The 54,933-nt window shown below is 70.7% G+C and carries 55 protein-coding genes and 1 pseudogene; 36 read left to right on the forward strand and 20 right to left on the reverse strand.

Translation table 11 applies throughout. The features are described from left to right. The first annotated feature begins 122 nt into the window (after positions 1–122). From ACWD6P_RS25675 to ACWD6P_RS25710, 8 genes and pseudogenes are all read left to right on the forward strand, one after another. Complete coding sequence (locus tag ACWD6P_RS25675) at positions 123–773, forward strand: HAD family hydrolase (RefSeq protein ID WP_451446529.1); 651 nt, start codon at positions 123–125, stop codon at positions 771–773. 120 nt (positions 774–893) lie between these two features. Continuing rightward, positions 894–1,090 (forward strand): annotated as a pseudogene (locus ACWD6P_RS25680) (MFS transporter); the annotation flags it as partial. Then, on the forward strand, positions 1,044–2,219 hold the full coding sequence (locus ACWD6P_RS25685; RefSeq protein WP_451446530.1) for an acetoin utilization protein AcuC: 1,176 nt from the start codon (positions 1,044–1,046) through the stop codon (positions 2,217–2,219). The pseudogene ACWD6P_RS25680 and the gene ACWD6P_RS25685, both read left to right, overlap by 47 nt. A 784-nt stretch (positions 2,220–3,003) precedes the next feature. After that, a complete protein-coding gene (locus ACWD6P_RS25690) occupies positions 3,004–3,819 on the forward strand; it encodes a phosphatase (RefSeq protein WP_451446531.1) in 816 nt (271 codons plus the stop codon). A gap of 128 nt (positions 3,820–3,947) precedes the next feature. After that, positions 3,948–4,157 (forward strand): helix-turn-helix domain-containing protein, encoded by a 210-nt coding sequence (locus tag ACWD6P_RS25695; RefSeq protein WP_014144137.1) that lies wholly within the window; start codon positions 3,948–3,950, stop codon positions 4,155–4,157. A gap of 120 nt (positions 4,158–4,277) precedes the next feature. Further along, positions 4,278–4,376 (forward strand): 30S ribosomal protein bS22, encoded by a 99-nt coding sequence (locus tag ACWD6P_RS25700; protein ID WP_003948845.1) that lies wholly within the window; start codon positions 4,278–4,280, stop codon positions 4,374–4,376. 188 nt (positions 4,377–4,564) lie between these two features. Then, on the forward strand, positions 4,565–5,614 hold the full coding sequence (locus ACWD6P_RS25705; RefSeq protein ID WP_451446532.1) for an NAD-dependent epimerase/dehydratase family protein: 1,050 nt from the start codon (positions 4,565–4,567) through the stop codon (positions 5,612–5,614). 14 nt (positions 5,615–5,628) lie between these two features. Further along, positions 5,629–6,621 (forward strand): lysophospholipid acyltransferase family protein, encoded by a 993-nt coding sequence (locus ACWD6P_RS25710; protein WP_451446533.1) that lies wholly within the window; start codon positions 5,629–5,631, stop codon positions 6,619–6,621. Positions 6,622–6,654: 33 nt separating this feature from the next. Here the strand turns inward: ACWD6P_RS25710 and ACWD6P_RS25715 are convergent, their stop codons facing one another. The 4 genes from ACWD6P_RS25715 to ACWD6P_RS25730 form a co-directional block, all read right to left on the reverse strand. Continuing rightward, a complete protein-coding gene (locus ACWD6P_RS25715) occupies positions 6,655–7,869 on the reverse strand; it encodes a DUF5667 domain-containing protein (protein WP_451446534.1) in 1,215 nt (404 codons plus the stop codon). A gap of 283 nt (positions 7,870–8,152) precedes the next feature. After that, positions 8,153–8,938 carry an ECF subfamily RNA polymerase sigma factor, BldN family gene (locus ACWD6P_RS25720; protein ID WP_451446535.1) on the reverse strand — a complete coding sequence of 262 codons (786 nt, stop codon included), beginning with the start codon at positions 8,936–8,938 and terminating at the stop codon, positions 8,153–8,155. A 330-nt stretch (positions 8,939–9,268) separates the two neighbouring features. Continuing rightward, positions 9,269–10,150, reverse strand: a complete 882-nt coding sequence (locus ACWD6P_RS25725) for an HAD family hydrolase (protein ID WP_451446579.1) — start codon at positions 10,148–10,150, stop codon at positions 9,269–9,271. Between the two features lie 279 nt (positions 10,151–10,429). Continuing rightward, on the reverse strand, positions 10,430–10,708 hold the full coding sequence (locus ACWD6P_RS25730; RefSeq protein WP_451446536.1) for a glutaredoxin family protein: 279 nt from the start codon (positions 10,706–10,708) through the stop codon (positions 10,430–10,432). Positions 10,709–11,042: 334 nt separating this feature from the next. On the opposite strand from ACWD6P_RS25730, the gene ACWD6P_RS25735 reads away from it, so the two are divergent. From ACWD6P_RS25735 to ACWD6P_RS25760, 6 genes are all read left to right on the forward strand, one after another. Continuing rightward, complete coding sequence (locus ACWD6P_RS25735) at positions 11,043–11,855, forward strand: redox-sensing transcriptional repressor Rex (RefSeq protein ID WP_451446537.1); 813 nt, start codon at positions 11,043–11,045, stop codon at positions 11,853–11,855. Next, positions 11,852–13,246 carry a glutamyl-tRNA reductase gene (locus tag ACWD6P_RS25740; RefSeq protein ID WP_451446538.1) on the forward strand — a complete coding sequence of 465 codons (1,395 nt, stop codon included), beginning with the start codon at positions 11,852–11,854 and terminating at the stop codon, positions 13,244–13,246. Before ACWD6P_RS25735 ends, ACWD6P_RS25740 begins: the two co-directional genes overlap by 4 nt. Further along, the gene (gene hemC / locus ACWD6P_RS25745) at positions 13,243–14,259 is read left to right on the forward strand and encodes a hydroxymethylbilane synthase (RefSeq protein ID WP_451446539.1); all 1,017 of its coding nucleotides are present in this window, start codon (positions 13,243–13,245) and stop codon (positions 14,257–14,259) included. The genes ACWD6P_RS25740 and hemC overlap by 4 nt, the downstream gene beginning before the upstream one ends. Continuing rightward, complete coding sequence (locus tag ACWD6P_RS25750; protein WP_451446540.1) at positions 14,256–15,905, forward strand: uroporphyrinogen-III synthase; 1,650 nt, start codon at positions 14,256–14,258, stop codon at positions 15,903–15,905. The genes hemC and ACWD6P_RS25750 overlap by 4 nt, the downstream gene beginning before the upstream one ends. A gap of 161 nt (positions 15,906–16,066) precedes the next feature. Next, entirely contained in the window at positions 16,067–17,056 is a 990-nt protein-coding gene (gene hemB / locus ACWD6P_RS25755; RefSeq protein WP_451446541.1) for a porphobilinogen synthase, read from the forward strand. 65 nt (positions 17,057–17,121) lie between these two features. Further along, positions 17,122–18,792 carry a CocE/NonD family hydrolase gene (locus ACWD6P_RS25760; RefSeq protein WP_451446542.1) on the forward strand — a complete coding sequence of 557 codons (1,671 nt, stop codon included), beginning with the start codon at positions 17,122–17,124 and terminating at the stop codon, positions 18,790–18,792. 28 nt (positions 18,793–18,820) lie between these two features. Here the strand turns inward: ACWD6P_RS25760 and bla are convergent, their stop codons facing one another. Both bla and argS read right to left on the reverse strand, forming a co-directional pair. After that, complete coding sequence (gene bla, locus ACWD6P_RS25765) at positions 18,821–19,759, reverse strand: class A beta-lactamase (protein ID WP_451446543.1); 939 nt, start codon at positions 19,757–19,759, stop codon at positions 18,821–18,823. Positions 19,760–19,857: 98 nt separating this feature from the next. After that, positions 19,858–21,624 (reverse strand): arginine--tRNA ligase, encoded by a 1,767-nt coding sequence (gene argS / locus ACWD6P_RS25770; RefSeq protein WP_451446544.1) that lies wholly within the window; start codon positions 21,622–21,624, stop codon positions 19,858–19,860. Positions 21,625–21,812: 188 nt separating this feature from the next. Here argS and lysS point away from each other — a divergent pair, with 188 nt between their 5' ends. Together lysS and ACWD6P_RS25780 are read left to right on the forward strand one after the other, a co-directional pair. After that, positions 21,813–23,549: a lysine--tRNA ligase gene (lysS, locus tag ACWD6P_RS25775; RefSeq protein ID WP_451446545.1), complete on the forward strand. Its 1,737-nt coding sequence runs from the start codon at positions 21,813–21,815 to the stop codon at positions 23,547–23,549. Between the two features lie 166 nt (positions 23,550–23,715). Continuing rightward, positions 23,716–23,943: a hypothetical protein gene (locus tag ACWD6P_RS25780; protein WP_451446546.1), complete on the forward strand. Its 228-nt coding sequence runs from the start codon at positions 23,716–23,718 to the stop codon at positions 23,941–23,943. 71 nt (positions 23,944–24,014) lie between these two features. On the opposite strand, the gene ACWD6P_RS25785 is transcribed toward ACWD6P_RS25780, so the two are convergent. From ACWD6P_RS25785 to ACWD6P_RS25800, 4 genes are all read right to left on the reverse strand, one after another. Then, positions 24,015–24,287, reverse strand: coding sequence for a hypothetical protein (locus tag ACWD6P_RS25785; protein ID WP_451446547.1), 273 nt, complete (start codon positions 24,285–24,287; stop codon positions 24,015–24,017). A 146-nt stretch (positions 24,288–24,433) separates the two neighbouring features. After that, positions 24,434–25,654, reverse strand: a complete 1,221-nt coding sequence (locus ACWD6P_RS25790) for a DUF2637 domain-containing protein (protein WP_451446548.1) — start codon at positions 25,652–25,654, stop codon at positions 24,434–24,436. A 126-nt stretch (positions 25,655–25,780) separates the two neighbouring features. After that, the gene (locus tag ACWD6P_RS25795; protein ID WP_451446549.1) at positions 25,781–26,494 is read right to left on the reverse strand and encodes a DUF3558 domain-containing protein; all 714 of its coding nucleotides are present in this window, start codon (positions 26,492–26,494) and stop codon (positions 25,781–25,783) included. Between the two features lie 208 nt (positions 26,495–26,702). Beyond that, positions 26,703–27,578, reverse strand: coding sequence for a hypothetical protein (locus ACWD6P_RS25800; protein ID WP_451446550.1), 876 nt, complete (start codon positions 27,576–27,578; stop codon positions 26,703–26,705). 162 nt (positions 27,579–27,740) lie between these two features. Here ACWD6P_RS25800 and ACWD6P_RS25805 point away from each other — a divergent pair, with 162 nt between their 5' ends. Further along, positions 27,741–28,934, forward strand: coding sequence for an RtcB family protein (locus ACWD6P_RS25805; RefSeq protein WP_451446551.1), 1,194 nt, complete (start codon positions 27,741–27,743; stop codon positions 28,932–28,934). A 37-nt stretch (positions 28,935–28,971) separates the two neighbouring features. Here the strand turns inward: ACWD6P_RS25805 and ACWD6P_RS25810 are convergent, their stop codons facing one another. Together ACWD6P_RS25810 and ACWD6P_RS25815 are read right to left on the reverse strand one after the other, a co-directional pair. Next, the gene (locus tag ACWD6P_RS25810) at positions 28,972–29,730 is read right to left on the reverse strand and encodes an SDR family oxidoreductase (protein ID WP_451446552.1); all 759 of its coding nucleotides are present in this window, start codon (positions 29,728–29,730) and stop codon (positions 28,972–28,974) included. Positions 29,731–29,804: 74 nt separating this feature from the next. Then, positions 29,805–30,140: a YnfA family protein gene (locus ACWD6P_RS25815; RefSeq protein ID WP_451446553.1), complete on the reverse strand. Its 336-nt coding sequence runs from the start codon at positions 30,138–30,140 to the stop codon at positions 29,805–29,807. Between the two features lie 113 nt (positions 30,141–30,253). On the opposite strand from ACWD6P_RS25815, the gene ACWD6P_RS25820 reads away from it, so the two are divergent. Further along, positions 30,254–30,994, forward strand: a complete 741-nt coding sequence (locus ACWD6P_RS25820) for an AAA family ATPase (RefSeq protein ID WP_451446554.1) — start codon at positions 30,254–30,256, stop codon at positions 30,992–30,994. Between the two features lie 100 nt (positions 30,995–31,094). On the opposite strand, the gene ACWD6P_RS25825 is transcribed toward ACWD6P_RS25820, so the two are convergent. After that, on the reverse strand, positions 31,095–31,439 hold the full coding sequence (locus ACWD6P_RS25825) for a MazG-like family protein (protein ID WP_451446555.1): 345 nt from the start codon (positions 31,437–31,439) through the stop codon (positions 31,095–31,097). 112 nt (positions 31,440–31,551) lie between these two features. Here ACWD6P_RS25825 and ACWD6P_RS25830 point away from each other — a divergent pair, with 112 nt between their 5' ends. Together ACWD6P_RS25830 and ACWD6P_RS25835 are read left to right on the forward strand one after the other, a co-directional pair. Next, the gene (locus ACWD6P_RS25830; protein WP_451446556.1) at positions 31,552–32,121 is read left to right on the forward strand and encodes a cupin domain-containing protein; all 570 of its coding nucleotides are present in this window, start codon (positions 31,552–31,554) and stop codon (positions 32,119–32,121) included. Between the two features lie 56 nt (positions 32,122–32,177). After that, a complete protein-coding gene (locus ACWD6P_RS25835) occupies positions 32,178–33,008 on the forward strand; it encodes an SDR family NAD(P)-dependent oxidoreductase (RefSeq protein ID WP_451446557.1) in 831 nt (276 codons plus the stop codon). An 87-nt stretch (positions 33,009–33,095) separates the two neighbouring features. Here the strand turns inward: ACWD6P_RS25835 and ACWD6P_RS25840 are convergent, their stop codons facing one another. Continuing rightward, entirely contained in the window at positions 33,096–33,647 is a 552-nt protein-coding gene (locus ACWD6P_RS25840; RefSeq protein ID WP_451446558.1) for a hypothetical protein, read from the reverse strand. Positions 33,648–33,968: 321 nt separating this feature from the next. On the opposite strand from ACWD6P_RS25840, the gene hemL reads away from it, so the two are divergent. The 7 genes from hemL to ccsB all read left to right on the forward strand — a co-directional run bounded on the left by hemL (position 33,969) and on the right by ccsB (position 41,654). Beyond that, on the forward strand, positions 33,969–35,276 hold the full coding sequence (gene hemL / locus ACWD6P_RS25845) for a glutamate-1-semialdehyde 2,1-aminomutase (protein WP_451446559.1): 1,308 nt from the start codon (positions 33,969–33,971) through the stop codon (positions 35,274–35,276). 8 nt (positions 35,277–35,284) lie between these two features. Then, entirely contained in the window at positions 35,285–35,965 is a 681-nt protein-coding gene (locus tag ACWD6P_RS25850) for a histidine phosphatase family protein (RefSeq protein ID WP_451446560.1), read from the forward strand. A 146-nt stretch (positions 35,966–36,111) separates the two neighbouring features. After that, the gene (locus ACWD6P_RS25855; protein WP_451446561.1) at positions 36,112–37,335 is read left to right on the forward strand and encodes a hypothetical protein; all 1,224 of its coding nucleotides are present in this window, start codon (positions 36,112–36,114) and stop codon (positions 37,333–37,335) included. 67 nt (positions 37,336–37,402) lie between these two features. After that, positions 37,403–38,017 carry a TlpA family protein disulfide reductase gene (locus tag ACWD6P_RS25860; RefSeq protein WP_451446562.1) on the forward strand — a complete coding sequence of 205 codons (615 nt, stop codon included), beginning with the start codon at positions 37,403–37,405 and terminating at the stop codon, positions 38,015–38,017. 11 nt (positions 38,018–38,028) lie between these two features. Then, positions 38,029–38,793 (forward strand): cytochrome c biogenesis CcdA family protein, encoded by a 765-nt coding sequence (locus ACWD6P_RS25865; RefSeq protein ID WP_451446563.1) that lies wholly within the window; start codon positions 38,029–38,031, stop codon positions 38,791–38,793. Between the two features lie 3 nt (positions 38,794–38,796). After that, positions 38,797–40,572, forward strand: a complete 1,776-nt coding sequence (gene resB / locus ACWD6P_RS25870) for a cytochrome c biogenesis protein ResB (protein WP_451446564.1) — start codon at positions 38,797–38,799, stop codon at positions 40,570–40,572. After that, complete coding sequence (ccsB, locus tag ACWD6P_RS25875; RefSeq protein WP_451446565.1) at positions 40,569–41,654, forward strand: c-type cytochrome biogenesis protein CcsB; 1,086 nt, start codon at positions 40,569–40,571, stop codon at positions 41,652–41,654. Before resB ends, ccsB begins: the two co-directional genes overlap by 4 nt. Positions 41,655–41,753: 99 nt before the next feature. Here ccsB and ACWD6P_RS25880 read toward each other — a convergent pair whose 3' ends face one another. Both ACWD6P_RS25880 and ACWD6P_RS25885 read right to left on the reverse strand, forming a co-directional pair. After that, positions 41,754–42,419 carry a DUF4291 domain-containing protein gene (locus ACWD6P_RS25880; protein WP_451446566.1) on the reverse strand — a complete coding sequence of 222 codons (666 nt, stop codon included), beginning with the start codon at positions 42,417–42,419 and terminating at the stop codon, positions 41,754–41,756. 88 nt (positions 42,420–42,507) lie between these two features. Next, the gene (locus tag ACWD6P_RS25885; RefSeq protein ID WP_451446567.1) at positions 42,508–42,927 is read right to left on the reverse strand and encodes a PLD nuclease N-terminal domain-containing protein; all 420 of its coding nucleotides are present in this window, start codon (positions 42,925–42,927) and stop codon (positions 42,508–42,510) included. Positions 42,928–43,015: 88 nt separating this feature from the next. Here ACWD6P_RS25885 and ACWD6P_RS25890 point away from each other — a divergent pair, with 88 nt between their 5' ends. After that, positions 43,016–44,473, forward strand: a complete 1,458-nt coding sequence (locus ACWD6P_RS25890) for a menaquinone biosynthesis decarboxylase (protein ID WP_451446568.1) — start codon at positions 43,016–43,018, stop codon at positions 44,471–44,473. Continuing rightward, on the forward strand, positions 44,470–45,372 hold the full coding sequence (mqnP, locus tag ACWD6P_RS25895; RefSeq protein WP_451446569.1) for a menaquinone biosynthesis prenyltransferase MqnP: 903 nt from the start codon (positions 44,470–44,472) through the stop codon (positions 45,370–45,372). Before ACWD6P_RS25890 ends, mqnP begins: the two co-directional genes overlap by 4 nt. A 186-nt stretch (positions 45,373–45,558) precedes the next feature. Here the strand turns inward: mqnP and ACWD6P_RS25900 are convergent, their stop codons facing one another. Together ACWD6P_RS25900 and ACWD6P_RS25905 are read right to left on the reverse strand one after the other, a co-directional pair. After that, positions 45,559–46,200: a DUF4870 domain-containing protein gene (locus ACWD6P_RS25900; protein WP_451446570.1), complete on the reverse strand. Its 642-nt coding sequence runs from the start codon at positions 46,198–46,200 to the stop codon at positions 45,559–45,561. Between the two features lie 115 nt (positions 46,201–46,315). Next, the gene (locus ACWD6P_RS25905; protein WP_451446571.1) at positions 46,316–46,915 is read right to left on the reverse strand and encodes a rhomboid family intramembrane serine protease; all 600 of its coding nucleotides are present in this window, start codon (positions 46,913–46,915) and stop codon (positions 46,316–46,318) included. 102 nt (positions 46,916–47,017) lie between these two features. On the opposite strand from ACWD6P_RS25905, the gene ACWD6P_RS25910 reads away from it, so the two are divergent. Next, complete coding sequence (locus ACWD6P_RS25910) at positions 47,018–47,746, forward strand: UbiX family flavin prenyltransferase (RefSeq protein WP_451446572.1); 729 nt, start codon at positions 47,018–47,020, stop codon at positions 47,744–47,746. Here ACWD6P_RS25910 and ACWD6P_RS25915 read toward each other — a convergent pair. After that, positions 47,743–47,877, reverse strand: coding sequence for a hypothetical protein (locus ACWD6P_RS25915; RefSeq protein WP_451446573.1), 135 nt, complete (start codon positions 47,875–47,877; stop codon positions 47,743–47,745). The genes ACWD6P_RS25910 and ACWD6P_RS25915 overlap by 4 nt on opposite strands. Positions 47,878–47,998: 121 nt before the next feature. On the opposite strand from ACWD6P_RS25915, the gene ACWD6P_RS25920 reads away from it, so the two are divergent. The 5 genes from ACWD6P_RS25920 to ACWD6P_RS25940 all read left to right on the forward strand — a co-directional run bounded on the left by ACWD6P_RS25920 (position 47,999) and on the right by ACWD6P_RS25940 (position 52,636). Next, on the forward strand, positions 47,999–48,457 hold the full coding sequence (locus ACWD6P_RS25920; RefSeq protein WP_006604791.1) for an Lrp/AsnC family transcriptional regulator: 459 nt from the start codon (positions 47,999–48,001) through the stop codon (positions 48,455–48,457). A gap of 171 nt (positions 48,458–48,628) precedes the next feature. Next, positions 48,629–49,792, forward strand: coding sequence for an aminofutalosine synthase MqnE (gene mqnE / locus ACWD6P_RS25925; protein WP_451446580.1), 1,164 nt, complete (start codon positions 48,629–48,631; stop codon positions 49,790–49,792). Positions 49,793–49,837: 45 nt separating this feature from the next. Continuing rightward, positions 49,838–50,422, forward strand: a complete 585-nt coding sequence (locus ACWD6P_RS25930) for an N-acetyltransferase family protein (RefSeq protein WP_451446574.1) — start codon at positions 49,838–49,840, stop codon at positions 50,420–50,422. 46 nt (positions 50,423–50,468) lie between these two features. Beyond that, complete coding sequence (locus tag ACWD6P_RS25935; protein ID WP_451446575.1) at positions 50,469–50,759, forward strand: DUF4229 domain-containing protein; 291 nt, start codon at positions 50,469–50,471, stop codon at positions 50,757–50,759. Between the two features lie 494 nt (positions 50,760–51,253). Beyond that, positions 51,254–52,636, forward strand: coding sequence for a dicarboxylate/amino acid:cation symporter (locus ACWD6P_RS25940; RefSeq protein ID WP_451446576.1), 1,383 nt, complete (start codon positions 51,254–51,256; stop codon positions 52,634–52,636). 156 nt (positions 52,637–52,792) lie between these two features. On the opposite strand, the gene ACWD6P_RS25945 is transcribed toward ACWD6P_RS25940, so the two are convergent. After that, entirely contained in the window at positions 52,793–53,677 is an 885-nt protein-coding gene (locus tag ACWD6P_RS25945; protein ID WP_451446577.1) for an alpha/beta fold hydrolase, read from the reverse strand. A 164-nt stretch (positions 53,678–53,841) separates the two neighbouring features. Between ACWD6P_RS25945 and ACWD6P_RS25950 the strand changes: the two genes are divergently transcribed. Further along, positions 53,842–54,546: a TetR/AcrR family transcriptional regulator gene (locus ACWD6P_RS25950; RefSeq protein ID WP_451446578.1), complete on the forward strand. Its 705-nt coding sequence runs from the start codon at positions 53,842–53,844 to the stop codon at positions 54,544–54,546. Positions 54,547–54,933 lie beyond the last annotated feature (387 nt).

Consider the following 54,933-nt stretch of genomic DNA (forward strand, 5'->3'; position numbering starts at 1 on the left):
ACCCTGTGGGAGAGTAGGACGCCGCCGAACAAATTTTGAAAAAGCCTCGTTCCCCGAGTTTCGACTCGGGGAACGAGGCTTTTTTGCGTTTCCGGCCCGAAGCGCCGCATAGGGTTCGGGTCATGCGATACGACCTGGTCATTTTCGATAACGACGGTGTGCTCGTCGACAGTGAGCCCATTTCCAACAGCCTCCTGGCCGACTATCTCACCGAGCTCGGATTTCCGACGTCGTACGAGGAATCGATCCGCGACTACATGGGCTCGGCGATGCACCGTATCCATGAACTCATCATGGAACGCACGGGGCAGCGGCTGCCGGACGACTTCGATGAGGTCTTCCATGGCCGGGTCTTCGCTGCATTCGAGCGCGAGTTGCAGCCGGTGGCCGGAGTGACGGCAATGCTGGAGAAGCTGGCCGCGGACGGTGTCCCGTACTGCGTCGGCTCTTCGGGGAGTCATGAGCGAATCCGGGTGGGGCACCGGAAGACGGGCCTGGACCGGTGGTTCACGGATGGGCGCATTTTCTCGTCGCAGGATGTGGGCCGGGGAAAGCCGGCACCGGATCTCTTTCTGCACGCGGCGCGGGAGATGGCCGTGGCACCGGAGCGGTGCGTGGTGGTCGAGGACAGCCCGCTGGGGGTGCGGGCGGCGGTCGCCGCGGGGATGGATGTGTACGGGTTCACCGGGATGACGCCGGCGGAGAAGCTGACGGGAGCCGGTGCGAACGGGCTGTTCGGCCATATGGCGGAGTTGCCGGAGCTGCTGCAGTAGGGGGATGACGTTGCGCCAGTGGCTTTGGTGGCGTCGGTGTCATAAGTGATGTGGGATCACCTATCGGGTGTATGTCGGAATTGATGGTGTGGGGCATTTGGTCGTCAGCGGGGGCGGATTGTGGGCTTCTTGATCGGTTCTCTGTCGGTGGTTGTGCGGGGGAGTTCCCTGAGCCATCGGGGGCGTGGCCCGTACCGACGGTCCTGGTGCTGGTGATGCTCACGTATGCCCGCTCGTTCGGGGGGCCTGAGGCCCGATACGGTGACGGGCATGAGCGGCCGCGCACAGCTGATGTGGGACGAGGCAGTAACGGGCTACAACTTCGGGTCCGGGCATCCGATGGACCCGGTCCGGCTCGCGCTGACCATGCGTCTGGTGGAGGCGTACGAGCTCGACCGAGGGCCGCTGGAAGTGGTCGCGGCCAAGCCGGCCGGGGACTCCACCCTGCGGCTGGTGCATCGTGAGGACTACATCGACGCGGTCCGCCGGGCCTCGGCCGATCCCGCCGCCGCGGACGTCTCGTACGGGCTGGGCACGGCGGACGATCCGGCGTTCGCGGGGATGCATGAGGCGTCGGCGCTGATCGCCGGGCAGTCGGTCGGTGCGGCGGAGGCCGTCTGGCGCGGTGATGCGGCGCATGCGGTGAACTTCGCCGGCGGGTTGCACCATGCCATGCCGGGCGGGGCGTCCGGCTTCTGTATCTACAACGACGCGGCACTGGCGATCGCCCGGCTGCTGGAGCTGGGCGCCGAGCGGGTCGCGTATGTGGATGTGGATGTGCACCACGGCGACGGCGTGCAGGCGACGTTCTGGGAGGACCCGCGGGTACTGACGATCTCGCTGCACGAGCATCCGCGGACGCTCTTCCCGCAGACCGGCTGGCCGGAGGAGACCGGCGGGACGGGTGCGGAGGGCACTGCGGCCAATGTGGCGCTGCCGGCCGGGACCGGGGACGAGGGGTGGCTGCGGGCCTTCCACGCGGTGGTGCCGGAGCTGCTGGGGGCCTTTCGGCCGCAGGTGATCGTGACGCAGCACGGCGCGGACACCCACTTCGAGGATCCGCTCGCGCACCTCGCGGTGAGCCTGGATGCCCAGCGTGCGGTGGCGGAGTCGTGCCATGCGCTGGCGCATGAGTTTGCGGACGGGCGGTGGGTCGCGCTCGGTGGGGGCGGCTATGCGGTGGTGGACGTGGTGCCGCGCAGCTGGACGCATCTGACGGCGATCGCGGCGGGCCGGCCGATCGATCCCGGCTCGATGGTGCCGGAGGCGTGGCGGCACGAAGTGTTCCGCCGGACGCGGCAGTTGGCGCCGCAGCGGATGACGGACGGGCGTACGCCGAGCTGGCGGGACTTCGTCGACGACGGCTATGACCCGGCCGACCGGCTGGACCAGGCGGTGCTGGCGACGCGCCGCGCGGTGTTTCCGGCGCACGGTCTGCTGCCTTAAGGGTTCGCTGCCTTAGGGGATGGGCGAACAGATCCCGTAGGGGATGCGAGGGCCCCCTGCGGGGCCACAACGGGGCGGGGGCGAGGGGTATTCCCGCGGCGGGCAACATGCTCGGCAAGACTGCGCTGCGGGACTCGGGACTCGGGACTCGGGACTCGGGCCTCAGGCCTCGGGCCTCGGGACTTGGGGCACGGGACTGTGAGGCTGCACTGCGGGACTGCGGGACTGCGGGACTGCGGGACTGCGGGACTGCTCGGCAGGGCTGTTCAGCAATGTGCGCGAAGGCTGTTACGCCATGTGCCCAAGGGCTGTTTAGCCACGTGTCCGAGGGCTGTTTAGCCACGTGCCCGAGGACTGTTCAGCCACGTGCTCAAGGACTGTTCAGCCACACGCCCGACGGCCGCTCGGTAACCTGCCTGGCAAGAGTGCCCGTCAAGATGCGGCAAGGCTACGGAACATGCGCAGCAAGAGGGCCGTCACGAGTGCTCGACAGGGCTGCTCGGCAAGGCTTCTCGGCGAGCGGACCAGGGAAGAAGTGCCCGGCGAGGACTGCCCGCTAACGGACTCTCAGGCCAAGCACCCCAGGCGCGGCGTGTCTCCCCGCCCAACACCGCCCGCCTAACACCGCCCCCCCCAACGCCGCCCGCCAACATCGACTGCCAACACCGCCCCCCAACACCGCCCCCCATGCCGCCGCCAGCAAGTAGTGCAGTGGCTGCCACGAATGTGTGATTCCCGTTGGTTGGGGCAACCGTAGGCCGGTCAACGGGACAGCATGGGGCGTGTGTTGGGCACCGGGGAGCTGCGGGCGCATCTGGTCGAGGCGCGGCTTGCGGGGACGATTGCTACTACGCGGGAGAAGAGCCTGGGGCGTTACCGGCTCTTCGCGGCGCGGGATCCGCGGGTGCTGCTGGGGCTGGAGCCCGAACGGGACTGGCCGCTGGGTGAACTACTGCGACTGATGGGACAGAAGTGCGGGGTTTCGGCCGACCCCGTGCACACTTCCGGCCTGGATGTGATTGATCCGGACCGTACGATCGCGGCCCTCGACCGCTTCGCGGACCGGATCGGTGCGGCGGCCGGCCGGCGGACGCCGGTGCTGCTCGGTACCGGCCATCCGCACCGGCTGCTGGAGTTCTACGCCGCCCTGGCAGACGCCCTCTCGTCGGCGGGCTGCCCCGTCCTCACCCCGGCGTATGGCTCTCATGTCGACATAGCGACCCGGTTCGGCGTACGCACCCGTGTCCTGGACTACGTACGGGGAGTCGCGCTGATGCGAGAAACCGGCGTGCGGGGCGCGCCCGGGGTGGGGGGCGTACACACCCATTCGCCGCTGCCGGTACGGACCGCTCTGGGGGCCGCGGCGGACGCCGGAGGGCCTCTGCCGGGGCTGGTGATCGGGGACCACGGATGGGTCTGCGGGGCAGGTCAGCTGGGCATCGAGGCGATCGGGCTGGCCGATACCGACGACCCGGCGCTGTTCGTCGGACAGGCGGAGGGACGGGTGGCCGAGGTGGTGCCCCTCGACGATGCCGGGCCGGCCGAGTCCTACCGGCCGCTGATCCGTTACGTACTCAATCGGGCGTATTTGTCACGTTAGGCGGCAGTTCGCTGCTCCTCTTCCCCACTCGCATCACCCGCCCCTAATCTGGGGAGTGAGCGCATAGCGACGAAGAGTCACCGGAGGGGAAGCCGGTGTCCGTCTTATGCGGAAGGTGCAGGTGTGGCATGGCTGCAGACCAGAGGCCTCTGAACGAGGTCGTGTTCCTGACAGTGGCGGAGGTCGCCACGGTGATGCGAGTGTCCAAGATGACCGTGTACCGCCTGGTGCACAGCGGTCATCTGCCCGCTATTCGCGTGGGGAGGTCCTTCCGGGTTCCGGAGCAGGCGGTTCACGACTATCTCCGTGAGTCCTATGTGGGGGTGGAATCAGCCTGACGGGCCCTTCGCCGACCCTCGGATTACGCCGTTCGCCCGGCGCCGGGTAGGCTGGCCCGATGTAGGTAGTGTGGGCTCGGACGCCCCGCACCGAGTGATTCGAAGTGAGCGAGGGTAGTCGTGGGCTCTGTTATCAAGAAGCGGCGCAAGCGGATGGCCAAGAAGAAGCACCGCAAGCTGCTCAAGCGCACCCGTGTTCAGCGTCGTAACAAGAAGTAAGCGGCGCTGATCGCGATTTCGCAGCCCCCCATCGCCTTCGGGCGGCGGGGGGCTGCGGTGCTTTGTGGGCCGTATGGACGGTGGTCGGACGGAAATGTGGCTGCGGGCATCCCGCGGTCATCACAGCGCAACACCGACCGGCTAGCGTGGGCGGACCAGGGGAACGCGGCGGGAAGGAAGGGCTGATCTTGGGCAAGGTCGTGCTCGTCACGGGAGTCGCACGGCAGCTGGGCGGCCGGTTCGTCCGCAGGATCCAGCGCGATCCCGATGTCGACCGGGTGATCGGGGTCGACGCGGTGCCGCCGGAGCACCATCTGGGCGGGGCCGAATTCCTCAAGGCCGACATCCGGCACCCGGCGATCGCCAGGGTCCTGGCCGAGACGGGCGTCGACACCGTCATCCACATGGACATCAACGGCACACCGCTGGGCAAGCGCGGCAGCCGCACCTCGGTGAAGGAAACCAACGTCATCGGGACGATGCAGCTGCTCGGCGCCTGCCAGAAGGCCCCGAACGTGCAGCGCCTGGTCATCAAGTCCAGCACCAGCGTCTACGGCTCCGCGCCCCGGGACCCGGCCGTTTTCACCGAGACCACCACGCCGAAGTCCCTGCCGAGCGGCGGCTTCGCCAAGGACGTCGTCGAGGTCGAGGGGTACGTACGCGGCTTCGCGCGGCGCCGGCCCGATGTGGCGGTGTGCGTACTGCGCTTCGCCAACATCCTCGGGCCGTGCGCGGATTCCCCGCTCGCCGAGTACTTCTCGCTGCCCGTGCTGCCCACCGTCCTCGGCTACGACCCGCGGCTGCAGTTCGTCCATGAGGACGACGCCATCGAGGTGCTGCGGATCGCCGCCGCCGCGCCCCGCCGCGGCACCCTCAACAGCGGCACGTTCAACGTCGCCGGCGACGGCGTCCTGCTGCTGTCGCAGACCTCCCGGCGGCTGGGACGGCCCACCCTGCCGCTCTTCCTGCCGACGGTGACCTGGGCCGGTACGGCGCTGCGGTCCATCGGCATCTCGGACTTCTCGCCGGAACAGATCCGGCTGCTCACGCACGGCAGGGTCGTCGAGACGACGCAGATGCGCGAGACACTGGGGTTCCACCCGAAGTACACGACGGCGGAGACCTTCGCGGAATTCGCCCGCAGCCGCGGACCCGGGCTGCTGCCGCCCGAGTCCCTCGCCCGCACCGTCGACCGGCTCGCCGGCCTGCTGCCCGCACGCGGCGGCCCGACCCAGTGAGGAGTTCACCCACGATGGCGGACGCCAAGGTCATTCCCTTCGGCGAGGAGCCTCGGGCGCGCAGGAAGGCCAGGCGGGCCGGGCGCACGGGGCGCGGTACGGCGCTGGCGCCCGTACCGGAGGCACGGACCGAGCACCCGCCGGCGGCGCCCCCGCCGCCGGGCCCGCGGTCCCTGGACCAACGGATCGCGGGCGGGCTGGCGTTTCTGCGCCGCCGGATCACCGGCGACTACGAGGTCGACGACTTCGGCTACGACGAGGAGCTGACCGACCAGGTCCTGATGTCGCTGCTGCGGCCCTTCTACGAGAAGTACTTCCGGGTCGAGGTCAAGGGCGTCGAGAACATCCCCTCCGACGGCGGGGCGCTGATCGTCGCCAACCACTCCGGGACGCTGCCGCTGGACGGGCTGATGCTGCAGGTCGCGGTGCACGACAACCACCCGGCGCAGCGTCATCTGCGGCTGCTGGCCGCCGATTTGGTGTTCGTCCTGCCGGTGATAAACGAGCTGGCGCGCAAGGCCGGGCACACCCTGGCCTGCGCGGAGGACGCCCAGCGGCTGCTGGAGCGCGGCGAGATCGTCGGGGTGATGCCGGAGGGCTTCAAGGGCATCGGCAAGCCCTTCGCGGACCGCTACAAGCTGCAGCGCTTCGGGCGTGGCGGCTTCGTCTCGACGGCGCTGAAGGCCGGCGTGCCGATCGTGCCGTGCTCGATCGTGGGCGCGGAGGAGATCTACCCGATGATCGGGAACGCCAGGACCCTGGCGCGGGTGCTGGGGCTGCCGTACTTCCCGATCACGCCGACGTTCCCGTGGCTGGGCCCGCTGGGCGCGGTGCCGCTCCCGACGAAGTGGACGATCCAGTTCGGCGAGCCGATCGCGACGGACGGCTATCCGCCGGAGGCCGCGGACGATCCGATGCTGATGTTCAACCTGACCGATCAGGTCCGTGAAACGATTCAGCACACCCTCTACAAGCTGCTCGTGCAGCGGCGCTCGGTGTTCTTCTGACGAACACCGAGCGCCGCTGCCGGGGCGTTTCCGCTACTTCGGGCGGTCCTCCTCGCCGTTGATGCTCAGGCCGGGGAGCAAGCCCGGGATCAGCGGCGGAAGGGTGACGTCGGGCCGGCTGTCGTCGGTCTTGCCGCTGCCGTGGCCGCCCTCGTGCGGGGACGGGCTGCCGCCCTTGGCCGGCGGGTCGAGCAGGCCCCCCGTGCTGCCGCCGAGCAGGCCGCCCTCCTCGGAGGGGGAGGCCGACGGATGCGGGGCGTGCGAGCCGCCCGCCCGGTCGCCGGAGCCGGTCCGGTGGCCGGACTGCGCATGGCGGCCGTCGGGGCCGGAGCCGGTGCCCGCGGAGGCTCGCGTGTCGCGCGGGTGGTTCTTGCCGTCCGGCGCGGGCGGCAGCAGCGAGCGCAGCGGACCGACCTCTTCGTCTATGGCGTCGAAGACCGAACTGACCTCGTCGCGGACGTCCGTGAGCTGGAGCGGAAGCCTGTCGCGCAGCTGCGACCAGGCGTCGCGGTGGGACTTGGCGAAGGAGTCCAGCGCCTGGATGGGGCCGAGCGAGCCATCGCGCTGGTACGCCTTGTGCAGCAGGCGGTGGCCCTCGCCCGCGTCGTGTTTGACGCCGGAGAGCGCCCTGCGGACCTCGCCGAGCGACTCGTGGTCGAGGTGGGCGACCCGGCCGCGCTCCATCAGACGGCGGGCCTCCATCATGCGGGTGGAGGCCTGGTCGAGGTAGAGCCGGCCGCGGTCGGAGTCGTCGTCGGCCAGGCCGAGCTTGAGGTCCTCCATGCCGCGCTTGAGGCCGTAGAGGGAGTCGCCGGGGAGGGCGTCCGAGCTGGCCGCGGCGACGCCGCTGAAGGCCCCGGCGGCGACGCCGACCGTCAGACCGCCCGCGGCCAGCCCCTTGGAGAGGCGGGAGCGCGGCCGCAGCCGGCCGATCGATTTCGCGGCGCGGTGGGCGCCCTTGTGTGCGCGCTGTTCGGGTGCCCCGACGCCGTCGGACGGAGCGCCTTCGGCGAAGGCGGACTCCATCGCGGCGATGAGCTGCGCGCGCTGGACAGTCTTGACCTCGGTGGCCATCTCCGGCCTCGGGAGTTTCCCGAGGCCGTCGGCGACCGCCAACAGCCGTGCTTCGCCCGGCGCCTGCGCCGGATTGTCGACCTGGTCCTCGGCCGCCGCGCCCTCGAGGACCTGCTCCTCCAGGGCCTGGGCGAAGGCGTTGGCCCGCCGGTGCACCGAGACATTCGCGATCACGGGCGGCACCTCCTCTCGTCATCCCGCTCGACTCCCCGGACTGGCTTTGACTATCCAGACGGACCGGACGGTTGCACGCCGACTGTCCACGGCCACTCGATCGAGTGAGAGGCAGCGGGCATGGCGTGACCGCATGGAGCCTGCATCCCGCACAACGAGCGGCGCGGCACTCGGGTTACGCACTCACGATGATCTGACCGACCGGTCATGACCGGTCACCAAACGTGAGCGACGAGTGGCGTGCGTGCGGTCGGAGGAGGGGCGTACGGGGGGTGGGGCGGGGTCAGCGGGCGTCGTCGGGCAGGAGGCGCGCCAGGGTGCGTACGGCGCGGTACTGGAGGGTCTTGATCGCGCCCTCGTTCTTGCCCATGACGCGGGCGGTCTCGGCGACCGAGAGGCCCTGCAGAAAGCGCAGCGTGACGCATTCCTGCTGTTGGGGGTTGAGCTTGCGTACCGCCTCCAACAGGGCGGCATTGGAGAGGGATTCGAGGACCGAGTCCTCGGGACTGCGCTCGACCTCGTTGGCGTCGAGCATCTCTCCGGTGGTGACTTCCAGGCGGAAGCGCGAGGACTTGAAGTGGTCGGCGACGAGGTTGCGGGCGATGGTCACCAGCCAGGCGCCGAAGTCGCGGCCCTGCCAGGTGAACGTGCCGATGCGGCGCAGGGCGCGCAGAAAGGTCTCGCTGGTGAGGTCCTCGGCCGTGGCGCGGCCGCCCACGCGGTAGTAGATGTAGCGGTAGACCGTGTCGGCGTACTGGTCGTAGAGGCGGCCGAAGGCCTCGGCCTCGCCGGCCTGGGCGCGTTCGACGAGGTCCATCATGCGACGGCTGTCGCTGTCGGCGGGGCGCCGGGCGGTGGTCGTGCCGGCGCCGGAACGGCGGGTCCGGCCGGCGGCCTTGCCGACCGCAGTACTCCCGTCGGCCAGGGCGTAGCAGGGTCCGGTAGCGGGGACGGCTGTGGCGAATGCGGGGACGGCGTACGCGGTGGGGACAAAACTGCGCAGGTGGTCGACGAGTGTCGTACGCAGCGTAGCCAGGCCCGAGGCGTCAACCCCGACGTGTGGGTACACGGGACTCCCAGAGGCAGAGCTTCCATCACGTGCAGTGCGGGACCGTTCACTCGTCGTAGGGACGTGTGGGTTCCGGATTGCGTCTGAGGAGAATAACGCTTCGTACAGGCAGCGCTACACCCAGTTGCTCAAATCATCGATTACTTACGGTCCGTGCCGGGTTGGTGGCAGATCAAGTATCGAATACTGAGCAACTTTTGATCGGAAGGGGGCGCAATCTGCCTGGTTGGAGGGCGTGTTGTGGCTGTCTGAAAGCAACGTGACTGTCGGGGCGGCGGAGGGGGTAGGGAGAGTGGATGGCCCGCGCCGCCGCCGGGTGATCAGGCCTGGTCAGCGGCGGCGGCGCTGCAGTGCGACCGCGGCCGCGGCGCCGCCCGCGAGGGCGCCCACTCCGGCCGCCGCCGGGATGCCGATCCTGGCCGCCTTGCGGCCGGTGCGGTAGTCGCGCAGCCGCCAGCCGTGCTCCCGGGCGTGCTTGCGCAGCCGGCTGTCGGGGTTGATCGCGTAGGGATGTCCGACGAGCGAGAGCATCGGGATGTCGTTGGCGGAGTCGCTGTAGGCGGCGCAGTGCGACAGCTCCAGGCCCTCGGCCGCGGCGAGCGCGCGGACCGCCTCGGCCTTGGCCGGGCCGTGCAGCGGTTCGCCCACCAACTTGCCCGTGTAGACGCCGCCGACGGACTCGGCGACGGTGCCCAGCGCGCCGGTCAGGCCGAGCCGGCGGGCGATGATCGTCGCGGTCTCGACGGGGGCCGCGGTCACCAGCCAGACCTTCTGGCCGGCGTCGAGGTGGGCCTGGGCGAGGGCGCGGGTGCCGGGCCAGACGCGCTCGGCCATGTACTCGTCGTAGATCTCCTCGCCGATGGACATCAACTCGGCGACGCGGTGGCCCTGGACGATGGACAGCGCGCTGTTGCGGACGTCCGCCATGTGCTCGGGGTTCTCCGAGCCGGCCAGCCGGAAGTAGATCTGCTGCCAGGCGAAGCGGGCCAGGTCGCGCTTGTGGAAGAAGTGCCGCTTGTACAGGCCGCGTCCGAAGTGGAAGAGCGCGGCGCCCTGCATGACCGTGTTGTCGAGGTCGAAGAAGGCGGCGGCCGTGGTGTCCCCGACGACCGGGAACTCGGGCTCGGCGGGGGCCTGCTCGGCGGCCTGGGCCTCCGCGGCCTCCTGCGAGGACTTGCGGGCGGCCTCGGCCGCGGCCTCGCCGGCCAGCACGCTGCGGGCCGTGGTGGGCCTCCTGCGGCGCGGGAACCAGCCCAGGGAGAAGAGCGCCCCGGAGGGCCTCCAGCCGGCTCGGCGCGCGGAGGAGGCGCCGGAGGGCGCCTCGTGGGGACTCCTGCCGGGGCGGTGGTCGGGAGACGGGAGGGACATGCGGCTAGCGTAGCCAGTTTGTTCGGGGCTTCCGGTTACGGGCGCGTGTCAGCGAGGCCTGGAGCGCCGGACGGTTGCGTTACGGCCATCCGCGAGCGGCCCGCGCGGGCTTCCGGAGGGGGCTCAGGCGCCCAGGGCGGTGCGCAGCCGCTTGGGGTCGACGCGCCAGAAGTCGTGCTGGGCGCCGTCCACCAGGACGACCGGAATCTGTTCCCAGTACTTGCGGTGCAGCTCGGCGTCCTCGGTGATGTCCTTCTTCTCCCAGGAGGCGCCCGTCTCGGCGCACACCTGCTCGATCACCGCCTGGGCGTCGTCGCACAGATGGCAGCCGGGCTTGCCGATCAGGGTGACCGTCCGGTCGGCGGGGCTCTTGCGGGGGCTGCGGCTGAACAAGGGGGCCATGGAGCCCATTGTGCCGGGTCGCGGCGGTGCTGCCGGGGGTTCCGGTTCGATTACCATCGGTGGGCGATTTACAGGTTTGTGGGGGTATGGCGGTGAGGAGTGAGAGCGCATGCTCCCGTCGGTGCTGCCGTGCTTCGCGTGTGACGCGAGTGAACGGTGTGACGTGGGAGTTGGTTCCGCGAAGGCCCGTAAAAGGCGCGTGACCCCCATCACTTTGGCCGGGCAAAACGGACACCATCTTTGTGCACGCGTTCACAAAGACATAGCCTGCAGTGGACAGGGCGGTCGGGTTCCGTACGGGCGCCCGCAGCCCCGCTCTACCCGCAGGAGCACCGTGGCAACTGGCCGAACTCACCGACCGGCGACCCGAAGCCGAGGGATTCCCGAGGCCACCGTCGCCAGGCTTCCGCTGTATCTGCGCGCACTGACCGCGCTCTCCGAGCGCTCGGTGCCCACGGTCTCCTCCGAGGAGCTCGCGGCCGCGGCGGGGGTCAACTCCGCCAAGCTGCGGAAGGACTTCTCCTACCTCGGCTCCTACGGGACCCGCGGCGTCGGCTACGACGTGGAGTACCTCGTCTACCAGATCTCGCGTGAACTGGGCCTGACCCAGGACTGGCCGGTCGTCATCGTCGGTATCGGAAACCTCGGCGCCGCGCTCGCCAACTACGGCGGCTTCGCCTCCAGGGGCTTCCGCGTCGCCGCGCTGATCGACGCCGACCCGGCCATGGCGGGCAAGCCCGTCGCCGGTATCGCGGTCCAGCACACCGACGAGCTGGAGCACATCATCGAGAGCAACGGCGTCTCGATCGGCGTCATCGCCACGCCCGCCGGGGCCGCCCAGCAGGTCTGCGACCGCCTGGTCGCCGCCGGTGTCACCTCGATCCTCAACTTCGCGCCGACCGTACTGACCGTCCCCGACGGGGTGGACGTACGCAAGGTCGACCTGTCGATAGAGCTGCAGATCCTCGCCTTCCACGAGCAGCGCAAGGCGGGCGAGGAGCCCGGGGCCGAGGGCGCCGCCGCGACCCCGGCCGACCGTGCCGCGGCCGTCGCGGCCGATGCCGCCGCCGTCGCGGGCGAGGCCGCCGCCGTCGCCGGCGACCGCAAGGGACCTGACGGGGACGTGCCCGCCGTGATGCCGGCATGAGCCTTCTGGTCGTCGGACTGAGCCATCGCAGCGCGCCGGTGAGCGTGCTGGAGCGGGCCGCGCTCGCCCCGGAGGCGCGCGGCAAGCTGCTGCAGGACGCGGTGTCGGCCGAGCCGGTCACCGAGTCCGCGGTGCTCTCCACCTGCAACCGCATCGAGCTCTACGCCGACGTGGACAAGTTCCACGCCGGTGTCGCCGAGCTGTCCACCCTCCTGGCCCGCCACGGCGGCGCCTGCCTGGAGGAGCTCACCCCCTACCTCTACGTCCACTACGAGGACCGGGCCGTCCACCACCTCTTCTCGGTGGCCTGCGGCCTGGACTCGATGGTCGTCGGCGAGGGCCAGATCCTCGGGCAGATCAAGGACGCGCTGGCCGTCGCCCAGGAGCAGCACACCGCCGGGCGGCTGCTGAACGACCTGTTCCAGCAGGCGCTGCGGGTCGGCAAGCGCGCCCACAGCGAGACCGGCATCGACAAGGCCGGCCAGTCGCTGGTCACCTTCGGCCTGGAGCAGCTGGCCGGCGGCCAGGACGTCGAGGGCTGGGCGCGCGGCAAGCGTGCGCTGGTGATCGGCGCGGGCTCGATGTCGTCGCTGGCCGCCACCACCCTGGTACGGGCCGGCATCGGCGAGCTCGCGGTCGCCAACCGGACGGTGGAGCGGGCCGAGCGGCTGGTGCAGATCCTCACCGAGCCGGGCGGGGCCGGTGCCGCGACCGGGGTGCGTGCCCGTGCGGCCGCCATGAGCTGCGTCGAGCACGAGCTGGCGGTCGCCGACATCGTGGTGTCCTGTACGGGGGCGGCCGGGCTGCTGCTGACCGGCGGCATGATCGAAACCGCGGTCCGCGGCCGCGACGGTGACCTGGACCTGCTCGACCTCGCGATGCCGCGTGACATCGACGCCGCCGTGCACCGCATCGAGGGCGCTCACCTCGTCGACATCGAGACGCTGGCCGACGCCTCCGCCACCGCGTCCGATCAGCCGACCCTGTCGGCGGGCCCGATGGCGGCCGACGTGGACAACGTGCGCGGCATCGTCTCCGACGAGGTCGCGGCCTTCGGAGCCGCCCAGCGGGCCGCGCACATCACCCCGACCGTGGTCGCGCTGCGCACCATGGCGGCGGACGTCGTGGCCGGCGAGATCGCCCGGCTCGACGGACGCCTCCCCGACCTGGACGACAAGCAGCGCGCCGAGATCACCCAGACCGTACGCCGCGTCGTCGACAAACTCCTGCACGCCCCCACCGTGCGGGTCAAGCAGCTCGCCAGCGAGCCCGGCGGCGCCGGGTACGCGGACGCGCTGCGGGAACTCTTCGACCTCGACCCCCAGACGGTCGCCGCCGTCAGCCGGGCCGACACGCGCGGCGGCAGCCACGAAGCACGGGAGCGGTCATGAATGACAGCACTGACAGAGCACTGAGGCTGGGCACACGGCGCAGCAAGCTCGCCATGGCCCAGTCCGGGCAGATCGCCGAGGCGGTGCGCGAGCTGACCGGCCGCCCCGTCGAACTGGTGGAGATCACCACCTACGGCGACACCTCCCGCGAGCACCTCGCACAGATCGGCGGCAGCGGCGTCTTCGTCTCCGCGCTGCGCGACGCGCTGCTCGCCGGGGACATCGACTTCGCCGTCCACTCGCTCAAGGACCTGCCCACCGCGCAGCCCGAGTCCCTCGTCCTGGCCGCGATACCCGTACGGGAAGACCCCCGTGACGCGCTGATCGCCAGGGACGGGCGCACGTTCGAGCAGCTGCCCGACGGCGCCCGCGTGGGGACCGGATCCCCCCGGCGGATGGCGCAGCTCAACGCCTGGGCCAGGTCGCTGGGCCGGCGCATCGAGTGCGTGCCGATACGCGGGAACATCGACACCCGCATCGGTTTCGTCGAGAAGGGTGAACTGGACGCGGTCGTGCTGGCCGCCGCCGGACTCACCCGGATCGGCCGTATCGACGTGGCGACGCAGCTGCTGTCGCCCGACGTGGTTTTGCCCGCCCCCGGCCAGGGGGCACTGGCGATCGAGTGTGCTGCCGCCAACGCAGACCTCGCCGCCACGCTCGCCGAGCTCGACGACCCGGACACCCGGGCCGCCGTGACCGCCGAGCGTTCCCTGCTCGCCGCCCTGGAGGCCGGCTGCTCCGCACCCGTCGGAGCGCTGGCCGACCTTTCCCCAAGCTCTCGACTCCGTTCGAGCAGGGGAGGCCCCAAGGCCGACGAGCAGGCTGTCACCGAATTGCACCTGCGCGGTGTCGTCGGCACGACCGACGGCAGCACGCTGGTGCAGATGTCCACCACCGGGCACGTACCCGCCTCTCCCGACGACGTCTCGACCCCGCAGGACATGGGTCGTGAACTCGCCGCCGAGATGCTCGCGAAGGGTGCGGCCGGTCTTATGGGGGAGCGAGCACTTTGAACCCCACCGCCCCAAACCACTCCGCCTCCGGTCAGGTCACCTTCCTGGGTGCCGGGCCGGGAGACCCGGGTCTGCTGACGCTGCGTGCCGTGGAGGCGCTGGCCTCCGCGGACGTACTGATCGCCGACCCGCAGGTGCTGGACGTCGTGCGTGTGCATGCACGCGCACAGGTGGACACACCACTGCAGGCGTCAGCTGACGAGGCGTCAATCCCCGCCGACATCCCCACCCTTAGGGACGCCGCCAATCTTGTCATGGCGGCCGCCCGCGCGGGCAAGCGGGTGGTCCGTGCGGTCACCGGCGACCCCGGCCTGGACGGGAACGTCGCCGAGGAGATGCTGGCCTGCGCGGCCGAGGGCATCGTCTTCGAGGTCGTGCCCGGTATCGCCGCGGCCGTCGGCGTACCCGCGTACGCCGGTGTGCCGCTGCGCGACGCCCAGGGCACCGACGTGCGCTTCATCGACGCCCGCAGCGCCGATGACCGCTGCTGGGCCGAGCTCGGCACCAGCGACGCCACCGCCGTGGTCTCCACCACCCTCGACGCGGTGGCCGCGGCCGCCGGCGAACTGGTCTCCGCGGGCCGCAAGCCGGACACCCCGCTGACCGTCACCGTCGCCGGCACCACCACCCGCCAGCGCACCTGGACCGCCACCCTCGGGTCCATCGCCCAGGTGCTCAAGGCCGCCAAGGTGCTGCCCTCGGCCGACGGCGGCCAGCCGGTCATAGCCGTGGTCGGTGAGCGCAGCGCCGCCGCACAGCGCGACCGCCTCTCGTGGTTCGAGTCCAAGCCGCTCTTCGGCTGGCGGGTGCTCGTACCGCGCACGAAGGAGCAGGCCGCGTCGCTCTCCGACCAGCTCGTCTCGTACGGCGCGGTGCCGCACGAGGTCCCGACCATCGCCGTCGAACCGCCGCGCACCCCGCAGCAGATGGAGCGCGCGGTCAAGGGCCTGGTCACCGGCCGCTACGAGTGGATCGCCTTCACCTCGGTCAACGCCGTCAAGGCCGTCCGGGAGAAGTTCGAGGAGTACGGGCTCGACGCCCGCGCCTTCGCCGGGATCAAGGTCGCCGCGGTCGGCGAGCAGACCGCCAAGGCGCTGATCGCCTTCGGTGTGAAGCCCGATCTGGTGCCGAGCGGTGAGCAGTCCGCCGCCGGGCTGCTGGAGGACTGGCCGCCCTACGACCCCGTCTTCGACCCGATCGACCGGGTCTTCCTGCCGCGGGCCGACATCGCGACCGAGACGCTGGTCGCGGGCCTGATCGAGCTGGGCTGGGAGGTCGACGACGTCACCGCCTACCGGACCGTGCGCGCCTCGCCGCCGCCGGCCGAGACCCGCGAGGCGATCAAGGGCGGCGGCTTCGACGCGGTCCTGTTCACCTCGTCCTCGACCGTGCGCAACCTCGTCGGCATCGCCGGCAAGCCGCACAACGTGACCGTGATCGCCTGTATCGGCCCGGCCACCGCCAAGACCGCCGAGGAGCACGGACTGCGGGTGGACGTCATGTCGCCCGAGCCGTCGGTGCACAAGCTGGCCGAAGCGCTGGCGGACTTCGGTGCCGCGCGGCGCGATGCCGCGGTCGAGGCCGGTGACCCGGTCACCCGTCCCAGCGAGCGCCGGCCGGGCTCGCGCCGCCGGGCGCGCAGCTGACGGCACTACGGCAAGTGGTCTGCGCCCCGCACCCGGTGATCCGGGGGCGGGGCGCGGTGCGTTGGGGCCGAGACGGCCGCGAGAGCAGCCCCCGGCCGCCGGGGCGGCTGCCGACGATGCGTCGGCAAAGGCGGGTGCCGGGCGGGCGTAGCGTGGTGGGCATGACGAAGTACGGAAGCTTCCCCGGTGCGCGGCCGCGGCGGCTGCGCACCACCCCGGCGATGCGCCGGATGGTCGCCGAGTACCGGCTGCACCCGGCCGATCTGATCCTGCCGGCGTTCGTGCGGGAGGGCGTCAGCGAGCCGGTGCCGATCGGGGCCATGCCGGGCGTCGTCCAGCACACCCGCGACACGCTGCGCAAGGCCGCCGTCGAGGCGGCCGCGGCCGGGGTCTCGGGGATCATGCTCTTCGGCGTCCCGCTCGACGAGAAGAAGGACGCCGCGGGCACCGCCGGTACGGACCCCGACGGCATCCTGCAGCTCGCCATCCGGGACGTGCGGGCCGAGGTCGGCGACGACCTCGTGATCATGTCCGACCTGTGCCTGGACGAGTACACCGACCACGGCCACTGCGGTGTGCTCGACGCCCAGGGCCGGGTCGACAACGACGCGACGCTGGAGCGGTACGCCGAGATGGCGCAGGTCCAGGCCGACGCGGGCGTCCATGTCGTCGGCCCCAGCGGCATGATGGACGGCCAGGTCGGCGTGGTCCGCGACGCGCTGGACCAGACCGGCCACGAGGACGTGTCGATCCTCGCCTACACCGCGAAGTACTCCTCGGCGTTCTACGGCCCCTTCCGCGAGGCCGTGGGCTCGTCGCTGCAGGGCGACCGCAAGACCTACCAGCAGGACCCCGCCAACCTCCGTGAGTCGCTGCGCGAGCTGGCGCTCGACCTCGACGAGGGCGCCGACATGGTCATGGTCAAGCCCGCCCTGCCCTACCTGGACGTACTGGCGAAGATCGCGGACGCGGTGGACGTGCCGGTCGCCGCGTACCAGATCTCGGGCGAGTACGCGATGATCGAGGCCGCGGCGGAGAAGGGCTGGATCGACCGCGACAAGGCCATCCTGGAGACGCTGACCGGCATCAAGCGGGCCGGGGCGAACATGATCCTGACGTACTGGGCGACGGAGGTCGCGCGGGGGCTGTGATCCATCTCGCCCGATGCCGCTGTTTGGGGGAGTTGAGGGGCGCGCATTGTTGATCGTACGCAGCCATGATCGTTCGCGGCGGGCTGCGCCTCAACTTCCCTGAAGAGAAGAGCACTTCGGACGTGTTACGTTCCCGGTTCACCCGACGCGCGGCGGCCTCGGCCGCCGCGCTCGTCATATCCATGGCCACCCCCGCCGTCGCCGAGGCCCGGCCGTCGGCCCCGGCCGCGGCACCCTTCCAGCTGGTGAAGATCCCCGGCGCGGGCGGCGACAAGCTGGACGGCGCCGCCTGGATCCACCCGGACGGCGCGCCCCGCCCCGCCATCGTCCTGCCGTCGCCCTGGACGCAGGTGGGCTGGCACACGTACACGGTCATGGCGACGAAGTACGCGCTGGCCGGCTACAACGTCCTGGCCTACTCCGCGCGCGGTTTCGGCTCCTCGGAGGGCGAGGTCGACGCGGGCGGCCCGCTGGACGTCCGGGACGGCTCCAAGGCGCTGGACTACCTCATCGCGCACGCGCCGGGCCGCACCACCAAGGTCGGCTTCGCCGGCCTGTCGTACGGCTCCGGGCTCAGCCAGCTGATCGCCGCCCACGACTCCCGGGTGGACGCGGTCGCCGCGCTGAGCACCTGGGGCGACCTGGGCGAGTCGTTCTACGAGAACCGCACCCGGCACCTGGGCTCCGTACGGGCCCTGCAGCTCGTCGCGGGCAACGCCCGTCTCAGCGCGAGCACCCGCCGGGAATTCGCGGACCTCCTCGCCAACCGCAACATCCCGCAGGCGCTGGCCTGGGCCAAGCAGCGCTCTCCGCAGACGTACGTCAAGCAGCTCAACAAGCGCAAAGTTCCGGTCCTTTACGCCCAGGCGTGGCACGAGACGCTCTTCCCCGCCAACCAGTCGCTGAAGACGTTCCACGCGCTGACCGGGCCCAAGCGGATCGACCTGTCCGTCGGGGACCACGCAGGACCGGAGATGACCGGCCTCGGGGGCCTGCCCAACCACGTCACCCACGACGCCAAGCGCTGGTTCGACCGCTTCCTCAAGGGCGAGCGCAACGGCATCGACACCGAGGGCCAGGTCAACAGCCAGGTGATGTGGAAGTACCTGCCGTGGCTGCGCGAAACCCGGCCCACCTGGGGGGCGTTCACCGAGCGCACCGAGCGCCTCAACCTGGCCGCACCCGGGCGCGAACGCACCGACGGCGTGCTGCGCGCCGCGCCGTCCACCGGCTGGCAGATGCCCATCACCTCCGGCAAGGACACCACCGCGAGCGCCGCGGGCAGCGTCGTCTTCGCCGCCGGTTACGCGGAGATGGCGGGCCTGCCGAAGACCTACCGGACCGGCACCATCTCCCGTGCGAACGCGGCCGTATGGACCAGCGCGCCGCTGGAGTCCACCACCCGGCTGCGCGGCGCCCCCGGGCTGCGGCTGACGTACACGCCCACCACGGCCCGGTCGACGATCTTCGCCCACCTCTTCGACGTCGACGCCCGCGGCAAGGCGCACATCATCACCCATGCGCCGTTCACCGCGCCGGACGGCCGGGCGGGCCGGCCCGTCACCGCCGACATCGCCCTCCAGGCCGCCGCGTACGACGTCCCGAAGGGCCACCGGCTGATGCTGGTCGTCGACACCAAGGACCCGCTCTACGGGGACGCCAACGGCTCCGGCGGCACCCTCGTCCTCGGCTCGCCCAAGGCCGCGCCGTCCTATCTGGACGTGCCGACCGGCTGACGGTGCCCACCGGGCCGGCGCGGCGCCCTCAGCCCGCCACCGCCCCGGCCAGCACCCTGGTCACGTCCTCGATCAGCGGGTTGTCGTAGGTCGCGGCCTGGTCCGCCTTGCGGGTCAGCACCGCCAGCACGATCGGGGTGCCGTCCGCGGTCCAGGCGACGCCCACGTCGTTGCCGGAGCCGTACGAGCCGGAGCCCGTCTTGTCGGCGATCGTCCAGTCCTTGGGCAGGCCGGCGCGGAAGCGGTCGGTGTTGGTCTCGTTGGCCGCCATCCAGGCCGTGAGCCGGCCGCGGTCGGCGGCGGGCAGGGCGTCGCCCACCAGGAGGCGGGCGAAGGTGCGGGCGGCGGCGTACGGGGTGGTGGTGTCCGTCCTGCGCCCGGGCTCGGCGCTGTTCAGCTCCGGCTCCCAGCGGTCGAGGCGGGTGACCGGGTCGCCGAGGGAACGGGCGAAGGCGGTGACGGCCGTCGGCCCGCCGAGCTCGCGCAGCAGCAGGTTGCCGGCCGTGTTGTCGCTGGTGCGCAGCGTGGCGTCGCACAGCTCGGCGACCGTCATCCCCGTCGCGACGTGGTACTTGGTCACCGGCGAGCCGTCGATCACGTCGTCGGCGGTGTAGTGGATGCGGCGCGCCAGCGTCTCGCCGTGCCGGTCGAGATCGCGCAGTACGGCGGAGACGGCGAGGGCCTTGAAGACCGAGCACATCGCGAAGCGGGTGTGCGGCCGGTAGGCGACGGTCGCGCCGGTGGCGGTGTTGTGGGCGAAGGCCCCCACGCGCGCCCGGTGCGCGCGCTCCAGGCGGCGCAGTGCCGCGTGCGGACCGGCGGCGGGGGTGGCCGCGGTGGCGGGTGCGGCGCCTGCGGGTGCGGCGCCGGCGGCCAGGAATCCGGCCGCCAGGAGTCCGGCTCCCGCGCCCAGCGCGGCGCGCCGGCTCGGTGCGGTGCGCGTCGTGGGCCTGCTGTGCTCGTACATCGCTTGATGCCCCTCCCCGGGAGAAAAAACGGCGCGGCCCCGTACAACACCGCGGTGGTACGGGGCCGTTCGCCTTCGGAGCCTAGGCGAGAAATACCTCAGAGGCGCTCGGGAGTACGGATACCGAGCAGGGCCATGCCCTGGTGGAGGGTGCGGCCGGTGAGGTCGACGAGGAAGAGGCGGTTCTCGACCACCTCGACGGGGTTGTCGGCGCTGACGACCTGGCACTTCTCGTAGAACGCGGTCAGGTGCGAGGCGAGCTGGTACAGGTACGCGGCGAGGCGGTGCGGCTCGTAGGACGCCGCGGCCTCGGCGAGCACCTCGCCGAACTGGTCGAGGTGGAGGCCCAGGGCCCGCTCCGCCGGGTGCAGCGGCAGCTCGGGGCGGGCGGCCGGGCGGGTGTCGCCGGCCTTGCGCTTGATCGACTGGATACGGGCGTAGGCGTACTGGAGGTACACCGACGTGTCGCCGTTGAGCGACACCATCTGGTCCAGGTCGAACTTGTAGTCCCGGGACGGGGAGGTCGACAGGTCGGCGTACTTCACCGCGCCGATGCCGACGTACCGCCCGTTCTCGACGATCTCCGCCTCGCTCAGGCCCACCTTCCCGGCCTTCTCGCGCACGACCGCGGTCGCCCGCTCGACGGCCTCGTCGAGCAGGTCCTCCAGCCGGACCGTCTCGCCCTCACGGGTCTTGAACGGCTTGCCGTCCGCGCCGAGCACCGTGCCGTAGCCCATGTTGTGCGCGGTGACCTCGTCGCCCAGCCAGCCCGCCCGGCGGGCCGTCTCGAAGACCATCCGGAAGTGCAGGGACTGGCGGACGTCCACGACGTACAGCAGCGTCGTCGCGTCCAGGTCGAAGACCCGGTTGCGGATCGCGGAGAGGTCCGAGGCCGCGTAGCCGAAGCCGCCGTCCGCCTTCTGCACGATCAGCGGCACCGGCTGGTCGTCCTTGCCGCGGATCTCGTCGAAGAAGACCACCAGCGCGCCCTCGGAGCGCACCGCGACACCGGACTCCTCAAGGAGCCGCGCCGTCTCCGCCATCATGTCGTTGTACGCGGACTCGCCGACGATCTCCTCGTCGCGGATCTCCATGTCCAGCTTCTCGAAGACCGAGTAGAAGTAGACCTTCGACTCGTCCACGAACCGCTGCCACAGGTCGAGGGTCTCCTTGTCGCCGGACTGCAGGGCGACGACCCGCTTGCGCGCCCGCTCCTTGAAGCCCTCGTCGGAGTCGAAGACCGCGCGCGACGCCTTGTACACCCGGTTCAGGTTGCTCATCGCCTGCTCGCCGTCGACGTCGGTGGCCGGGGCCAGCTCGCCGGGGTTCTCGATCAGGTACTGGATGAGCATGCCGAACTGGGTGCCCCAGTCGCCGATGTGGTGCCGACCGATGGTCTTCTCGCCGGTGAAGTCGAGCATGCCGCGCAGGGCGTCGCCGATGACCGCCGAGCGCAGGTGGCCGACGTGCATCTCCTTCGCCACGTTGGGCTGGGCGTAGTCGACGACCGTGACGCCCGGGTTCTCCTTCAGCGGCACGCCGAGCCGGTCGCCGTCGGCGGCCCGCGCGGCCAGCGTCCTGACGATCGCCTCGTCCGAGACGGTGATGTTGAGGAAGCCGGGACCGGAGACCTCGATCTCCTTGATCAGCTCGGGGGCGTCGATACCGGCGACGACCTTGGCCGCCAGCTCCCGCGGATTGCCCTTGAGCTTCTTCGCCAGCGCCAGCATGCCGTTGGCCTGGAAATCGGCCCGGTCGCTACGTCGCAGCAGCGGGTCGGCGGCACCGGCCTCCGGCAGGGCTGCCGAGAGGGCGTCCGCGACACGCTGGTTGACGGAAGCTGCGAGGGAAGGGACCGAGGCCATGAAGCTGCACTCTCTTCTACGAGGAGGTGGCGTGGGAGTGGAAAGGGTTTGCCAATGAGTATCCCACGCGGCTACCACTGAATTTTCGTCCGGCGGGCGTCTGGGAGAATGGCACCGTCAGGCTTTTGCGCGTCAAACCGGCGCAAGAGGGCGCAGCCGGAAAGCACCAGGAAGAGGAAGGGCCGATCGTGGCTCAGCAGAGCACCGAGACCGACTGGGTCTCCAGGTACGCGGACGAGGTCATTGCCGAGGCGGAGCGCCGCGCCCCGGGCAAAGACAGCGCCCCGGTGATCGTCTGCGCCTCGGGCCTGAGCCCCTCCGGACCGATCCACCTCGGCAACCTCCGCGAGGTCATGACCCCGCACCTGGTCGCCGACGAGATCCGCCGCCGCGGCTACCAGGTCCGCCACCTCATCTCCTGGGACGACTACGACCGTTACCGCAAGGTCCCGGCCGGTGTCGCGGGCGTCGACGAGTCCTGGGCCGAGCACATCGGCAAGCCGCTGACCTCGGTCCCCGCGCCGGCCGGCTCGGCGTACCCGAACTGGGCGGAGCACTTCAAGGCCGCCATGACCGAGGCGCTCGCCGAGCTGGGCGTCGAGTACGACGGCATCAGCCAGACCGAGCAGTACACCTCCGGCGTCTACCGCGACCAGGTCCTGCACGCGATGCGGAACCGGGCGAAGATCGACGCGATCCTCGACCAGTACCGCACCAAGAAGGCCCCGGCGAAGAAGTCGCAGAAGCCCGTCGACGAGGCCGAGCTGGAGGCCGCCGAGGGCTCCGGCGCGGCCAGCGAGGACGACGGCAGCGGCGGCTCGTCCGGCTACTTCCCGTACAAGCCCTACTGCGGCCGGTGCGAGAAGGACCTCACCACCGTCACCTCGTACGACGACGAGACCACCGAGCTGGCGTACACCTGCACGGCGTGCGGCTTCGGCGAGACGGTCCACCTGAGCGAGTTCCACCGCGGCAAGCTGGTCTGGAAGGTCGACTGGCCGATGCGCTGGGCGTACGAAGGCGTGATCTTCGAGCCGTCCGGTGTCGACCACTCCTCGCCCGGCTCCTCGTTCGTCGTCGGCGGGCAGATCGTCCGCGAGGTCTTCGGCGGCGTCCAGCCCATCGGCCCCATGTACGCCTTCGTCGGCATCAGCGGCATGGCCAAGATGTCCTCGTCCAAGGGCGGGGTGCCCACCCCGGGCGACGCGCTGAAGATCATGGAGGCGCCGCTGCTGCGCTGGCTCTACGCCCGCCGCAAGCCCAACCAGTCCTTCAAGATCGCCTTCGACCAGGAGATCCAGCGGCTCTACGACGAGTGGGACAAGCTGGCCGCCAAGGTCGCCGACGGCACCGCCCAGCCCGCCGACGAGGCCGCCTGCATCCGCGCCGTCGGCACCGCGGCCGGCCCGCTGCCCACCACCCCGCGACCGCTGCCGTACCGCACCCTGGCCTCGGTCATGGACATCACCGCCGGCCACGACGAGCAGACGCTGCGCATCCTCAGCGACCTCGACCCCGACAACCCGGTCACCTCGCTCGACGAGACCCGGCCCCGGCTCGACAAGGCCGAGTACTGGATCACCACCCAGGTCCCGGCCGACCAGCGCACCATCGTCCGCGACGAGCCCGACAAGGAGCTGCTGGCCACCCTCGACGAGCAGGCCCGCGGCTCGCTGCGGCTGCTGCTCGACGGCCTCGACGAGCACTGGTCGCTGGACGGCCTGACCACCCTGGTCTACGGCGTGCCGAAGGTCCAGGCGGGCCTGGAGCCGGACGCCAAGCCGACCCCGGAGCTCAAGGCCGCCCAGCGCGCCTTCTTCGCGCTGCTCTACCACCTGCTGGTCGGGCGGGACACCGGTCCGCGGCTGCCCACCCTCCTGCTGGCCGTCGGCGCCGACCGGGTGCGCAAGCTGCTCGGCGGCTGACCGCGCGGCGGTGCGCCGTCGCCGCGGAGCGGACGCCGCGGCGTGGTCGCCGCCGGGCCGCCGCCGTCGAGTCGTAGACGCCGGCGCGGGCGTGCGACTCAGGAGTGAGAAGGGGTTCGGCCCCGGGGAGGAGGATCCCCGGGGCCGGACCCTTCACGCTGGAGCCATGAGGGGATTCATCGGTTTCATCGTCATGCTCCAGGGCGCGATGGGATTCATCGGCCAGACGTTCTTCGACGGCGCCTGGGGGCTGCTGCCCCACTGGTTCGACCTGCCGTCGGTCGCCTACCTCGGCGTCTTCGCGGCCGGCGCGGCCCTGGCCGTGTGGGGCGACATGGACAGAAAGCGCCAGCACAAGCGCGCGGAGCAGGGGGCGGCCCGGGGCCTGTCCTAGGCCTCGTCGGAGCGCAGACGCGCCGCACCCCGGAGCAGCGCGCTCCGGGGTGCGGCGGTGCGGCGCCGGTGTCAGCGGCGGCCGCCTCTCCGGCCGGTCACGAGGGTGTCGGTGATGTCGCCCCCGGCGGTCTGCTTGAGGATGTCGATCGTCCGGTGGTTGTCGATGAAGAAGGTCGTGCGACAACCGTCCGGGGGGAGCAGGAGGCTGAACGACGGCGCGCACTCGACGTCCTGGTCGAAGAACGAGCCACCCCATCCCTTGGCGCTGGCCGTGCCTGCCGCCGACAGCAGCAGCACCCCGGCTCCGAGGGCTCCCGCGGCCATACGCAATGCCTTACCCACGACGGAACTTCCTTCCTGTCCTGGTCCCGGTCTTGCGCCGGGCTCACCGCGATCAACGCACCACTGACGGATGGATCACGCTGTGTTACTCCGTCGCGGTGACGGCGCCGCGCGGCCGTACCGGCTCACGGCACCCGGCGTGCGCGTCATGCGATGTGCTCGTCCATCAGCTCCGCGTTGAGGCGGTCGCTGAACCGGTCCATGTAGCGGTTCAGGTCCCGCGAGCGCAGACGGATCCCGTACTGCGCCTCCAGGTTCGCCGCGAACGCGCCCGGCGTCGGCATGCCCTCGCCCTCTATCGAGCGACGGAACACCTGGTACAGGTCGTCGTCGCCCGGGGCCGCGGCCGGTGTCCGGGCGGGCTGCGGGTCCGCCTCCGCGATGCCCTTGCCGAGCGGACGGGTCCCCCCTGCCCCCGTCGGCACCGGGACCTGCGGCTCGGGCTCCGGCGCGCGCGGTGCCGGCAGCGGGACCTGCTCGGGCTCCGGCGCCTGCCGGTGCGTGTCGTCCGCGGGCCGGTGCTCTGGCTCCGGGGTGTAGTCGGGGTCGTAGTCCCCCTGGTACGTCACCTGCTGCGGCGCCGCGAACCACTGGCTCGGCAACGCCTCGGCCGGCTCTGGGCCCGTCGGCTCCAGAGCGGGCGCCGCGGACTGCTGCGGCGCCGGCAGCACCTGCGGTTCGATGCCCGCCGCGGCGAGCCCCGCGGGAGCGGTCTCCGCCAGCGGCACCCCGTACCGGGCGAGCCGCAGGGGCATCAGGGACTCCACGGGAGCCTTGCGGCGCCAGCTGCGCCCGAACCGCGAACGCAGGCGCGCCTGGTACACGAGCCGCTCCTGCTCCAGCTTGATCACCGCGTCGTAGGACCGCAGCTCCCACAGCTTCATCCGCCGCCACAGCAGGAACGTCGGGATGGGCGACAGCAGCCAGCGGGTGAGGCGCACACCCTCCATGTGCTTGTCCGCCGTGATGTCGGCGATCCGCCCGACGGCGTGCCGGGCCGCCTCGACGGTGACGACGAACAGCACCGGGATGACGGCGTGCATGCCCATGCCCAGCGGATCCCCCGACGCCGCCGCGGCGTTGAAGGCGACGGTCGCGACGGTCAGCAGCCACGCCGTCTGCCGCAGCAGCGGGAAGGGCATGCGGATCCAGGTCAGCAGCAGATCCAGGGCGAGCAGTACGCAGATGCCCGCGTCGATGCCGATGGGGAAGAAGTAGGCGAAGTCGCCGAAGCCCTTCTTGACGGCCAGTTCGCGCACGGCCGCGTAGGAGCCGGCGAAGCCGATGCCGGCGATGACCACCGCGCCGGCGACGACAACGCCGATGAGTATCCGGTGCGTGCGTGTCAGCTTCAGTGGCTCGGCCACCCGCGTACCCCTCTTAGTCGGTCCGTTGCGAGCGACAGCCTGGCACATGCGTACGGGCGAGCGGGTGGGGGCCACCGGTGGGGGCGCCCCGGCCGGGCCGGAGCGCGGCCGGGGCGGCGGGGTGCGTCAGGCGTTCGCCTTGGTGGCGGTGGTGACCGCCTCCTTGGCGGCGGCCTGGGCCTGCTTCAGCAGATCGGCACCCTTGGGGGTGTCCGCGCCGGCCAGGCCCGCGCCGTTGAAGTTGATCGTGACGACGATGTTGGAGGCGCGGGCGACGATCGTGGTGTTCTTGAAGTCGTTGCCCTCCTTCTTCACGTCGTAGGTGATCGCGGTCGACTCGTCGCCGGTGCCGGACGTCTTGGCCGTCTTCAGCTTCTTGGCGCCCTTGACGGCCTGTGCGGCGGCGACCTGCTTGCCGTAGAAGTCCGTGGCCCGCTTCTCGGCGGAGCCGACGGCCGGGTCGGAGTCGTAGCGCTGGAAGCCGATGTCGAGCCAGCGGAACTGGGTGCCGTCGACGCCCTGCTCGTCCGAGCTGTTCCAGGAGCAGGTGCCGTGGGCGGCGTTGTTGCTGGACTTGCCCTGCTCGCCGGAGGCGTCCTTCACCTTGGGCAGCATCTTCTTGATGGTGCCCTTGGCGAACGCCTCGCACGGGTTCGGCAGCTGCTTGAACTTCGCGGGCGCCACGGTCGGCGACGGCTTGCCCGCCTTGCCGGAGGCGGACGCGGAGGCGGAGGCGTCACCGGAGCTGTCGCTGTCCGAGCCGGAGCAGCCGGCGACGAGCAGGACCGGTACTGCTGCGCAGGTGAGAAGGCTGGCGAGGCGCTTGGCTGAACGGTGCATGGTTCCTTCGCTGTTCGTCGTCGTCGGTTCGGCCCGGCACGGCCAGGGGGCCCTGCCGTGCGGCCGCCCTGCCGCGCGTACGGGGCGGGGCTAGACGGCACGGTACGCGGCGCGGCGGGGTGTGTGACCGTTTCGTGTCGATGAGAAGGAAGGGTGAATCGGACCTTCCGGTTCCACCGGGCAAATGGGCCGAGCCGCTGATTCCGGACTATTCGCTGAGGCTCTCGGCCAGCTCGCCGGCCAGCGAACGGGCCTTGTCCTGCAGTTCCTGGCTGTCCGGCAGCATCGCCTTGTCCGTGGACCACTGGTCGTACGCGATCGTCACAATGACGTTCGACGTGCGGAAGACCACAGTCACATCGCGGTGCACTCCGGAGTCCGCGGTGATCAATTTGTCATTGAGGAACGCCGCGTCCGCCAGGCCGTCCAGCACGCGCGGGGCGGTCGAGCCGCTCGGGTCGGCACTCGGCTCCGCCGCCTCGGACGCCGCCTTGCTCTCCTTGGCCGTCTTCCCGCCCTTGCCGTCGCCGTCCGTCTTCGTCGCCTTGCCGTCCGGCGTCGCCCCCTTGCCCTTCGGGGTGGAGGGGGAGGGGGAGGCCGGGGAGGCGGAGCCGGTGGAGCCGGACGGGATCTGCGCGGCCAGCTCCTTGCCGTCGTAGATCTCCTGCGCCTTGTCGTCGTCGCTGACCGCGGAGTCGTACGAGACCACGCGCTGGATGTCCACGTTCAGATGGCGGGTGCCCGCGGTGGTCTCGCGGGTCCAGTGGCAGCCGACCCGGCGGTCGGTGTCGTAGGTGATCTCGGCCTGCCCGCCGTAGAGCTTCTCGGCCTCGGCGTCCGAGACGCGCTGGCCGTCGCCGGGCAGCAGGCCGCGCAGGGTGCTGCGCGCGGGCAGCCCGCAGGCCTCGGGGAGGTTCTGGTAGCGGCCGGGCTCGGCGGACTGGCTCGCGGTGGCGGTGTCGCCGCTCTTCGCGTCGGCGGCGGCGCCGTCGGTGCTGGAGCCGCCGGTGCAGCCGGTGAGGCCGGCGGCGAGCGCCGCGGCGGCCACCAGTGCGGCACCGGGTACGAACGGCTTGCGGGGCATCGTTCGCGGCTCCTTCCCCTGGGAAATGCGGTTGCCGCCGGGCGGCGGCCGATGGACACAATGTCTACCGCACGTTCTGCCGCGCACGCCGGTCCGGCGTCCAAGATCGTATATCTTGTCCGGCTTTTGCGTTTTTCATGTTTTCGGGGGAATGAGGAAGTTATGTCGTATGTCGAGGTGCCGGGCGCGCAGGTACCGATCCGGATGTGGACGGACCCGGCCTCGGTCGAGGACGTCGCGATGCAGCAGCTGCGCAATGTCGCCACCCTTCCGTGGATCAAGGGCCTGGCCGTGATGCCCGACGTGCACTTCGGCAAGGGCGCCACGGTCGGCTCGGTGATCGCGATGCGCGGCGCGGTCTGCCCGGCGGCGGTCGGCGTCGACATCGGCTGCGGAATGAGCGCGGTGAGGACCTCGCTCACCGCCAACGATCTGCCCGGCGACCTCTCCCGGCTCCGCTCGAAGATCGAGCAGGTGCTCCCGGTGGGGCGGGGGATGCATGACGCTCCCGTCGACCCGGGGCGGCTGCACGGCGTCCCGACGGCCGGGTGGGGGGACTTCTGGGCGCGGTTCGACGGGGTCGCCGACGCGGTCAAGTTCCGTCAGGAACGTGCCACGAAGCAGATGGGGACGCTCGGCGGAGGAAACCACTTCTGGGAGTTCTGCATCGATGCCGACCAGGCCGTGTGGATCATGCTGCACTCCGGATCACGCAACATCGGCAAGGAGCTGGCCGAGTACCACATGGGCGTGGCCCAGAAGCTGCCGCAGAACCAGGGCCTGGTCGACCGCGACCTCGCCGTCTTCATCGCGGACACCCCGCAGATGGCGGCGTACCGCAACGACCTGTTCTGGGCGCAGGAGTACGCCAAGCACAACCGCGAGATCATGATGGCCCTGACCCAGGACGTGGTCCGCCGGGAGTTCAAGAAGGCGAAGGTCACCTTCGGCGAGGTCATCTCCTGCCACCACAACTATGTGGCGGAGGAGCGGTACGACGGCATGGACCTGCTGGTGACCCGCAAGGGCGCCATCCGGGCGGGCAGCGGCGAGTACGGCATCATCCCGGGCTCGATGGGTACCGGCTCGTACATCGTCAAGGGCCTGGGGAACGCCGCGTCCTTCAACTCCGCCTCGCACGGCGCCGGCCGCAAGATGAGCCGGAACGCCGCCAAGAAGCGGTTCTCCACGCGGGATCTGGAGGAGCAGACGCGCGGAGTGGAGTGCCGCAAGGACTCCGGAGTGATCGACGAGATCCCCGGCGCCTACAAGCCGATCGAGAAGGTCATGGAGCAGCAGCGCGACCTGGTGGAAGTGGTCGCCCACCTCAAGCAGGTCGTCTGCGTGAAGGGCTGACCGGGCGGCGGCGACACCCCGCCGCCGGCCGGATCTCTCAACTGGTGCGGTGCACCTTGGTGTTGGAGGCCTGGGCGCGGGGGCGCACCACCAGGAGGTCGATGTTGACGTGGGCGGGGCGGGTGACGGCCCAGGTGATGGTGTCGGCGACGTCCTCCGCGCTGAGCGGCCGGTCGACGCCCTCGTAGACCTTCGCGGCCCTGGCGGTGTCGCCGCGGAAGCGGGTGGTGGCGAACTCGTCGGTCTTGACCATGCCGGGGGCGACCTCGATGACGCGTACGGGCTCGCCGCACAGCTCCAGGCGGAGGGTCTCGGCGATGACATGCGCGCCGTGCTTGGCGGCGACATAGCCGCCGCCGCCCTCGTAGGTGCCGTGGCCGGCGGTGGAGGAGAGCACGACGACGGTGCCGTCGCCGGAGGCGGTCAGCGCGGGCAGCAGCGCCTGGGTCATATGGAGCACGCCGAGCACATTGACCTCGTACATGGCGCGCCAGTCGGCGGGGTCGCCGGTGGCGACGGGTTCCGCACCGTAGGCGCCGCCGGCGTTGTTGACCAGGACGTCGACGGAGCCCAGGCGTGCGAGGTCGGCCGCGAAGGCGTCGACGGCGGCGCGGTCGGTGACGTCGAGGGCGTAGGCGCGGGCGTTGGGAAGCTCGGCGGCGAGCGCCTCGATGCGGTCCTTGCGGCGCGCGGTGAGGACCACGTGGTAGCCGGCGGCGGCCAGCGCTCGGGCGGTGGCGGCGCCGATGCCGCTGCTCGCTCCGGTGACGACGGCGGTACGGGCCTCGGCAGTCATGGTGCTCTCCTCGGGGCGGTGGTCGCTGCTCGCTGAGCGCTGAGGTCGTGCGCGGCCAGGATATGCGGGCGCGCTCAGCGGCCCCTCGGGGCGTACATGATCACTGCCATGCCGGCCAGGCAGATCAGCGCGCCGATGACGTCCCAGCGGTCGGGGCGGTAGCCGTCGGCGACCATTCCCCACGCCAGCGAGCCAGCGACGAAGACACCGCCGTACGCGGCGAGGATGCGGCCGAACTCGGCGTCCGGCTGGAGGGTGGCGACAAAGCCGTAGATCCCCAGGGCGACGACCCCGGCGCCGATCCAGACCCAGCCCTTGTGCTCACGGATCCCTTGCCACACCAGCCAGGCGCCGCCGATCTCGAAGAGGGCGGCGACGGCGAAGAGTGCGGCGGAACGGGCGATCAGCATGAGGGAAGCGTAGGAGCCCGCCCGGAGGGCGGACGGAGCCGGGCGTGGGTGGACGGAGCCGGGCGCGGGCGGGTGCCGGTGGAGTGTCAGTGCGGTGTGAGAGCTTCGAGAGCATGCTGATCGAACGGGCTTACGTGGATCTTCCGGAGGGGGAGGGGGCGGCCGGGGACGGCTGGCCCTGGACGGTGCCGTGTGTGCGCCAGCTGGCGAAGGAGGGGCTGGCCTTCCGCGCTCCGGTCACGTTTCTGGTGGGCGAGAACGGCTCGGGCAAGTCGACGCTGGCCGAGGCGCTCGCGGAGGGGTTCGGCCTGGATTCGTACGGCGGCTCGGCGGGCTACAAGTACGCCAGCTCGCGGGAGGCGTCGCTGGGCGGGCTGATGCGGTTCGATCCGACGCGGGAGGGGCGCCGGATGGTGCGGGGACCGAGGGTCCGGCGGAAGGGGTTCTTCCTGCGGGCCGAGACGGCGCTGGAGGCGCTCAGCGGCGAGCGCCATTCGCTGCGGCTGTCCCGGCACCCGGACGAGATGAGCCACGGTGAGGGGTTCTTGCTGGCCTTCCGGGAGCGGTTCTCGCAGCGGGGTCTCTATGTGATGGACGAGCCCGAGGCCGCGCTGTCGTTCTCCTCCTGCCTTGAACTGGTCGGGTTGATGGACGAGTTGGGGACCGGGGGCGCGCAGATCATCTGCGCCACGCACTCCCCGCTGCTGACGGCGCTCCCCGGCGCGGAGATCATCGAGGTCGGCGAGCACGGTATGCGGTCGGTGGAGTGGTCGGAGCTGGGCCTCGTCGACCACTGGCGGCGCTACCTCAACGACCCGCGGGCGTATCTGCGGCATGTGCTGGCGCCGGGGTGACTTCGTAGGGGCCGAGGTCGGTCCGGCCTTCTTCAAGCCGTCGCCGGCCGCGGCCCGTAGGCTGACGGACACGACGGCCCCCCTGGCGCGCCCGGGCTCGTCAGGAGGGCCGGGCCGTCGCCCGCCCGGTCACCCGCCCCAGGTGTCCCTCGAACACCTGCCGCGCCTGCGGTGTCAGCGTTCTGAGTGCGACCATCGCCGTGAGGATCACATCGCACAGCTCGCTGTGGACGTCGTCCCAGGTGTGGCTGCGGCCCTTGCGCGGGTTCTGGCCGGTGGCCCCGATGACGGCCTGGGCGACCTCCCCGGCTTCCTCGGAGAGCTTCAGGATGCGCAGCAGCCGCTCCTGTTCCGGCGGCAGCGCGCTCTCCCCGTCGAGCCAGTGCACCAGAGCGTCGACGGCGTCCCAGACGGCTGACGGGCCGTCGGCCGGAGTGTCAGACATGGCCCGATTGTGCCCGCCACTGCGGGGCCTTGGTGCCTAGTGTGGTGGATCGCCTCCGGCGGATCGCGGGCCGGCGGCCGGCGGACGGTGGACGAGTGGAGGGCTGCCCCGGATGAACGAGCACCGCACGTCCCGCTTCCGGCTCCCCGAGGCGCTGATCGAGTTCTACGGGCTGGCGCCGCTGCCCCGCGAGGGCGGGCGGTTCCGGCAGACCTGGGCGGGCCCGCCGCGGCCCGACGGACGGCCCGAGGGGACCGCGATAGTGATGCTGCTGACCGCCGGGCCGGGCGACTTCTCCGCCCTGCACCGGCTGCCGACCGACGAGATCTGGCACTTCTATACGGGCGACCCGCTCACCCTGTTCCTCCTCTCCGAGGACGGTGCACCCCCTGGCGGCGAAGGGCTCCCCGCGGGCGGCGGCCCCGCCCCGGGCGGCGGGCGGCGCCCGGCCCGTACGGTCGTCCTCGGGCCGGACGTCCTGGGCGGGCAGCACGTCCAGTTCACGGTCCCCGCCGGTACGTGGATGGCGGCCGAGGTCGCCGACGGCGGGGCCTGGACGCTCTTCGGCTGCACGATGGCGCCCGGTTTCACCTTCGCGGACTACGAGCACGGGGACGCCGCCGAACTGGCCGCGCGCTTTCCCCAGGAGGCAGCGCGGATCGCCGCGCTGAGCCGGCCATGACCGATCCGGCCATGAAAGATCCGGGCATGAAAGATCCGGGCATGAAAGATCCGGGCATGAAAGATCCGGCCACGACGGATCCGGACGTGACGGAGCAGGCCAGCCCCGCCCCCTCGGGCCACCGCGGGCTGCCCGATCTGACCGGGCAGGTCGCCCTCGTCACCGGCGCCGCGGGCGGCATCGGCCGGGGCATCGCGCTGCGGTTCGCCGCCGCGGGCGCCGACGTCGTGGCGCACTACCGCACGGGCGCCGACGCGGCACGGGAGCTGGTCGAGCGGATCGAGGCGGGCGGCGGGGGCGCGCTGGCGCTGCGCGCCGATCTGGCCGTCGAGGAGGAGTGCCACCGGCTGGTGGAGGCGGCGGCCGGCTGGCGCGGGCGGCTGACCGCGCTGGTGAACAACGCGGCGGTGCAGCCCACCCAGGAGCTGGCGGGGATGTCGCTGGCCGACTGGCGGGCGGTGGCGGACGTGAATGTGCACAGCGTCTTCGCCTGCACCCAGGCCGCGGTGAGCGTGATGCGGGAGGGCGGGGGAGGCTCGGTGACGCATATCGCCTCGATCGAGGCGGACCGCCCGGCGCCGCACCACGCCCACTACTGCGCGTCCAAGGCGGCGGTGGTGATGCATGCGCGCTCGGCGGCGCTGGAGTACGGGCCCTACGGGATCCGCGTCAACAGCGTCTCGCCGGGGCTGATCGCGCGCCCCGGGCTGGCGGAGGACTGGCCGGAGGGGGTGCGGCGCTGGCGGGCGGCGGCGCCCGCCGGGCGGTTGGGCACGCCCGAGGACGTGGGTGACGCCTGTGTGTTCCTCGCCTCACCGATGGCGTCGTGGATCACCGGACACGATCTCGTCGTGGACGGCGGCGTCTCGGCCCGCCCGACGTGGTGAGCGCGGGGGCGGGAGCCGGGGCCCGTCCGCTGCCGTGACCGGTCCGGCGGCGCGGCGGGCCGGGGCCCGCCGCACTCTGCCGAACCGTTACGGCCACACCAGGCAGTACGCCTGATGCCCCGCCTCGTGCAGCCGGTGGCTGAAGTCCTGCCACTCGTGCAGCAGCTGGTAGACGGTGAAGGCGTCGCGCGGGCCGCCGCGGTCGGGGACGGTGGACCAGATGAAGGCGGCCGCGCCGACCGACTCCTCGCCGACACCGCGCAGCGGGTCGACCACGGTCATGGGGAGCTTGACGACGGCGTAGTCGGGGTGGAGGACGACGAGTTCGAGCGGCGGAACCTTGTGGAGCGGTATGCCCTCTATACCGGTGAGGACCATGGCGGCCATCGTCTCCGGCTTGATCTTGGTGAACATACCGCCCATACCGAGCTCGTCACCGCCGAGTTCCTCGGGGCGCATGGAGATCGGGACACGGGCCGCGGTCGCGCCGTTGGGCGCGCCGAAGTACTTGTACGTCACCCCCATGCGGCCGCCTCTGATGTCCCCGCCCTTGGTTTCCTCGCGCCGGTGACGGCCGCGCTGGGCGCGGTCGGGACCCCGGTCATCGGTTCCCTCGCCCAGTTCGCCACCGCGATGCATATCTCCACCCGACCACTCGCAGCCCCAGCCGCGCAACCCGATCATCGTCTCAGAGACCTCCCCCGTCACCGGCGCGTGAAACGCCCGGCCGCACGCCCCCGTGCGCCTCTGAGACCATTGCTTGCGTGACTTACTCGTACGTCGCCCCAGTTTCGCAGACGAGTGGGGGCTGACGCCCGGTCGGAAGCGAGAGGAATCAAAAAAGGATCGAACGGGAACCGCGCGGCACCTTAGGTGGTCCAAGCGGGGATTCCCGCACGTTGTCAGCCGGGCCGTGTCCGTGCGTCGCCGCCCTCCCCGTTTATGCAGGTCAGGATCACAGTGTCTTTTCCGTATGAAGCCCCTGTTTCGCAGTCGCTGTTCGAGCGCGCGTCCGCGGTGACGCCGGGCGGCGTCAACTCTCCGGTGCGGGCGTTCCGGGCCGTGGGCGGTACGCCCCGGTTCATGGTGTCCGGTACCGGTCCGTACCTCACCGATGCCGACGGCCGTGAGTATGTCGACCTCGTGTGCTCCTGGGGGCCGATGATCCTCGGCCACTCGCACCCCGAGGTGATCGCCGCGGTCCAGGAGGCCGTCGCCCGCGGTACGTCCTTCGGTACGCCCGGCGCGGGCGAGGTCGAGCTGGCCGAGGAGATCGTGGCCCGGATCGAGCCGGTCGAGCAGGTGCGGCTGGTCTCCAGCGGCACCGAGGCGACGATGTCGGCGATCCGGCTGGCGCGCGGGTTCACCGGCCGGCCGAAGGTGATCAAGTTCGCGGGCTGCTACCACGGGCATGTGGACGCGCTGCTGGCCGCGGCCGGTTCGGGCGTGGCGACCCTCGGTCTGCCCGACACGCCGGGCGTGACGGGTGCGCAGGCCGGCGACACGATCGTGCTGCCGTACAACGACCTGGAAGCGGTGCGGGCGGCCTTCGCCGCGCACCCCGGCGAGATCGCCTGTGTGATCACCGAGGCGTCGCCCGGCAACATGGGCGTGGTGCCGCCGCTGCCCGGCTTCAACCAGGGGCTGAAGGACATCTGCGCCGGCGACGGCGCGCTGTACATCTCCGACGAGGTGATGACCGGCTTCCGCGTCAGCAAGTCCGGTTGGTACGGGATCGATGGCGTACGTCCGGATCTGATGACGTTCGGGAAGGTGATGGGCGGCGGCTTCCCGGCCGCGGCCTTCGGCGGCCGCGCGGACGTCATGGCGCACCTCGCCCCGGCCGGCCCCGTCTACCAGGCGGGCACCCTGTCCGGGAACCCGATCGCCACCGCGGCCGGCGTCGCGCAGCTGCGGCTGCTGGACGACGCCGCGTACGAGAAGGTCGACGCGGTCTCCGCCGAGCTGCGTGCGCTGGTGACCGGCGCGCTGGCCAAGGAGGGCGTCGCGCACCGCCTCCAGGCCGCGGGCAACATGTTCTCGGTCTTCTTCACCGACGCCGACGTCACCAACTACGACGAGGCCAAGGCGCAGGAGTCCTTCCGCTTCACCGCCTTCTTCCACTCGATGCTGGCGCAGGGCGTCTACCTCCCGCCGTCCGCCTTCGAGTCGTGGTTCGTCTCGACCGCGCACGACACACAGGCCGTCGAGCGGATCGCGGCGGCGCTGCCGGCCGCCGCCCGCGCCGCCGCCGAAGCGACTGCATGATGGGTGCCATGAGCAGCGAAGACATCACCGTCGTCCATCTGATGCGGCACGGCGAGGTGCACAACCCCGACGGCGTGCTCTACGGGCGCAGGCCCGGCTACCACCTCTCCGACCTGGGCCGGAAGATGGCCGACCGGGTCGCCGAGCACCTCGCGGGGCGGGACATCACGCATGTCGTCTCCTCGCCGCTGGAGCGTGCGCAGGAGACCGCGACGCCGATCGCCGGTGCGCACGGTCTGGACCTGGCCACCGACGAGCGGCTGATCGAGGCGGCCAACGTCTTCGAGGGCAAGACCTTCGGCGTCGGCGACGGGGCGCTGAAGAAGCCGGGGAACTGGAAGTACCTCACGAACCCGTTCCGCCCCTCCTGGGGCGAGCCGTACATCGAGCAGGTCGTACGGATGATGGCGGCGCTCGGCGCGGCGCGGGACGCGGCGCGCGGGCACGAGGCGGTGGCGGTCAGCCATCAGCTGCCGATCTGGATCGTGCGCAGCTTCGCGGAGCGGCGGCGGCTGTGGCACGACCCGCGGAAGCGGCAGTGCACGCTGGCCTCGCTGACGTCGTTCACGTTCCACGGCGACAAGATCATTTCGGTGGGGTACAGCGAGCCGGCGCGCGACCTGGTTCCCTCCCATCTTCTGGCGGGCGCCAAACCCGTCAAGGGAAAGGCCAAGGCTTTTGGGGCCTGACGTTGCATCATTCGGTGGAATGCCAAGAGCAGACGAAATCCCATACCTGAGCGAATAACCCGGAATCCCGGTGCTCGACATGCCCTCTACTCGATTGTCCGTTTATATGGATATTGAGTTCGGCGAGCACGGATGGGGACGAGGGTATGCGCGCGATCAGCCGGCGAAACCTGTTGGGTATGGGAGTTGGGGCAGCCGCGGCGCTCGGCGTCGCCGGCTGCTCCTCGTCGGGCTCGGACGCGGGGGCGGACAAACAGAAGGCGCGAAACTCCGTCCAGGCCCGCCCCAAACTCATCGGTGACGGCTCGACAGCGCATTACGGCCCCCAGCCGAACCAGCCGAAAGCACCCGAACGGCTGGAGCCCGGACAGACCCCTCCGCAGTTCGTGGTCTTCTCCTGGGACGGCGCGGGAGAGGTCGGCAACGGCCTCTTCCCCCGCTTTCTCAAGCTCGCCAAGGACCACGGCGCCGCCATGACCTTCTTCCTGTCCGGGCTCTATCTCCTGCCCGAATCCCAAAAGGACCTCTACGAGCCCCCGAACAACCGGCGCGGCGCCTCCGACATCGGCTACCTCGCCGACGACCACATCCAGGAGACGCTGAAATACGTACGCCAGGCCTGGCTCGACGGCCACGAGGTCGGCACCCACTTCAACGGCCACTTCTGCAGCGGCTCCGGCGCCGTCCGACACTGGAGCCCCGAACACTGGCAAGCCGAGATCGACCAGGTGATGGACTTCGTCACCAAATGGCGCACAAACACCGGCTTCAAAAGACTCGAACCGCTGCCCTTCGACTACCGCCAGGAATTGGTCGGCGGCCGCACACCGTGCCTGCTCGGCCAGCGAAACCTCCTGCCCACCGCCAGAAAACTCGGCTGGCGCTATGACGCCAGCTCGCCCGGCGGCCTGCAGATGTGGCCGAAGAAAAAAATGGGCATCTGGGACTTCCCGCTCCAGCAGATTCCCTTCCCCGGGCACTCTTTCGAGGTGCTCTCCATGGACTACAACATCCTCGCCAACCAGTCGAGGAACTCCACCAAGGCCCCGCCGGCCAACTACCCGGGCTGGCGGCAGCAGGCCACCGACGCCTATATCTCCGGATTCCGCCGCGCCTACGAGACCAACCGCGCACCGCTCTTCATCGGCAACCACTTCGAGCAGTGGAACGGCGGCATCTACATGGACGCCGTCGAGACGGCGCTCAAGCACATCGCCAACGAGCAGAACCGCGATGTCCACCTGGTGTCCTTCCGGCAGTTCGCCGACTGGATGGACGCCCAGGACCCCGAGATACTCGCCAAGCTCCAGCGGATCCCCGTCGGCAAACGCCCCGAAGAGGGCTGGAAGACGTACCTCTCGACGGCCTGACGCCCCCCTCGGACACACGCGAGGGGGGCGTGGAAGATCCGCAAAAGGCCCATGCGAAACTTTTCACATGAGTGCTAGCCGCGCCCCACGCCCACTCCTGCGCCGCCGCCGTACCGCCCTGCTCACCGCGGGCACCGCGGCCGCCGCACTGGCGCTGAGCGCCTGCGGCGACGGCACCTCCGGCGGCTCCGCGCAGACCCGGTTCGTCCAGGGCAAGGACGGCATCGACACCGTCAAGCCCGGCAACCGGCAGCCGGCACCCGAACTGTCCGGCGAGACCACCACCGGCAAACAGCTCGACGTCGCCGACTACAAGGGCAAGGTCGTCATCCTCAACGTCTGGGGATCGTACTGCGGGCCCTGCATCGCCGAGGCGCCGAACTTCGCCAAGGTTTCGAAGGAGACCAAGGACAAGGGCGTCCAGTTCATCGGGATCAACACCCGCGACGCCGACCGGACGCAGGCCACCGGCTTCGAGGACGACCACAACGTCCCCTACCCGAGCCTGTACGACCCCACCGGCAAACTGATGCTGCGCTTCCCCAAGGGCAGCCTCAACCCGCAGGCCATCCCCTCCACCATCGCCATCGACCGGCACGGCAAGATCGCCGCGCGCTCGCTCGGCCCGCTCACCGGCGACGAGCTGCGCAAGATGGTCGACCCGCTGATCGCCGAGAAGTGACCGCCCCGGAGATGGAACTCGTACAGCTCGCCGCCGCACAGAACCAGACCGTCCTCAACGGCACCCTGCTCGCCGCCGTCCCCATCGCGCTGCTGGCCGGACTCGTCTCGTTCTTCTCGCCCTGCGTCCTGCCGCTGGTCCCCGGCTACATGTCGTACGTCACCGGCGTCACCGGCACCGACCTCGCCCAGGCCCGCCGCGGCCGGATGCTCGCCGGCGCCGCCCTCTTCGTCCTCGGCTTCACCGCCGTCTTCGTCTCCGGCGGCGCCCTCTTCGGCTTCTTCGGCCAGACCCTGCAGCAGTACAAGGACATCATCTCCAAGGTCCTGGGCGTACTGATGATCCTGCTCGGACTGGCCTTCGCCGGCGTACTGCAGCGCTTCGGCCAGCGCGAACTGCGCTTCCACACGAAGCCCGCCATGGGACTGGCCGGCGCGCCCGTGCTCGGGATGCTCTTCGGCATCGGCTGGACGCCCTGCCTGGGCCCCACCTTCGCCGCCGTCAGCGCCCTCGCCTTCTCCGACGCCAACGCCGGACGCGGCGCCCTGCTCACCGTGGCGTACTGCCTGGGCCTGGGCGTGCCGTTCATCGCCGTCGCGCTCGCCTTCCGCCGGGTGCTCGGCGCCTTCGGCTGGGTCAAGCGGCACTACGTGTGGGTGATGCGGATCGGCGGCGGCATGATGGTCGCGCTCGGCATCCTCCTCGTCACCGGCCTCTGGGACAGCCTCATGTCCGAACTGCAGAGCTGGACGCAAAGCTCCACCGTTGGGATCTGACTGATGTCCACCAAGACCGACACCCCCCGCGACCCCGAGACCGGCTCACCGGCCCCGGCCGACGGGGGCGGCGACCTCGGCGCGGCCGGCTCCCAGCTCTCCACCGCCCCCACCGAGGACGTCACCCTCCCCTCCCTCGGCCCCCTCGGCTGGGCACGCTGGTTCTGGCGGCAGCTGACCTCGATGCGGGTGGCGCTGCTGCTGCTCTTCCTGCTGTCGATCGGCGCCATCCCCGGCTCGCTGATCCCGCAGACCAGCATCGACCCCGTCAAGGTCGACCAGTTCAAGGCCGACCACACCACCCTCGGCGACATCTACGACAAGCTCGGGATGTTCCACGTCTACAGCTCGGTGTGGTTCTCCGCGATCTACCTGCTGCTGTTCATCTCGCTGATCGGCTGCATCGTGCCGCGCACCTGGCAGTTCGTCGGACAGCTCCGCGGCCGGCCGCCGGCCGCCCCGCGCCGGCTGACCCGGCTGCCCGCGTACACCACCTGGCGCACCGACGCGGCCCCCGACGAGGTCCTCGCCGCGGCCCAGCGGATGCTGAAGAAGCGCCGCTTCCGCGCCCACCGGGCCGGCACCGCCGTCGCCGCCGAGAAGGGCTATCTGCGCGAGGTCGGCAACCTCGTCTTCCACCTCGCGCTGATCGTGATGCTGGTGGCGTTCGCCGTCGGCAGCCTGTGGAAGTCCGAAGGCGGCAAGCTGATCACCGAGGGCGACGGCTTCGCCAACAGCCTCACCCAGTACGACGACTTCAAGTCCGGCCCGTTCTTCGACACCGACACCCTGGAGCCCTTCGGCTTCACGCTCAACAAGTTCGAGGCGACCTACGAGCGCACCGGACCGCAGAAGGGCACCCCCCGCGTCTTCCGCGCCCACATCACGTACTTCTCCGGCGCCGACGGCAAGGAACACAAGACCGCGATCGAGGTGAACACCCCCCTCGACATCGCGGGCTCCAAGGTCTACCTGCTCTCGCACGGCTACTCGCCCCAGGTCACCGTCAAGGACGGCCGCGGCAAGGTCGTCTACAAGGGCGCGGTGCCCTTCCTCCCGCAGGACGCCAAGAACTTCACCTCGACCGGTGTCGTCAAGGTGCCGGGCGCCCAGACCAAGGACGGCAAGCGCAACCAGCTCGGCTTCCAGGGCTTCTTCGTCCCCACGTACGGCGGCAAGGGCTCCGGCTCGATGTTCTCCCAGTTCCCCGCACTGGACTACCCGGTACTGACGCTGACCGCCTACCACGGCGACCTCGGCGTCTCCTCCGGACTGCCGCAGAACGTCTACCAGCTGCAGAAGAAGAACCTCAAGCAGTACAAGGTCAAGGGCCGCCCGCTCGCCCAGATGATGCTGCCCGGCGAGACCATGAAGCTCCCGGGCGGCGACGGCAGCATCCAGTTCACCGGCGTCAAGAGCTGGGCCAGCTTCAAGATCAGCCACCAGCCGGGCAACGGCCTCGCACTGGCCGGCGCGATCTGCGCCCTGCTCGGCCTGGCCGGCTCGCTGTTCATCCAGCGGCGCCGGGTATGGGTCCGGGCCGAACGCGTCGAGGAGAACGGCACCGGCGTCACCGTCGTCGAGATGGCCGGCCTCGGCCGCAGCGAATCCGCCCGGCTGCCGGAGGAACTCGCCCATCTCGCGGCGGCACTGGAGCCCGACGCCCCCCTGGCCCCGGCCGCCGCCCCCGGCACCGGCACCGAAACCCCCTCCGAAGACCCCGCGGAGCCCACTGACTCTGACGGTCCTGCTGACCCCTCCGAAGGAGCGCGCGCGTGAACATCGCTGCCGCAGCCAACGAGACACTGGCGCACAACAGCAACCTGCTGGTCTATTCGTCGATGGCGGTCTACACGCTCGCCTTCCTCGCGCACATGGCCGAGTGGGTGTTCGGCAGCCGCAGCAAGGTCGGCCGCACCGCCGCCGCCCTGACCGCGCAGGCCAAGGCGCCCGCCACGGTGTCCGTCCAGGCCCGGCAGGGCGGCGGCACGGCCGTACTGGAGCGGCCCAAGGTCATCACCAAGGCCGCGGCCGGCAGCCGCGACGTCCCCGACGGCCCCGGCGCCGCCGGCGGCACCGAGAAGGGCGACCTCTACGGGCGGATCGCCATCTCCCTGACCGTCCTGGCCTGGGCGCTGCACACGGGCGGCGTCGTCACCCGCGCACTGTCCGTGGAGCGTGCCCCCTGGGGCAACATGTACGAGTTCTCCACGACCTTCGCCGCGGTCGCGGTCGGCGCGTACCTGCTGCTGCTCACCCTCAAGAAGAACGTCCGCTGGATCGGCCTGCCCCTGGTCACCACCGTCCTGCTCGACCTCGGTCTGGCCGTCACGGTGCTCTACACCGCCAGCGACCAGCTGGTGCCCGCGCTGCACTCGTACTGGCTGTGGATCCACGTCAGCTGCGCGATCATCTCCGGCGCGGTGCTCTACCTCGGCGCCGTCTCCACCCTGCTGTTCCTCTTCCGCGACCGCTACGAGGCCAAGCTCGCCGACCCGGACGGCAAGCAGCCCGGCGCCTTCGCCACCTCCGTCCTGGAGCGGCTGCCCGCGGCCGCCTCGCTCGACAAGTTCGCCTACCGCATCAACGCCACGGTCTTCCCGCTGTGGACGTTCACGATCATCGCGGGCGCCATCTGGGCCGAGGCCGCCTGGGGCCGCTACTGGGGCTGGGACCCCAAGGAGGTCTGGACCTTCATCACCTGGGTCGCCTACGCCTGCTACCTGCACGCCCGCGCCACCGCCGGCTGGAAGGGCCGCAAGGCCGCCTGGCTGGGCCTGATCGCCTTCGCCTGCTACCTGTTCAACTACTACGGCGTGAACATCTTCGTGACGGGCCTGCACTCCTACGCGGGAGTCTGATCCCCGCGGACGTCCGGTCCACGCGGACGGTCCGGACGTCTGATCTACGCGGACGGTCCGGACGTCTGATCTACACGGACGTCGGTCCAGACGTCTGATCTATGCGGACGTCCGCTCCCCGGCCGGACCCAGACCCGGCGTCCCCTCGGGCGCCGGGTACGGCCGCTCCTCGGGCAGCAGCGCGGCGGCCGCCGCCGTGTCCCCGGCGCGCACCAGCCCATGGATCTCATGGGCGAGCGCCGTGACATCCGTGATCGCCACCGTCCACTCGTCCGCGTACCGCCGCGACGCCTCACCGGCCAGCCCCAGCTGCAGCGAACGGTAGGGCAGCGCCCGCAGCCGCAGATCACGCTCCGGGTCCCACTGCACCCGCGCCGGTGCCCCCTTCAGCTGCCGCTGCCAGGCCGCGCGGTCGGCGTGCTCGCCGGGTTCGTAGTGCGACAGACAGGCGTTCTGCAACGCCCAGTCGAAGCCCGCCCGGTCGATCTCGACGGCGAGCACGGTCTCCTGGTCGGCCTTGGCGCCCCAGCCGCAGCGGTACATCATCCACAGGAACGACGGCTTGATCCACGTCATCCGCTCCCGCTTCCACGCCGCGGGGAACCGGCCGTCCCGCGCGGCCGGGAGACCGAGCGCGGGCGCATAGGCCTGGTAGACGGTGACGGTCCGTTCGGTGTGCCGGGCGCGGATACGGCGGACCGGCTCGCGATGCGGCGCGTCGGGGTCCGTGGTCAGACGTACGGGGACGTCGGAACCTGTGCTCATGGCGAGCCATCCTGGCCGACACCAGGCGCCGCGGCCAGCGAATTGCGCGTGACGACGGGCCAGGTCCCGGGCGTTCCCTAGTCCTTGGCTAGCCCTTGGCGGGCGGAGTGTCCTCGGGCCCGTCCGCCGCGTCGCCGCCCTTGCGCCGCAGCTCCTCCTCGCGGCGCCGCAGATCGGCCTCCCAGTCCTTGAGCAGGTTCTCGTCCTGCTTGTTCTGGTCCTTGAGGGACCTGAGGAACTCGGGATTGTCGTCCGGGGCGACGAACTTCGCGCGGTGGTTGCGGTGCCACTCCGCGGGCGTACTGCCGTCGCCCGCCACCGGGCGCCGCTGCTTGCCCGCCACCAGCCACGCGACCGGGCCGATCAGCACCTCACCGAAGAGCAGGATGATGATCACCCACACCACCTTGGGCAGGCCGCGCACCTGCGACTCGGGCGTGTTGAGGCAGTCGATGAACGCGTAGATCCACAGCGCCAGCACCAGTAGGAACGGCAGATACCTGAGCATTGCGGAACACGCCCCCTGCGCGCGACGGCGGGCCCACGACGGGGCCCGGTGACCCGTCCAGGGTAGTGCGTACCCGATACTGGAACGCATGGCTTACGACGATCTCCGCTCGTTCCTGCGCGCCCTTGAACGCGAAGGCGACCTCAAGCGCATCAAGGCCGAGGTCGACCCCCATCTGGAAGTCGGCGAGATCGTGGACCGGGTGCAGAAGTCCGGCGGCCCTGCGCTGCTCTTCGAGAACGTCAAGGGCTCGGCGATGCCGCTCGCGATGAACGTCTACGGCACCGACCGCCGGCTGCTGAAGGCGCTGGGCCTGAAGTCGTACGAGGACATCAGCGGCAAGATCGGCGGCCTGCTCAAGCCGGAGCTGCCGCAGGGCTTCGTCGGCGTGCGCGAGGCGTTCGGCAAGCTCGCGAACATGACGCACGTCCCGCCGAAGAAGGTCAAGGGCGAGAGCGCGCCGGTCCAGGAAGTCGTCCTCACCGGAGACGACGTCGACCTCGACCGGCTCCCGGCCCTGTTCACCTGGCCCAAGGACGGCGGCTCCTTCTTCAACCTGGGGCTGACCCACACCAAGCACCCCGAGACCGGCGTCCGCAACCTCGGTCTCTACCGCCTCCAGCGCCACGACAAGCGCACCATCGGCATGCACTGGCAGATCCACAAGGACAGCCGCAACCACTACCAGGTCGCGGCCAAGCGCGGTGAGAAGCTGCCCGTCGCCATCGCCTTCGGCTGCCCCCCGGCCGTCACGTACGCCTCCACCGCCCCGCTCCCCGGAGACATCGACGAGTACCTCTTCGCCGGCTTCCTCCAGGGCAAGCGGATCGAGATGGTCGACTGCAAGACCGTTCCGCTGCAGGTCCCGGCGAACGCCGAGGTCGTCATCGAAGGCTGGCTCGAACCCGGCGAGATGCTCCCCGAGGGCCCCTTCGGCGACCACACCGGCTTCTACACGCCGCAGGAGCCGTTCCCGGCGCTGACCATCGACTGTGTGACGATGCGGCGGCGCCCGCTGCTCCAGTCGATCGTGGTGGGCCGCCCGCCCACGGAGGACGGCCCGCTCGGCCGCGCCACGGAGCGCTTCTTCCTCCCCCTCCTCAAGATCATCGTCCCGGACATCGTGGACTACCACCTCCCCGAGTCCGGCGGCTTCCACAACTGCGCGATCGTCTCGATCGACAAGAAGTACCCCAAGCACGCACAGAAGGTCATGCACGCCATCTGGGGCGCGCACATGATGTCGCTGACCAAGCTGATCGTGGTCGTGGACGCGGACTGCGACGTCCACAACCTCCACGAGGTCTCCTGGCGCGCGCTCGGCAACACGGACTACGCCCGCGACCTGACCGTCGTCGAAGGGCCCGTCGACCACCTCGACCACGCCTCCTACCAGCAGTTCTGGGGCGGCAAGGCGGGCATCGACGCAACGAAGAAGTGGCCCGAGGAGGGCTACACCAGGGACGGGGGCTGGCCGGACATGGTCGAGTCCGACCCGCCGACGGCGGCGCTGGTCGACCGCCGCTGGAAGGAGTACGGCCTGTGAGCACCTCCGCCGCGGCGGTCCCGCAGCCGGGCCGGACCAGGGCGTTCCTGCGCCTGGTCGTCATCGAGCACTCCGTCTTCGCGCTGCCCTTCGCCTACATCGCGGCGTTCACCGCCATGTACCAGCTGGACAAGCGCATCCACTGGCTCCCCCTGCTGCTGGTGACCCTCGCGATGGTGGGTCTGCGCACCTTCGCGATGGCTGTCAACCGCATCATCGACCGCGAGATCGACGCCCGTAACCCGCGCACGGCCGGGCGGGAACTCGTCACCGGCGCGGTCTCGGTCAAGTCCGCCTGGACCGGCGCGCTGGTCGCCGTCGTCGTCTTCCTGGGCGCCGCGGCACTGCTCAACCCGCTGTGCCTGGCGCTGGCTCCGGTCGCCGTGGTCCCGATGGTGGTCTACCCGTACGGCAAGCGGTTCACGAACTTCCCGCATGCGATCCTCGGCCTCGCCCAGGCGATGGCCCCGGTCGGCGCCTGGATCGCGATCACCGGCGAGTGGTCCTGGGAGGCGGTGATCCTCGGCCTCGCGGTCGGTATCTGGATCGGCGGCTTCGACCTGATCTACGCCTGCCAGGACGTCGAGGCGGACCGCGCCAACGGCGTGATGTCCGTACCGGCCCGCTTCGGTGTGCCGGGCGCGCTGTGGGGCGCGCGCTGGTGCCACGTCGTGACGACCGCGCTGCTGGTCTGGTACGCCCTCGCCATCGGCGCCGGTCTCTTCTTCTGGCTCGGGATGGCGATCGTCGCCGTGGCCTTCTGCTACGAGCACGCGATCGTGCGCCCGCACGACACCTCGCGGCTGAACCGGGCCTTCTTCCAGGTCAACAGCTTCATCGGGATCGCCCTGTTCGTCTGCGCGCTGCTGGATCTGGTGGTGCGGGGGCTGTCGGTCTGACGCTTTCTGTACGCGGTGGTGTGGGCCGTGGGCGCCTCCTTGTATTCCGGCAACGATTACGGAGAGTAATTGGTTCCGGGCGGGGTGTGTCGGCGGGCGGGCTGTGTCGGCCGGAATGCGGTGCCCTAGGGAGGGGCTCGGGGTGCCCTGGGGAAGGGCCTGACGGTGCCCTGGGGAGGGGCGGGTTCAGACCTTGCTGAGCGGCCAGGCGATCAGGCGTGGGTAGGTCCAGAGTTCGCCGCGGGTGGCTTTGACCGTGGCGATGATGGCGCAGACCATGCCGGATATGCCGTAGGCGGCCATGATGCCGAGCACGGTCAGGAGCGGGACGGCGAGTCCGGGGCCGTTGCGCTGGGCGTCCGTGTGGGCGGCCGCCGCGAAGATGAAGGCGCTGGCGAAGTAGAGGAGCACGCCGAGGGCCGCCATGACGGCCTGGGTGATGCCGAAGTTCAGTGCCTGGGTGGCGTGGTGGCGGACGTAGGGGTCGTGCTTGTGGCGCTCGTTGCCGCGGATGGACATCGGGAAGATCCAGCCGAGGAAGGCGCCCAGGCCGCAGCACATCATGGAGCCGGCCGTGACGGTCAGCAGCGCGCCCAGATGGGACCACATCGCCGGGCCCGTGGAGGGGCTGGGCGGGGGCTGGGTGCCGTAGCCGGGAGTCGGGCCGTAGGCCGGGCCGGGCGTCTGGTATCCGGCGCCCGGCTGCTGGTACCCGGGGGCGCCGGGGTAGCCGTAACCGCCGTCGGGCGCCGCGCCGTTCGGCCAGGGGGACTGCGGTGTCCCGTACGGCTGCTGTGGCCCGTACCCCGGCTGGTGGTAGTCGGACATGTTCTGCTCACCCCGTGTGTGCTGCGCGCTTCGTGCCTGCCGCCGGCATCGCCCGCGCGCTGCGAGCGGTGCGAGGTGTCGCGCAACGCCCCGGCGGCTTCCGTCCGTTCAGAGGCTACGGGACGGGGCCGACAGTCACTCCGGCGGTGGCGGCCCGTGCGCGCTCCCGGAAGGCGAAGGCCGCCAGCACCCCGCCGATCAGGCCGAAGAGATGGCCCTGCCAGCTGATGCCGCTGTCGGTCGGCAGCGCGCCCCACAGGATCGAGCCGTACACCGCGCCGACGAGCAGGCCGATGCCGATGTCGAGCAGCTTGCGTTCGATGAAGCCGCGCACCAGGAGGTAGCCGAAGAGGCCGAAGACGACACCGGAGGCGCCCGCGGTGTTGCTGTCCGGGGCGGCCGTCAGCCATACGCCCAGTCCGCTGGTGAGGACGATGAGCGCGACGACGGCGAGGAAGCGCCGCACTCCGCTGCGCAGCGCGGCGATGAAGCCGAGCAGCAGCAGCGGCAGGGTGTTGGCCGCAAGATGGCCGAAGCCGAAGTGCAGGAAGGCGGCGGGCACCACGTCGACCAGCTCGGCGGGCTCGCGCGGCTGTATGCCGAAGGTGTCCAGTGCGCCCGCGGTGACGAAGTCGACGCCCTCCAGCACCCAGAGCAGCGCGACCCAGCCCAGCATCAGCATCAGGCAGATGGCGGGCTTCGCGCGTGGGGTCATCCGTGACGTCATCGGCGGCCGTCCCTTCTCGTGTTGCCGGCGGGGCGCACAGGTAAGAACGGCCGTGACGGGGTCCGTGGTTCCGCCGGATAGGCTCGATGCGTGGAGCCGCGGCACAACGACACCAGCAAGCAGGACCCCGGCCGGCGCCGTCCGTGGGTCGTGGGGATCTCCGGCGCGTCCGGGACGCCGTATGCGGCTTCCGTGCTGCGCGGGCTGCTCGCCGCCGGGGAGGCGGTGGATCTGGTCGTCAGCCGGGCGTCGCGGCTGACCCTGCTGGACGAGACCGGGATCGCCTTCCGGGATGCGCATTGGCGCGCTGACCTGCGGGAATGGCTGGCGCGCGGGGCGGACGGCAAGCCGGCGACGTTTCCGGTGGCAGAGGCGGACCTGGCGGATGTGCGGTACTGGCCGGCCGGGGATCTGGCGGCCGGGCCCTCGTCGGGTTCGTATCCGGTGAAGGGGATGCTGATCGTCCCGGCGAGTACCGCGTGTGTGGCGGGGGTGGCGCTCGGGCTCTCGAAGGATCTGCTCCAGCGGGTGGCGAGCGTGACGCTCAAGGAGCGGCGGCGGCTGGTGGTCGCGGTGCGGGAGACTCCGCTGAACGGGCCGACGCTGAAGCATCTGGTGGCGCTGGACGAGGCGGGCGCCGTGGTGCTGCCCGCCTCACCGGCGTTCTATGCGGGAGCGACGCACATCCAGGATCTGGTGGACTTCGTCGCGGGCCGGGTGCTCGATGCGGCCGAGGTGCCGCACGGGTTGTACCGGCGCTGGGAGGGGGAGCTTCGGGGTGGCTCCAAGGCAGAGGAGGAGGCCCCGGACGCTCTTTAGCGCTTCTTCGCTGCGGCGGCGCGGCCGAAGAGGCGCCGGGCCCGCGGCTGTGCGGGCTTGTGGGCACGTGAACGATTGGCCTGGTCCTGCAGCTCGCGCATGCGGGCGTAGGCCATCTCGATCGAGTACACGGTGACAGCTCCTGTGAGATCGTCTTTGATCGCTTGAAAGATTCGCAGGGCCAAGGCCCTGTGTGCCTTAGATTCTACATGCAGAACTCGAAAATGCGTAAAGATTGGAAGGCTTGAGGGCATGGACGCGGTGGATAGGCAGCTCATCCAGGCACTTCGCGAGAACGGCCGGGCCTCGTACGCGGAGCTCGGCCGGCTCGTCGGCCTCTCCGGGCCCAGCGTCACGGACCGGATCAACCGCCTCGAAGCGGCCGGCGTGATCACCGGCTACCGCGCGACGGTCGACGCCGCCTCGCTCGGCCTCGGCGTCACCGCACTCGTCGGCATCTCGCTGTCGGACGCGGCCGACCACGAGGACGTCGCCCGCCGGCTGCGCGACCTCGCCGAGATCGAGGACTGCTGGTTCATCGCCGGCGACGACTCGTACATGCTCAAGGTGCGGGTGGGCGATGTCGACGGCCTGGAGCGCACCATCCGGCGGCTGTCCGGCACCAAGGGCGTCTCCCGTACGCGCACCACGATCGTGCTCTCCACCAAGTGGGAGAACCGCGTCGGCGAGCTGCCCGAAGAGGCCGAGTAGGCCACCGGGGCCGGGCAGGACGCCAGGGGGAGCGGACGGGCGCGCCAAGGGGGCCCCGTCCGCTGCCAATACGGGGGAGTACGCTCGACGAAGCCCGTTACCGGCACACAAGCGGCACGGAAGCGGCACGGATCACGGCAGAGACTGGGAGGCGACCGGATGGCTGCGTCGATGGATGTGGGCCTCAAGCGCGAGCTGGAGGCGAAGGTCCACGCCGGGGAGCGGCTCACCCGCGAGGACGGTATCGCCCTCTACGAGTCCGACGACCTGGCATGGCTGGGCGGCCTCGCCCATGAGGTGCGCACGCGCAAGAACGGCGACGTCGTCCACTTCAACGTCAACCGCCACCTCAACATGACCAATGTGTGCACCGCGTCGTGCGCCTACTGCTCCTTCCAGCGCAAGCCGGGCGAGAAGGACGCGTACACGATGCGCATCGAGGAGGCCGTCCGCCTCGCCAAGGCGATGGAGAACGAGAACCTCACCGAGCTGCACATCGTCAACGGGCTCCACCCCAATCTGCCGTGGCGGTACTACCCGCGGTCGCTGAGCGAGCTCAAGAAGGCCCTGCCGAACGTGTCGCTGAAGGCCTTCACCGCCACCGAGATCCACCACTTCGAGACCATCTCGGGCCTGTCCGCCTCCGAGATCCTCGACGAGCTGATCGACGCCGGTCTGGAGTCGCTCACCGGCGGCGGCGCCGAGATCTTCGACTGGGAGGTCCGGCAGCACATCGTCGACCACCGCACCCACTGGGAAGACTGGTCGCGCATCCACCGCCTCGCCCACGAGAAGGGCCTCAAGACCCCCTCGACCATGCTCTACGGGCACATCGAGGAGCCCCGCCACCGCGTCGACCACGTGCTGCGGCTGCGGGAACTCCAGGACGAGACCGGCGGCTTCCAGGTCTTCATCCCGCTGCGCTACCAGCACGACTTCGTGGACATGAAGGACGGCAAGGTCCGCAACCGCCTCCAGGCGCGTACGACCATGGCCACCGGCGCCGAGGCGCTGAAGGTCTTCGCCGTCTCCCGTCTCCTCTTCGACAACGTCCCGCACATCAAGTGCTTCTGGGTGATGCACGGTCTGCAGACCACCCAGCTCGCCCTCCAGCACGGCGCGGACGACATGGACGGCTCGGTCGTCGAGTACAAGATCACCCACGACGCGGACAACTACGGCACGCCCAACAAGCTGACCCGCGAGGACCTGCTGGAGCTGATCCGCGACGCCGGCTTCCGCCCCGTCGAGCGCAACACCCGCTACGAGGCCATCCGCGAGTACCCGGGCCCGGACTCCGAGCGCCGCGAAGCGCCCCAGCCGATGCGCATCTGAGCTGGTCGGAGCCGATTGTCAGAGGCGGGAGTTAGGGTCCGGGTCATGAGCGTGCGTTTCGACCTGGACCCTGCCGTCACTCCCGAACTCCGCGACGGAATCTGTGCGTTGTGGGCCGATGTCTCCAACGCCGGCGGTGCCGTCGGCTTCGTCCCGCCGGTCACGCGGGACGACATCCGTCCCGACCTGCTCAGACATCTGGCGGCGATGGCCGAGGGCCGCGAGCGCCTGCTGATCGGCCGGGACGAGGACGGCCGGGTCGTGGCGACGGCGTTCCTCACCCTCAATCCGCACCGCCTGATGCGGCACTGGCTGTGGCTCTACACCGTCATGGTCCACCCCTCCCTCCAGGGCCGGGGCACCGGCCGCCGGCTGATGGCCGCCGCCGCCGAGGCCGCCCGCACGATCGACGGCATCACCGGCATCCGCCTCACCTGCCGCGGCGGCACGGGCGCCAACCGCTTCTACGAGGCCTGCGGCTACAAGGAGGTCGGCCGCGTCCCCGGCGCGATCAAGGTCGCCGACGACGACTTCCGCGACGACATCACGATGTGGCTGGAGCTGGGCCGTCCGGCCGGCGGGACGGGCCGTGGCGGGGGTCCGGAAGATCGTCCGGCGCGCTGTGCTTGACTGGAGCGAGACCCTTTCGGTTGCCGTTGAGAAGAAGGTCCCGTCCGTGAGTAGCCACAAGTTCGCCACGCTCCGCTACACCGCGCTTCGCATCGGCCTGTTCGCCGCCTGCTTCGCAGTGGTGTGGGCGCTGTGCTACTTCCACGTCATCCCGCTCGCCGTGGGCGCTTCCAACACTGTCTGGATGCTGCTGCTCGCCATCGTGATCTCCGCGCCGCTCAGCTTTGTGCTGCTGCGCAGGCAGCGGGACGCGATGTCCGAGCAGATCGTCGCCAAGGTCGACCGGCAGCGCGAGCGGCTCGCGGCCAACGCCAGCCAGGAGGACGGGCTGCGGTAGCGGCCACGCGGCAACGGCCGCGGCAGCTCCCCGCACAGCCGCGGCAGCTCCCCGCACAAAGGTGCAGACCTTTCTGTAAGACGCCTCACACCCCGCGCGGCCGCAGCACGCATTTCAGGACACCTCACAGGCGCCCGTCGCCGTGGACTTCGCTCCACGGCCGGGCGCCTGCCGCGTTGTTGACGTCCGCTGCCGGACGGCTCCGCCGTTATTCCCCGGCTTCGCCGCCCGCTGAACCCAAAGATTTTCTTTGGGTTCCTCAAAGTTCAAGTGTTAACGTGCGTGTCATGAAGACAGCAGCCGCGCCCTCGTCCCCCATGAGCGTTCCGCTCGTGGCGCGCCTGCACGTCGATCTTTGCCGCTGTATGTCCGCGGCCTGTTGCCGCCGCTGACCGACCTTGTCCAGCGGCCGGAGATCCTGTCTGAAGCACGGACCTCCTGGCGCCTGCTCATGCCGTTTCCCGACGTCGCTATCTGTCCCCGGAGTGTGTCCGTTGTCCACGTCTGCCGAGACCTCTGAGTCCTCACAGGCCCCCCAGACCCCCAAGTCCTCCCGAATACCCAAGGTCCCGTTCTGGGCCCAGATCCTGGCCGGCCTCGTCCTGGGCGTGCTGCTCGGCGGGATCGCCAAGAGCGGTGACATCGGCTGGCTGACCTCCACGCTCGCGCACATCGGCGACCTCTTCGTCCAGCTGCTGAAGCTGGCCGTCGCCCCGCTGGTCTTCTTCGCGATCCTGGTGTCGATCACCAACCTGCGGCAGGTCAACAACGCCGCCCGGCTCGCCACCCGCACCCTGCTGTGGTTCATGGTCACCTCGCTGATCGCCGTCGCGATCGGCCTGGCCATCGGCCTGCTCACCAACCCCGGCGCGGGCACCGGCCTCACCCCCAAGGACGGCAAGCTCCCCGAGCACGCCGGCTCCTGGATCGACTTCCTGACCGGCATCGTCCCCACCGACATCATCACGCCGTTCACCGAGCTCAACGTCCTGCAGATCGTCTTCATGGCGGCCGTCGCCGGCATCGCGGCGCTGCAGCTCGGCGACAAGGCCGAGCCGGTCCTCAAGGTCAGCCGCTCGGTCCTGGAACTGCTCCAGAAGGCCCTGTGGTGGGTCATCCGGCTCGCCCCGCTCGGCACCATCGGCCTCATCGGCAACGCCATCGCGACGTACGGCTGGAACCTGATCGGCAAGTACGCGACCTTCACCGTCGACATCTACGTCGGCTGCGCCCTGGTGCTGTTCGGCGTCTACCCGCTGCTGCTGGCGACCGTCGCCAAGGTCAACCCGCTGCAGTTCTTCCGCGGCGCCTGGCCCGCCATCCAGCTGGCCTTCGTCTCCCGCTCGTCGGTCGGCACCATGCCGGTCACCCAGAAGGTCACCGAGCGCCTCGGTGTGCCGCGTGAGTACGCCTCCTTCGCGGTGCCGTTCGGCTCGACGACCAAGATGGACGGCTGCGCCTCGATCTACCCGGCGATCGCCGCGATCTTCATCGCCCAGATCTTCGACATCCACCTCGGCGTCGGCGACTACCTCCTGATCGCGTTCGTCTCGGTCATCGGCTCCGCCGCCACCGCGGGCCTGACCGGCGCCACCGTCATGCTGACCCTGACCCTCTCCACCCTGGGCCTCCCCCTGGAGGGCGTCGGTCTCCTCATGGCCATCGACCCGATCCTGGACATGATGCGTACGGCCACCAACGTCGCCGGCCAGTCGCTCGTCCCGATCCTGGTCGCCGCCAAGGAGAAGATCCTGGACCGCGACGCCTACGCGAACGCCACCAGCATCCGCATCGGCGACGGCGACGCCGCTGCCGACGGCGGCGTGCCCGCCGCCCCGGAGCCCACGCCCGTGCCCGCCGCGGCCGCCGCGAGCTGACCTCCCGGCAGACACACCGCGCGGCGCCCCCGCAGCCACTGCACACGGCTGCGGGGGCGCCCCCGTGTCCGCGCCGCGCCATGTCCCCGCGCCGCGCCGTGCCCCGGGTCGCGCCGTGCCCCCGATCACGTCGCTTCTCCGCGCGCCGCGGCGGGATCAGCGCACGGTCGCGGCCGCTCCCGTGTGCGCCAGGATCGCGTCGGCCAGCGGACCGTGGACGGCCGGCGGCAGCGCATGCGCCATCCCCGGGATCTCGACGACGTACGCGCCGTTGACGCACTGCGCGAGGTGCTGGGGGTGCGGCGGCGGGAAGACCGGCTCGGCGGGCGCGGAGAGCACGAGGGTCGGCACCCGGGTCGTGGCGAGCTGATCCGTACGGAGCATGTCCGCGTCGTCCGCGCGCGCATGCGCCGAACCCGGCTGGTGGTGCCCCGTGTGCTCGATGACGCGCTCCTCCAGCGAACGGAAGAAGTCCGCGTCGAAGGGGAGTTGGTCACCGGCGAGTACCCGCCAGTGTTCGAGCCGGCGCCGGACCTCCGCCGCCGCGCCGTGATCCTCCACCGGACGCGCCCACAGCTCCAGGACCTCGGGCGCGATACCAGGGAGTTCGCCGACCGGGACGGTGCTGCCGTCGGGGCGGGTGTAGGAGGTGGTGCTGAGGGCACAGGTGCCGAAGAGAGTGGCGCTGAGTACTCGGTCGGGGTGGTCGGCGAGGACCATCTGGGCCAGCATGCCGCCCAATGACATGCCGACGATGTGCGCCCGCTCGATGCCCAGCCCGTCCAGGACCGCGATCACGTCCTCGGCCAGATCCGCGATCCGGTAGGGCCGCTCCTCGAACGGCCAGGTGGAGCGGCCGGTGTCGCGGTGGTCGTAACGGATGACCCGGTGGTGCGCGGCGAGCGCGTCGACCAGCGGATCCGGCCAGCCGACCCCGGTGGCCTGGGCGCCCATGATCAGCAGTAGCGGGGGCGCATCGGCGGCACCGCGCTGCTCGGTCCACAGGCGGATGCCGGGGGCGGCATCGATGAACTGCTGCACGTCTGCTCTCCAGGAGGTGAGAAATGGGTATGCGCCCATCGATCAACGGAACGAGACGTATCGTCTCGCCATGCCGCAGATCATGTCAAGGGCCGGTGGGCGGGAGGCGAAGATCGTAAAATTACTCATCGGTAACGGGGGTGGGATGGGAGGGACTTCCAGGGGTGGGAGCTGTGAAGAGCAAGCGAGTGCCACGTGCGATCCGGGAGCAGCAGATGCTCGACGCCGCGGTGCTGACGTTCGCGCGGCGCGGTTACCGGGCGGCTTCGATGGACGAGATCGCCGAGATGGCCGGGGTCTCCAAGCCGCTGGTCTATCTCTACCTGAACTCGAAGGAAGAGCTGTTCAGCGCGGTGATCCGACGGGAGGCCGCGGCGCTGGTGGCGTCCGTGACGGCGGCCGTCGAACCCGAGGCGGCGGCCGACCGGCAGCTGTGGAGCGGCCTGAAGGGGTTCTTCGCGCACACCGCCGCGCACCCGGACGGCTGGGCCGTACTGCACCACCAGGCCCGCACGCACGGCGAGCCCTTCGCACGCGAAGTGGCCGCACTGCGGGCGGACATCGTCGCCTTCGTCACGGAACTGATCGGGATGGCCGCCAAGGAGGCGGGCTGCGCCGGTGAACTGGCCGACCGGGAGGTGGCGGGCCTCGCGCACGCCCTGGTCGGGGCGGCGGAGTCGCTCGCCGAATGGGCCAATGCCCGTACGGACGAGGGGCCTTCGGGGGAATGGGAGCATCCGACGGCGAAGGACGCCGCGGCCACGATGATGAACTTCGCCTGGGCGGGCCTGGGCCGGCTGATGGGCGGCCAGTGCTGGACGCCGAGTGGACTCGCCGACCGGGAGGGGCGCGGCGGCGAGCGGGGGTGAGGGGGCCTGGGCGCGGGGGTGAGAGGGCCTGGGCGGGAGGCCCCGGGCGACCCTGGGGTCCGGGAGGCCCTGGGGTCTGGGAGGCCCTACGGGGTGGGCGAACAGATCCCGTAGGGGTTGCGAGCGCCCCCTGTGGGGCCACAACGGGGTGGGGGCGGGCGGTATTCCCGTGCTGCCGCCGTGGTAGCGCCGGTCATGGCGACGCGGTAGCTATGCGCCGTGGCGGCTAGGGGAGACGCTCTTCGCGCCGATTACCGCGCTGGCCGGTGGCGGCAGGGCCGTCACCGGCCAGTGCGGTGACGTGGCCCTCCCAGCTCCCGCCGTACCCTTTCCGCCACCGTAATACGGGGCTCGCCCTCACCGACGACCTCAAAGGTCACCGAAATC

It is taken from the genome of Streptomyces sp. NPDC002446 (assembly GCF_053595675.1).

Excerpts from the sequence above, each read along its gene's own strand:
- ACWD6P_RS25890 (WP_451446568.1), top strand. The coding sequence starts at position 43,016 with ATGGCTTACGACGATCTCCGCTCGTTCCTGCGCGCCCTTGAACGCGAA.
- hemB (WP_451446541.1), top strand. The coding sequence starts at position 16,067 with ATGACGAAGTACGGAAGCTTCCCCGGTGCGCGGCCGCGGCGGCTGCGC.
- ACWD6P_RS25795 (WP_451446549.1), bottom strand. The coding sequence starts at position 26,494 with ATGCACCGTTCAGCCAAGCGCCTCGCCAGCCTTCTCACCTGCGCAGCA.
- ACWD6P_RS25780 (WP_451446546.1), top strand. The coding sequence starts at position 23,716 with ATGAGGGGATTCATCGGTTTCATCGTCATGCTCCAGGGCGCGATGGGA.
- ACWD6P_RS25835 (WP_451446557.1), top strand. The coding sequence starts at position 32,178 with ATGAAAGATCCGGCCACGACGGATCCGGACGTGACGGAGCAGGCCAGC.
- bla (WP_451446543.1), bottom strand. The coding sequence starts at position 19,759 with ATGTACGAGCACAGCAGGCCCACGACGCGCACCGCACCGAGCCGGCGC.
- ACWD6P_RS25920 (WP_006604791.1), top strand. The coding sequence starts at position 47,999 with ATGGACGCGGTGGATAGGCAGCTCATCCAGGCACTTCGCGAGAACGGC.
- ACWD6P_RS25860 (WP_451446562.1), top strand. The coding sequence starts at position 37,403 with ATGAGTGCTAGCCGCGCCCCACGCCCACTCCTGCGCCGCCGCCGTACC.
- ACWD6P_RS25800 (WP_451446550.1), bottom strand. The coding sequence starts at position 27,578 with ATGCCCCGCAAGCCGTTCGTACCCGGTGCCGCACTGGTGGCCGCCGCG.
- ACWD6P_RS25840 (WP_451446558.1), bottom strand. The coding sequence starts at position 33,647 with ATGCATCGCGGTGGCGAACTGGGCGAGGGAACCGATGACCGGGGTCCC.
- ACWD6P_RS25820 (WP_451446554.1), top strand. The coding sequence starts at position 30,254 with ATGCTGATCGAACGGGCTTACGTGGATCTTCCGGAGGGGGAGGGGGCG.
- mqnE (WP_451446580.1), top strand. The coding sequence starts at position 48,629 with ATGGATGTGGGCCTCAAGCGCGAGCTGGAGGCGAAGGTCCACGCCGGG.
- ACWD6P_RS25685 (WP_451446530.1), top strand. The coding sequence starts at position 1,044 with ATGAGCGGCCGCGCACAGCTGATGTGGGACGAGGCAGTAACGGGCTAC.
- ACWD6P_RS25855 (WP_451446561.1), top strand. The coding sequence starts at position 36,112 with ATGCGCGCGATCAGCCGGCGAAACCTGTTGGGTATGGGAGTTGGGGCA.
- ACWD6P_RS25900 (WP_451446570.1), bottom strand. The coding sequence starts at position 46,200 with ATGTCCGACTACCACCAGCCGGGGTACGGGCCACAGCAGCCGTACGGG.
- ACWD6P_RS25905 (WP_451446571.1), bottom strand. The coding sequence starts at position 46,915 with ATGACCCCACGCGCGAAGCCCGCCATCTGCCTGATGCTGATGCTGGGC.
- ACWD6P_RS25885 (WP_451446567.1), bottom strand. The coding sequence starts at position 42,927 with ATGCTCAGGTATCTGCCGTTCCTACTGGTGCTGGCGCTGTGGATCTAC.
- hemC (WP_451446539.1), top strand. The coding sequence starts at position 13,243 with ATGAATGACAGCACTGACAGAGCACTGAGGCTGGGCACACGGCGCAGC.
- ACWD6P_RS25880 (WP_451446566.1), bottom strand. The coding sequence starts at position 42,419 with ATGAGCACAGGTTCCGACGTCCCCGTACGTCTGACCACGGACCCCGAC.
- ACWD6P_RS25695 (WP_014144137.1), top strand. The coding sequence starts at position 3,948 with ATGGCTGCAGACCAGAGGCCTCTGAACGAGGTCGTGTTCCTGACAGTG.
- ACWD6P_RS25675 (WP_451446529.1), top strand. The coding sequence starts at position 123 with ATGCGATACGACCTGGTCATTTTCGATAACGACGGTGTGCTCGTCGAC.
- ACWD6P_RS25710 (WP_451446533.1), top strand. The coding sequence starts at position 5,629 with ATGGCGGACGCCAAGGTCATTCCCTTCGGCGAGGAGCCTCGGGCGCGC.
- resB (WP_451446564.1), top strand. The coding sequence starts at position 38,797 with ATGTCCACCAAGACCGACACCCCCCGCGACCCCGAGACCGGCTCACCG.
- ACWD6P_RS25760 (WP_451446542.1), top strand. The coding sequence starts at position 17,122 with ATGATCGTTCGCGGCGGGCTGCGCCTCAACTTCCCTGAAGAGAAGAGC.
- argS (WP_451446544.1), bottom strand. The coding sequence starts at position 21,624 with ATGGCCTCGGTCCCTTCCCTCGCAGCTTCCGTCAACCAGCGTGTCGCG.
- ACWD6P_RS25850 (WP_451446560.1), top strand. The coding sequence starts at position 35,285 with ATGAGCAGCGAAGACATCACCGTCGTCCATCTGATGCGGCACGGCGAG.
- ACWD6P_RS25930 (WP_451446574.1), top strand. The coding sequence starts at position 49,838 with ATGAGCGTGCGTTTCGACCTGGACCCTGCCGTCACTCCCGAACTCCGC.
- ACWD6P_RS25815 (WP_451446553.1), bottom strand. The coding sequence starts at position 30,140 with ATGCTGATCGCCCGTTCCGCCGCACTCTTCGCCGTCGCCGCCCTCTTC.
- ACWD6P_RS25830 (WP_451446556.1), top strand. The coding sequence starts at position 31,552 with ATGAACGAGCACCGCACGTCCCGCTTCCGGCTCCCCGAGGCGCTGATC.
- ACWD6P_RS25810 (WP_451446552.1), bottom strand. The coding sequence starts at position 29,730 with ATGACTGCCGAGGCCCGTACCGCCGTCGTCACCGGAGCGAGCAGCGGC.
- ACWD6P_RS25805 (WP_451446551.1), top strand. The coding sequence starts at position 27,741 with ATGTCGTATGTCGAGGTGCCGGGCGCGCAGGTACCGATCCGGATGTGG.
- ACWD6P_RS25865 (WP_451446563.1), top strand. The coding sequence starts at position 38,029 with ATGGAACTCGTACAGCTCGCCGCCGCACAGAACCAGACCGTCCTCAAC.
- ACWD6P_RS25740 (WP_451446538.1), top strand. The coding sequence starts at position 11,852 with ATGAGCCTTCTGGTCGTCGGACTGAGCCATCGCAGCGCGCCGGTGAGC.
- ACWD6P_RS25730 (WP_451446536.1), bottom strand. The coding sequence starts at position 10,708 with ATGGCCCCCTTGTTCAGCCGCAGCCCCCGCAAGAGCCCCGCCGACCGG.
- ACWD6P_RS25825 (WP_451446555.1), bottom strand. The coding sequence starts at position 31,439 with ATGTCTGACACTCCGGCCGACGGCCCGTCAGCCGTCTGGGACGCCGTC.